Source organism: Micromonospora sp. USAFONa4 (genome assembly GCF_057197825.1).
This window is the reverse complement of sequence record NZ_CM170072.1, coordinates 6728519-6785995: the sequence shown is the minus strand read 5'-3', so window position 1 is coordinate 6785995 and position 57477 is coordinate 6728519. Positions and strand designations below refer to the sequence as shown.

At 71.8% G+C, this 57477-nt stretch carries 51 protein-coding genes and 2 riboswitches (2 of these 53 only partly in view); of the genes, 18 read left to right on the top strand and 33 right to left on the bottom strand.

The annotated features are described in order from the left end of the window. Positions 1-51: the beginning of a DUF2961 domain-containing protein gene (locus AC0OO9_RS29275; RefSeq protein WP_484513926.1), read on the bottom strand. It extends 3225 nt beyond the left edge of the window; the window shows 51 of its 3276 coding nt (coding positions 1-51); its start codon is at positions 49-51; the stop codon falls past the left edge of the window. A gap of 294 nt (positions 52-345) precedes the next feature. On the opposite strand from AC0OO9_RS29275, the gene AC0OO9_RS29270 reads away from it, so the two are divergent. From AC0OO9_RS29270 to AC0OO9_RS29255, 4 genes are all read left to right on the top strand, one after another. After that, positions 346-1797: an FG-GAP repeat domain-containing protein gene (locus tag AC0OO9_RS29270; RefSeq protein WP_484513924.1), complete on the top strand. Its 1452-nt coding sequence runs from the start codon at positions 346-348 to the stop codon at positions 1795-1797. Positions 1798-1817: 20 nt separating this feature from the next. Continuing rightward, entirely contained in the window at positions 1818-3884 is a 2067-nt protein-coding gene (locus tag AC0OO9_RS29265) for an N-acetylmuramoyl-L-alanine amidase (RefSeq protein ID WP_484513922.1), read from the top strand. A 75-nt stretch (positions 3885-3959) separates the two neighbouring features. Continuing rightward, positions 3960-4955 carry an alpha/beta hydrolase gene (locus tag AC0OO9_RS29260; protein WP_484513920.1) on the top strand — a complete coding sequence of 332 codons (996 nt, stop codon included), beginning with the start codon at positions 3960-3962 and terminating at the stop codon, positions 4953-4955. A gap of 242 nt (positions 4956-5197) precedes the next feature. Next, positions 5198-6661 (top strand): FG-GAP-like repeat-containing protein, encoded by a 1464-nt coding sequence (locus tag AC0OO9_RS29255; RefSeq protein WP_484518085.1) that lies wholly within the window; start codon positions 5198-5200, stop codon positions 6659-6661. A gap of 116 nt (positions 6662-6777) precedes the next feature. Here AC0OO9_RS29255 and AC0OO9_RS29250 read toward each other — a convergent pair whose 3' ends face one another. The 8 genes from AC0OO9_RS29250 to gcvT all read right to left on the bottom strand — a co-directional run bounded on the left by AC0OO9_RS29250 (position 6778) and on the right by gcvT (position 15310). Next, positions 6778-7125 (bottom strand): SH3 domain-containing protein, encoded by a 348-nt coding sequence (locus AC0OO9_RS29250; protein ID WP_484513918.1) that lies wholly within the window; start codon positions 7123-7125, stop codon positions 6778-6780. A gap of 195 nt (positions 7126-7320) precedes the next feature. Then, entirely contained in the window at positions 7321-8301 is a 981-nt protein-coding gene (locus AC0OO9_RS29245) for an AraC-like ligand-binding domain-containing protein (RefSeq protein ID WP_484513917.1), read from the bottom strand. A 144-nt stretch (positions 8302-8445) separates the two neighbouring features. Next, positions 8446-9822 carry an FAD-dependent oxidoreductase gene (locus tag AC0OO9_RS29240; RefSeq protein WP_484513916.1) on the bottom strand — a complete coding sequence of 459 codons (1377 nt, stop codon included), beginning with the start codon at positions 9820-9822 and terminating at the stop codon, positions 8446-8448. A gap of 206 nt (positions 9823-10028) precedes the next feature. After that, on the bottom strand, positions 10029-11399 hold the full coding sequence (locus AC0OO9_RS29235) for an L-serine ammonia-lyase (RefSeq protein WP_484513914.1): 1371 nt from the start codon (positions 11397-11399) through the stop codon (positions 10029-10031). 43 nt (positions 11400-11442) lie between these two features. Beyond that, entirely contained in the window at positions 11443-12378 is a 936-nt protein-coding gene (locus AC0OO9_RS29230; protein ID WP_484513912.1) for a proline dehydrogenase family protein, read from the bottom strand. Between the two features lie 106 nt (positions 12379-12484). After that, entirely contained in the window at positions 12485-13759 is a 1275-nt protein-coding gene (glyA, locus tag AC0OO9_RS29225; RefSeq protein WP_484513910.1) for a serine hydroxymethyltransferase, read from the bottom strand. Next, a complete protein-coding gene (gene gcvH, locus AC0OO9_RS29220) occupies positions 13756-14148 on the bottom strand; it encodes a glycine cleavage system protein GcvH (RefSeq protein ID WP_484513909.1) in 393 nt (130 codons plus the stop codon). Before gcvH ends, glyA begins: the two co-directional genes overlap by 4 nt. A gap of 34 nt (positions 14149-14182) precedes the next feature. After that, a complete protein-coding gene (gcvT, locus tag AC0OO9_RS29215) occupies positions 14183-15310 on the bottom strand; it encodes a glycine cleavage system aminomethyltransferase GcvT (RefSeq protein WP_484513908.1) in 1128 nt (375 codons plus the stop codon). A gap of 52 nt (positions 15311-15362) precedes the next feature. Beyond that, positions 15363-15443, bottom strand: a riboswitch (glycine riboswitch). A gap of 5 nt (positions 15444-15448) precedes the next feature. Beyond that, a riboswitch (glycine riboswitch) is annotated at positions 15449-15541 on the bottom strand. 259 nt (positions 15542-15800) lie between these two features. Here gcvT and AC0OO9_RS29210 point away from each other — a divergent pair. Continuing rightward, the gene (locus tag AC0OO9_RS29210) at positions 15801-18347 is read left to right on the top strand and encodes a collagenase (RefSeq protein ID WP_484513906.1); all 2547 of its coding nucleotides are present in this window, start codon (positions 15801-15803) and stop codon (positions 18345-18347) included. Positions 18348-18447: 100 nt separating this feature from the next. On the opposite strand, the gene AC0OO9_RS29205 is transcribed toward AC0OO9_RS29210, so the two are convergent. From AC0OO9_RS29205 to AC0OO9_RS29165, 9 genes are all read right to left on the bottom strand, one after another. Beyond that, complete coding sequence (locus AC0OO9_RS29205) at positions 18448-19842, bottom strand: FAD/NAD(P)-dependent oxidoreductase (RefSeq protein WP_484513905.1); 1395 nt, start codon at positions 19840-19842, stop codon at positions 18448-18450. Further along, entirely contained in the window at positions 19839-20093 is a 255-nt protein-coding gene (locus tag AC0OO9_RS29200) for a (2Fe-2S)-binding protein (protein WP_484513903.1), read from the bottom strand. Before AC0OO9_RS29200 ends, AC0OO9_RS29205 begins: the two co-directional genes overlap by 4 nt. Then, positions 20077-21225: an NAD(P)/FAD-dependent oxidoreductase gene (locus AC0OO9_RS29195; protein WP_484513901.1), complete on the bottom strand. Its 1149-nt coding sequence runs from the start codon at positions 21223-21225 to the stop codon at positions 20077-20079. The genes AC0OO9_RS29200 and AC0OO9_RS29195 overlap by 17 nt, the downstream gene beginning before the upstream one ends. Continuing rightward, positions 21222-22637, bottom strand: a complete 1416-nt coding sequence (locus tag AC0OO9_RS29190) for an aminopeptidase P family protein (RefSeq protein WP_484513900.1) — start codon at positions 22635-22637, stop codon at positions 21222-21224. The genes AC0OO9_RS29195 and AC0OO9_RS29190 overlap by 4 nt, the downstream gene beginning before the upstream one ends. Positions 22638-22672: 35 nt before the next feature. After that, a complete protein-coding gene (locus tag AC0OO9_RS29185; protein ID WP_484518084.1) occupies positions 22673-24070 on the bottom strand; it encodes an aldehyde dehydrogenase family protein in 1398 nt (465 codons plus the stop codon). Between the two features lie 5 nt (positions 24071-24075). Further along, a complete protein-coding gene (locus tag AC0OO9_RS29180; protein WP_421449630.1) occupies positions 24076-25077 on the bottom strand; it encodes a proline racemase family protein in 1002 nt (333 codons plus the stop codon). After that, a complete protein-coding gene (locus AC0OO9_RS29175; RefSeq protein WP_484513899.1) occupies positions 25077-25970 on the bottom strand; it encodes a dihydrodipicolinate synthase family protein in 894 nt (297 codons plus the stop codon). Before AC0OO9_RS29175 ends, AC0OO9_RS29180 begins: the two co-directional genes overlap by 1 nt. Positions 25971-26128: 158 nt before the next feature. Continuing rightward, entirely contained in the window at positions 26129-26836 is a 708-nt protein-coding gene (locus AC0OO9_RS29170; protein ID WP_484513897.1) for a GntR family transcriptional regulator, read from the bottom strand. Positions 26837-27040: 204 nt separating this feature from the next. Then, complete coding sequence (locus tag AC0OO9_RS29165) at positions 27041-28378, bottom strand: flavin monoamine oxidase family protein (protein ID WP_484513895.1); 1338 nt, start codon at positions 28376-28378, stop codon at positions 27041-27043. A gap of 273 nt (positions 28379-28651) precedes the next feature. Here AC0OO9_RS29165 and AC0OO9_RS29160 point away from each other — a divergent pair, with 273 nt between their 5' ends. Beyond that, entirely contained in the window at positions 28652-29182 is a 531-nt protein-coding gene (locus tag AC0OO9_RS29160; protein ID WP_207914512.1) for an SRPBCC family protein, read from the top strand. 133 nt (positions 29183-29315) lie between these two features. Here the strand turns inward: AC0OO9_RS29160 and AC0OO9_RS29155 are convergent, their stop codons facing one another. Then, positions 29316-30152, bottom strand: coding sequence for a TIGR02452 family protein (locus AC0OO9_RS29155; protein WP_484513892.1), 837 nt, complete (start codon positions 30150-30152; stop codon positions 29316-29318). A 105-nt stretch (positions 30153-30257) separates the two neighbouring features. Continuing rightward, the gene (locus AC0OO9_RS29150; protein ID WP_484513891.1) at positions 30258-31541 is read right to left on the bottom strand and encodes a multidrug effflux MFS transporter; all 1284 of its coding nucleotides are present in this window, start codon (positions 31539-31541) and stop codon (positions 30258-30260) included. Positions 31542-31806: 265 nt separating this feature from the next. Here AC0OO9_RS29150 and AC0OO9_RS29145 point away from each other — a divergent pair, with 265 nt between their 5' ends. Continuing rightward, positions 31807-32229, top strand: coding sequence for an MmcQ/YjbR family DNA-binding protein (locus AC0OO9_RS29145; protein WP_484513890.1), 423 nt, complete (start codon positions 31807-31809; stop codon positions 32227-32229). A gap of 234 nt (positions 32230-32463) precedes the next feature. Further along, complete coding sequence (locus tag AC0OO9_RS29140; protein ID WP_484513888.1) at positions 32464-37926, top strand: ATP-binding protein; 5463 nt, start codon at positions 32464-32466, stop codon at positions 37924-37926. A 40-nt stretch (positions 37927-37966) separates the two neighbouring features. On the opposite strand, the gene AC0OO9_RS29135 is transcribed toward AC0OO9_RS29140, so the two are convergent. Then, on the bottom strand, positions 37967-38647 hold the full coding sequence (locus tag AC0OO9_RS29135) for a response regulator (RefSeq protein ID WP_484513886.1): 681 nt from the start codon (positions 38645-38647) through the stop codon (positions 37967-37969). Between the two features lie 5 nt (positions 38648-38652). Further along, the gene (locus AC0OO9_RS29130) at positions 38653-39759 is read right to left on the bottom strand and encodes a sensor histidine kinase (protein ID WP_484513884.1); all 1107 of its coding nucleotides are present in this window, start codon (positions 39757-39759) and stop codon (positions 38653-38655) included. Positions 39760-39871: 112 nt separating this feature from the next. Between AC0OO9_RS29130 and AC0OO9_RS29125 the strand changes: the two genes are divergently transcribed. Together AC0OO9_RS29125 and AC0OO9_RS29120 are read left to right on the top strand one after the other, a co-directional pair. Further along, a complete protein-coding gene (locus AC0OO9_RS29125; RefSeq protein ID WP_484513882.1) occupies positions 39872-40603 on the top strand; it encodes an ABC transporter ATP-binding protein in 732 nt (243 codons plus the stop codon). Continuing rightward, positions 40600-41364 (top strand): ABC transporter permease, encoded by a 765-nt coding sequence (locus tag AC0OO9_RS29120; protein ID WP_484513880.1) that lies wholly within the window; start codon positions 40600-40602, stop codon positions 41362-41364. The genes AC0OO9_RS29125 and AC0OO9_RS29120 overlap by 4 nt, the downstream gene beginning before the upstream one ends. A 54-nt stretch (positions 41365-41418) precedes the next feature. On the opposite strand, the gene AC0OO9_RS29115 is transcribed toward AC0OO9_RS29120, so the two are convergent. From AC0OO9_RS29115 to AC0OO9_RS29100, 4 genes are all read right to left on the bottom strand, one after another. Next, the gene (locus tag AC0OO9_RS29115; RefSeq protein ID WP_484513879.1) at positions 41419-42657 is read right to left on the bottom strand and encodes an outer membrane protein assembly factor BamB family protein; all 1239 of its coding nucleotides are present in this window, start codon (positions 42655-42657) and stop codon (positions 41419-41421) included. Between the two features lie 255 nt (positions 42658-42912). Further along, on the bottom strand, positions 42913-44322 hold the full coding sequence (locus tag AC0OO9_RS29110) for an ABC transporter substrate-binding protein (RefSeq protein WP_311414102.1): 1410 nt from the start codon (positions 44320-44322) through the stop codon (positions 42913-42915). A gap of 20 nt (positions 44323-44342) precedes the next feature. Then, positions 44343-45173 carry a carbohydrate ABC transporter permease gene (locus AC0OO9_RS29105; RefSeq protein WP_151454906.1) on the bottom strand — a complete coding sequence of 277 codons (831 nt, stop codon included), beginning with the start codon at positions 45171-45173 and terminating at the stop codon, positions 44343-44345. Further along, the gene (locus AC0OO9_RS29100) at positions 45170-46135 is read right to left on the bottom strand and encodes a carbohydrate ABC transporter permease (protein ID WP_207914510.1); all 966 of its coding nucleotides are present in this window, start codon (positions 46133-46135) and stop codon (positions 45170-45172) included. Before AC0OO9_RS29100 ends, AC0OO9_RS29105 begins: the two co-directional genes overlap by 4 nt. 287 nt (positions 46136-46422) lie before the next feature. Between AC0OO9_RS29100 and AC0OO9_RS29095 the strand changes: the two genes are divergently transcribed. Both AC0OO9_RS29095 and AC0OO9_RS29090 read left to right on the top strand, forming a co-directional pair. Next, positions 46423-47172, top strand: coding sequence for a hypothetical protein (locus tag AC0OO9_RS29095; protein ID WP_484513876.1), 750 nt, complete (start codon positions 46423-46425; stop codon positions 47170-47172). An 84-nt stretch (positions 47173-47256) separates the two neighbouring features. Next, on the top strand, positions 47257-48012 hold the full coding sequence (locus AC0OO9_RS29090; RefSeq protein ID WP_484513874.1) for a formylglycine-generating enzyme family protein: 756 nt from the start codon (positions 47257-47259) through the stop codon (positions 48010-48012). Between the two features lie 176 nt (positions 48013-48188). On the opposite strand, the gene AC0OO9_RS29085 is transcribed toward AC0OO9_RS29090, so the two are convergent. Together AC0OO9_RS29085 and AC0OO9_RS29080 are read right to left on the bottom strand one after the other, a co-directional pair. Beyond that, positions 48189-49511: an inositol-3-phosphate synthase gene (locus AC0OO9_RS29085; protein WP_484513872.1), complete on the bottom strand. Its 1323-nt coding sequence runs from the start codon at positions 49509-49511 to the stop codon at positions 48189-48191. A 127-nt stretch (positions 49512-49638) separates the two neighbouring features. Then, entirely contained in the window at positions 49639-50268 is a 630-nt protein-coding gene (locus AC0OO9_RS29080) for a hypothetical protein (RefSeq protein WP_484513870.1), read from the bottom strand. A gap of 220 nt (positions 50269-50488) precedes the next feature. On the opposite strand from AC0OO9_RS29080, the gene AC0OO9_RS29075 reads away from it, so the two are divergent. From AC0OO9_RS29075 to AC0OO9_RS29060, 4 genes are read left to right on the top strand one after another with little or no spacing between them, the layout of a single operon-like run. After that, positions 50489-50890 carry a YbaB/EbfC family nucleoid-associated protein gene (locus tag AC0OO9_RS29075; protein ID WP_484513868.1) on the top strand — a complete coding sequence of 134 codons (402 nt, stop codon included), beginning with the start codon at positions 50489-50491 and terminating at the stop codon, positions 50888-50890. After that, positions 50877-51197 carry a type VII secretion target gene (locus AC0OO9_RS29070; RefSeq protein ID WP_484513866.1) on the top strand — a complete coding sequence of 107 codons (321 nt, stop codon included), beginning with the start codon at positions 50877-50879 and terminating at the stop codon, positions 51195-51197. The genes AC0OO9_RS29075 and AC0OO9_RS29070 overlap by 14 nt, the downstream gene beginning before the upstream one ends. Beyond that, on the top strand, positions 51194-52390 hold the full coding sequence (locus AC0OO9_RS29065) for a WXG100-like domain-containing protein (protein WP_484513865.1): 1197 nt from the start codon (positions 51194-51196) through the stop codon (positions 52388-52390). The genes AC0OO9_RS29070 and AC0OO9_RS29065 overlap by 4 nt, the downstream gene beginning before the upstream one ends. Further along, the gene (locus AC0OO9_RS29060) at positions 52390-52713 is read left to right on the top strand and encodes a hypothetical protein (RefSeq protein ID WP_484513864.1); all 324 of its coding nucleotides are present in this window, start codon (positions 52390-52392) and stop codon (positions 52711-52713) included. Before AC0OO9_RS29065 ends, AC0OO9_RS29060 begins: the two co-directional genes overlap by 1 nt. Before the next feature lie 44 nt (positions 52714-52757). Here the strand turns inward: AC0OO9_RS29060 and AC0OO9_RS29055 are convergent, their stop codons facing one another. Then, positions 52758-53009: a hypothetical protein gene (locus tag AC0OO9_RS29055; protein ID WP_484513862.1), complete on the bottom strand. Its 252-nt coding sequence runs from the start codon at positions 53007-53009 to the stop codon at positions 52758-52760. Next, positions 53006-53293 carry a DivIVA domain-containing protein gene (locus tag AC0OO9_RS29050; protein ID WP_484513860.1) on the bottom strand — a complete coding sequence of 96 codons (288 nt, stop codon included), beginning with the start codon at positions 53291-53293 and terminating at the stop codon, positions 53006-53008. Before AC0OO9_RS29050 ends, AC0OO9_RS29055 begins: the two co-directional genes overlap by 4 nt. A gap of 262 nt (positions 53294-53555) precedes the next feature. Here AC0OO9_RS29050 and AC0OO9_RS29045 point away from each other — a divergent pair, with 262 nt between their 5' ends. After that, the gene (locus AC0OO9_RS29045; RefSeq protein WP_484513858.1) at positions 53556-54443 is read left to right on the top strand and encodes a helix-turn-helix domain-containing protein; all 888 of its coding nucleotides are present in this window, start codon (positions 53556-53558) and stop codon (positions 54441-54443) included. Beyond that, positions 54436-54645, top strand: coding sequence for a DUF397 domain-containing protein (locus AC0OO9_RS29040; RefSeq protein WP_484513857.1), 210 nt, complete (start codon positions 54436-54438; stop codon positions 54643-54645). The genes AC0OO9_RS29045 and AC0OO9_RS29040 overlap by 8 nt, the downstream gene beginning before the upstream one ends. A gap of 52 nt (positions 54646-54697) precedes the next feature. On the opposite strand, the gene AC0OO9_RS29035 is transcribed toward AC0OO9_RS29040, so the two are convergent. The 3 genes from AC0OO9_RS29035 to AC0OO9_RS29025 all read right to left on the bottom strand — a co-directional run. Next, a complete protein-coding gene (locus AC0OO9_RS29035; protein ID WP_484513856.1) occupies positions 54698-56281 on the bottom strand; it encodes a DEAD/DEAH box helicase in 1584 nt (527 codons plus the stop codon). Between the two features lie 84 nt (positions 56282-56365). Continuing rightward, positions 56366-57247, bottom strand: coding sequence for an 8-oxoguanine DNA glycosylase OGG fold protein (locus AC0OO9_RS29030; RefSeq protein ID WP_484513854.1), 882 nt, complete (start codon positions 57245-57247; stop codon positions 56366-56368). A 94-nt stretch (positions 57248-57341) separates the two neighbouring features. Then, a protein-coding gene (locus AC0OO9_RS29025) for a GmrSD restriction endonuclease domain-containing protein (RefSeq protein ID WP_484513852.1) crosses the window boundary here: on the bottom strand, positions 57342-57477 show its 3' end. The gene runs 2384 nt beyond the window's last position; 136 of the gene's 2520 nt are visible here — the last part of the coding sequence; its start codon lies beyond the right edge, outside the window; its stop codon occupies positions 57342-57344.

Here is a 57477-nt window from a genome sequence, read left to right as displayed (position 1 = left end):
GGTCGCCAGCGCCGCGGCCAGAGCCAGCCAGCGGCGGAGGTGGGGCTTCATGGATGTCCCTCCAGGATGACCGTCGAGCCGCGAGAAATCGATTGCTCGGGAGTTAACCGGGGGGCATCGCGAGATGTCAATACTTTACCGCCACCGCTCAGTTGCCGAAGGAAGATTCCAGGGCGCATTGACAGCCGTCGGGGTCCTGGCGATACTCCTCGGCAATCGATTTCCCACCGACGGGGAGGTGTCGACGCGGCGACGCACCCGTCAGCCCGGGCGGCCCTCCTGGCGGCGGCGCGCCTCCGTGGCGGAACCGCTCGCCGCACCGCTGACACCCCTCAGAGGAGCATCGTGAGACGTACTCCCCTCGCCCTGCTGGTCGGCCTCTGCACCGCGCTGGCGTCGGTCGTGGCGACCGCGCCGGCGCAGGCCGACGCCCCGATCGGCACGCTGGCCTGCACCTCCATCCCCGCCAACCACGACCCCGCGATCAGCGTGATCGTCTACCGGGTCGCCCGCGCCCACAACGTCAACGACAAGGTCATGCTGTCCGCGTTCGAGGCCGGCTGGGTCGAGTCGCACATGAACAACCTGCCGTGCGGCGACAAGTCCTCGCTCGGGGTGTTCCAGCAGCGGTGGGACTACGGCTGGGGCACGCCGGAGCAGATCATGGACCCGGTCTACGCCACCACGCAGTACGTCACCCGCGCGATCGTCTGCGACCGCAACAACCCCCGCTACAGCGCCGGCCAGGTCGCCCAGTGCGTGCAGCGCTCCGGCTTCCCCGACCGCTACGACCAGGTGGCGGCGAAGGCGCGGACCCTGCTCGACGAGGCGGCACGGACCCACGCCATCGCCGGCGGGTCCGCCACCGACGTCAGCGGCGACGGGCGCGACGACATCGTCAGCTTCACCCAGAACGCCCTCGCCGACGTCTACGTGAGCACCTCCACGGGCGCCGGCTTCGCCGGGACCTCGGTGAAGTGGAACGACTTCTTCTCCATCGGCGGCGAGACCGCCTCGACCGGCGACGTCGACGGCGACGGGCGCGACGACGTCGTCACCTTCGCGCACGGCAACACCGGCGACGTGTACGTGGCGCTGTCGAACGGCACCAGCTTCGGCGGCGGCCAGAAGTGGCACGACTGGTTCGCCCCCGGCGCGGAGATCGGCGCGGTCGGCGACGTCAACGGCGACGGCCGCGCCGACATCGTCGCCTTCACCCACAACGCGGCCGGCGACGTCTACGTGGCGCTGTCCACCGGGTCATCGTTCGCCGGCACCGCCGTGAAGTGGCACGAGTACTTCTCCATCGCCGGCGAGTACCCGGCCCTGGGCGACGTCAACGGCGACGGCAAGGACGACATCATCACCTTCACCCAGGGCCCCGCCACCGCCTCCGACGTCATCGTCGCCCTCTCCACCGGCAACGCCTTCGGCGCGCCCCAGAAATGGCACGACCTGTTCGCCGTCGGCGCCGAACTCCCCCGCGTCGGCGACATCAACGGCGACGGACGCGACGACATCGTCACCTTCACCTGCAACACCAACGCCGACGTCTACGCCGCCACCTCCACCGGCACGTCCTTCGCCGGCACCACCGTCAAATGGCACGACTTCTTCTGCCTCGCCGGCGAGTTCCCCTACCTCGCCGACGTCAACGGCGACGGCAAGGACGACATCGTCGTCTTCACCAAGGGCGCCACCAACGACGTCCACGTCGCGCTCTCCACCGGCACCACCTTCGGCGCCAGCGCCAAGTGGCACGACTTCTTCGGCCTGAACGGCGAGACCACCCTGTGACCCGCGGACGGGAGACCACCATGAGACCCGACAGACTCTCCTGGCGCGGCGGTGCCGCCGCCGTCCTCGCGGCGGCGCTACTGAGCCCCGTCGCGCCGGCCGCCGCCGCGCCGGCCAGGCCCGCCGGTCCGCTCGACACGGCCTTCACGCGGGCGGCCGGCGAGTTCGACGTACCCAGGGACCTGCTGGTCGCCGTCGGCTACGGCGAGACCCGGCTCGACGGACACGAGGGGCAGCCCAGCCAGGCCAACGGCTACGGCGTCATGCACCTGGTCAGCAACCCCCGCCAGCGCACGCTGGAACGGGCGGCCGAACTGACCGGGCAACCGGTGGCCGCCCTGAAGTCGGTGACCTCGGCCAACATCAGGGGCGGCGCGGCCCTCCTGCGGGACATCGCCGACGCCGAGCGGCTCACGGCCGCCGACCGGGACCGGATCTCCGCCTGGTACCCGGTGGTCGCGCGGTACGCGCACGCCGCCGACGACGCGACGGCCCGCCTGTACGCCGACCACGTCTACGGCCTCCTCCGGGCCGGCATCAGCGCGCCCTCCGTGCGGGTCACGCCCCAGCGGGTGCAGCCGGAACTCGGCCGGTACGCCCGTGTCGCCCCCGCCGGGGCGGTGGCACCGGGGGCTCTCGCCGCGGCAGTGCCGGAGTACGCGCCGGCCCGGTGGATCTCGGCGTACGGCGGCAACTACGCGGCGGGTCGCTCCTCGCGGATCACCACTGTCGTGGTGCACGTGACCCAGGGCTCGTACGCCGGCACGGTGAGCTGGTTCCAGAACCCGTCGGCGGGAGTGAGCGCCCACTACGTGGTGAAGTCGAGCAACGGTGAGATCACCCAGATGGTACGCGAGGGCGACACCGCCTACCACGCGCGGTCGGCCAACCCGTACTCGGTGGGCATCGAGCACGAGGGCTTCGTCGACAATCCGAGCTGGTTCACCGAGTCCATGTACCGCTCGTCGGCCGCGCTGACCCGCTATCTCTGCGACAAGTACGGCCTGCCGAAGAACCGTACCGCGGTCAAGGGGCACCACGAGCTGCCGGGCAACGACCACACCGACCCGGGCCCGCACTGGAACTGGAACCACTACATCTCCCTGGTCAACGCGGGCGGCGGGTCCGGTGGCCGTTATCTGGCGGGTTCGCCCACGGACTTCACCGGCGACGGACGCGACGACATCGTCACCTTCACCCACGGCACCCTCAACGACGTCTACGTCGCCACCTCCACCGGCACGTCATTCGCCGGCACCTCCAACAAATGGAACGACTTCTTCGGCCTCAACGGCGAAACCCTGCTCACCGGAGACTTCAACGGCGACAACCGCGACGACATCGTCGCCTTCACCCACGGCACCCTCGCCGACGTCCACGTCTCCCTTTCCACCGGCACCACCTTCAGCCCCAGCACCAAATGGCACGACTGGTTCGCCCCCCACACCGAAGTCGCCGCAGTCGGCGACGTCAACGGCGACGGCAAAGACGACATCATCACCTTCACCCACGACACCAACGCCGACGTCTACGTCGCCCTCTCCACCGGCACCTCATTCACCGGCACCGCCGTCAAATGGCACGAATACTTCTCCATCGCCGGCGAACACCCCGCCATCGGCGACGTCAACGGCGACGGACGCGACGACATCATCACCTTCACCCAAGGCCCCGCCACCGCCTCCGACGTCATCGTCGCCCTCTCCACCGGCAGCGCCTTCGGCCCACCCCAGAAATGGCACGACCTCTTCGCCGTCGGCACCGAACAACCCCGCGTCGGCGACATCAACGGCGACGGCAAAGACGACATCGTCACCTTCACCTGCAACACCAACGCCGACGTCTACGCCGCCACCTCCACCGGCACATCATTCGCCGGCACCACCGTCAAATGGCACGACTTCTTCTGCCTCAACGGCGAATTCCCCTACCTCGCCGACGCCAACGGTGACGGCAAGGACGACATCGTCGTCTTCACCAAAGGCACCACCAACGACGTCCACGTCGCACTCTCCACCGGCACCACCTTCAACCCCGCCACCAAATGGCACGACTACTTCGGCCTCAACGGCGAAACCACCCTCTGAGCCCGTCGTGCGCACGTCGAAATCCCCGCGCCGCGCGGCCGTTCCGGCGCGGTTCCATCCCCAATGGAGGTACTCATGGACAACGTCCCTGCCACCCGCCGGCCCGTCAGCCGCCGACGCCTGCTGACCGGCGCCGCGGGAGTCGCCGCCGCAGGCGCGTTCGCCGGTGCCCTCGCCGCGCCGCTGCCCGCGTCCGCCGCCCGCGACGGCCACGGCCTGCGCATCGTGGACCGCAACGAGAACGGCGGCCGGCTGCAGTACTACCGGTTCGCCACCGACGCCATCGGGTGGGACCCGGGGGTCAACGTCCTGCTCCCCGATGGCTACCACACCAGCGGCAAGCGCTACCCAGTGCTCTACCTGCTGCACGGGGGCGCCTCCGACTTCCGGGAGTTCCATCTGCACCACAACATCATCAACCTGACCGCAGGCAGGCAACTCATCGTCGTCATGCCGGACGCCGCCACCGGGTGGTACTCGAACCCGGTGAGCAGCAACGTCGGTCCGCGCAACTGGGAGACGTTCCACATGGCACAGCTGCTGCCATGGATCGAGTCGAACTTCCGCACCTTCCCCGAGTACAACGGCCGCGCCGTGGCCGGCTTCTCCATGGGCGGGTTCGGCGCCCTCAAGTACACCGCCAAGTACTACGGCCACTTCTGCTCGGTCAGTTCCCACTCCGGCCCCGCCAGCCTGCGCCGGGACTTCGGGCTCGTCGTGCATTGGGCCAACGCGACCTCCGCCGCCCTGGACCTCGGCGGCGGCACCGTGTACGGCGTGCCGCTCTGGGACGAGGCGCGGGTCAGCGCCGACAACCCGATCCAGCGCATCGAGAGCTACCGCAACAAGCGCATCTTCCTGGTCGCCGGCACCTCGCCGAATCCGGTCAACTGGTTCGACACCGTGAACGAGACCCAGGTGCTCGCCGGCCAGCGTGAGTTCCGGGCGGCCCTGGCGCGGGCCGGCATCCCGCACGAGGGGCGGGAGGTGACCGGCGGCCACGTCTTCCGGCAGAACGTCTTCGTCGACGACCTCAACGGGATGATGGCACGCCTGCGCCGCGCCGGCTGATCCCCGGCTGACGCCGCGCCGCCGTCGTACCACGGCGGCGCGGCGTCGGCTCCGCCATCCCCACCGCTGCCGGGTCGGCGCGTTCCGGCCCGGCAGCGGGTCCTTTCCCGCGCGCGACGAGCCCCGTCCGGGCGTCGGCGGTGCGCGACCCACCCGTCCGACTCTTCCATGACCGGGAGTCACCCATGTCACGGCATTCGAGGAGCAGGGTGCGTCGCATCCTGGTCTCCCTGCTCACCCTGGTGGTCGGCGTACTGACCGGGGCGGTGGTCACCTCGTCCCCCGCACTCGCCGCGCCGAACTTCAAGGCTCCGTTCCCGTGCGGGCAGCGGTGGACGTACGACCACCACAGCGCCGAGGTCCGGCAGGCCCTGGACTTCGTGCGGGCCGACGGGGGCGCCACGGCGGGCACGCCGCAGGTCGCCTCGGCGGCGGGCGTCGCCCGGCGGTACTCGCAGCCCAGCGGCGCCGGCAACTACATCGTCATCGACCACGGCGGCGGTTGGACCACCTACTACTTCCACCTCAGTTCCTACTCCGTGCCCGACGGGGCGTACGTGCAGCAGGGCCAGCAGATCGGCACCACGGGCAGCACCGGCAACTCGTCGGGGCCGCACATCCACTACGAACAGCTCTACAACGGCGTGGGGCAGACGATCGTGATCAACGGGACGTCGCTGGCGCCCTACCCCGGCCAGTACCACCAGAAGTACCTGGTCAGCGACAACTGCGGTACGTCGCCGACGGGTGGCCGGTATCTGGCGGGCTCGCCCACGGACTTCACCGGCGACGGACGCGACGACATCGTCACCTTCACCCACGGCACCCTCAACGACGTCTACGTCGCCACCTCCACCGGCACGTCATTCGCCGGCACCTCCAACAAATGGAACGACTTCTTCGGCCTCAACGGCGAAACCCTGCTCACCGGAGACTTCAACGGCGACAACCGCGACGACATCGTCGCCTTCACCCACGGCACCCTCGCCGACGTCCACGTCTCCCTCTCCACCGGCACCACCTTCAGCCCCAGCACCAAATGGCACGACTGGTTCGCCCCCCACACCGAAGTCGCCGCAGTCGGCGACGTCAACGGCGACGGCAAAGACGACATCATCACCTTCACCCACGACACCAACGCCGACGTCTACGTCGCCCTCTCCACCGGCACCTCATTCACCGGCACCGCCGTCAAATGGCACGAATACTTCTCCATCGCCGGCGAACACCCCGCCATCGGCGACGTCAACGGCGACGGACGCGACGACATCATCACCTTCACCCAAGGCCCCGCCACCGCCTCCGACGTCATCGTCGCCCTCTCCACCGGCAGCGCCTTCGGCCCACCCCAGAAATGGCACGACCTCTTCGCCGTCGGCACCGAACAACCCCGCGTCGGCGACATCAACGGCGACGGCAAAGACGACATCGTCACCTTCACCTGCAACACCAACGCCGACGTCTACGCCGCCACCTCCACCGGCACATCATTCGCCGGCACCACCGTCAAATGGCACGACTTCTTCTGCCTCAACGGCGAATTCCCCTACCTCGCCGACGCCAACGGTGACGGCAAGGACGACATCGTCGTCTTCACCAAAGGCACCACCAACGACGTCCACGTCGCACTCTCCACCGGCACCACCTTCAACCCCGCCACCAAATGGCACGACTACTTCGGCCTCAACGGCGAAACCACCCTCTGAGGGTGGCTCGGGTTCCTAGGTAGCGGCTCCGGGTCTCGGACGGCCGTGGATCTGGCGGACCGACCGTGGCGGGGCCTGCCGAGGCGACGTCGCCTCGGCAGGCCCCGCGCTGCGGATCAGATGCCGCACGCGACCCTGGAGCCCCCACCGGAGAGCAGGTCGCTTCGGGACCAGCCCGACACGCCGGTCGCGCGGTTGTGCAGGTAGGTCCAGCGGGCGCCGTCGTGCCCGGTCTGCCAGCAGCGGAACGTCGCGGTCTGGCCGGGCTGGCCCTGGCCGCGTGAGGTGCAGTCAGGGCCGGGCCCGGTGCGGATGTTGATGCCGGTCCCGGCGAACGTGCCGTTGACCTGCGGCTCGAAGCTGGCGATGCCCTGCGGGCAGGACGCCTGGGCCGGAGCGGCGGCCACCAGCACGGCGGCACTGCCCAGCAGGACGGCGGCCATCGACATGCGTGCGAGTCTCATGCGGATCTCCCTTGACGAGGTGACGGAACTGTCAGCTCAGCCGGTGGACGCGGTGCCAGAAGTGGGGGTCGGGACCGCTGCCCCAGGTCCACGAACCGGTGACGGACAACTGCTGTCGCTCCGGATGAGCCGACTACCTGAGTCGAGACTGCCCGCTGCATCCACTCATGTCGTTGCGGCGGGGCGCACAGGTGTTTAGTCTCCGTGCACGGTGCGGAGCCGCTGGCGGAACTCGGTGGGCGATTGGCCGTAACGGGCGCGGAACGCCTGGCTGAAGTGCGCGGCGCTGGTGAAGCCCCACCGGGCGGCGATCGCGTTGATCGTGCGGGCGGCGAGCCGGGGTTCGGCGAGGTCGCGTCGGCACCGTTCGAGGCGCTGTTCGCGGATCCAGCCGGCGACGGTGTGCTCCTCCTGCTGGAACAGCTTGTGCAGGTAGCGCACGGAGATGTGGTGCGCTGCGGCGATCACGTCCGGGGTCAGGTCCGGGTCGCCGAGGTGGTCGTTGATGAAGGCGCGGATGCGGGCGGTCAGCGCCCGCCGGCGCGTGTCCGCGGGGACGATCTCCCGGGCGTCCAGGGCGTCGGCCAACGCCGCGATCAGCACGTCGAGCGTCAGGGTGGCCAGCCGCGCGGTCTCGGCCGGGGTCAGCTCGTCCATCTGGTCGGCGAGCTGGAGCAGGAAGCGTGACGACAGCGCGCCGACGCCGCGGGCGCCGGACATGCGGACGGCGCTCAGTTCACGCAGTTCCCGGGCAGGAAACGGCAGCAGCGCCCGTGGGAAACGCAGGAGCAGCATCCGGCTCGTCGAATCGTCCGGCCGGAGCTCGGCCACGTACGGGCGCGAGGTGTCGTAGAGCACGAGATCCCCGGCGCCGAACTCCGCGCGTCTGCCGTCCTGCGTCAGGATGCCGCTGCCACTGACCAGGCAGCTCACCTTGAACACCTCCGGGTCGGCCTGCCGGATCAGCCGGGGCGTGCGGCGCACCGAGTGGGCCATCGTCGTCATCAGGGTCGCCTGCACCGCGCCGAACTCGCTGATGCAGACCCGTGCCTCGAAGCCGGTCTCCGCCCGCCGCTCCCGGGCCAGCTCGTACGGCACCCAGAGCTTCCCGCTGACCTCGCGCCAGAAGGCGAACCGGTCACCCGGCGAGACGTCGGCAGTGCTGACAACGTCCATCGACCAACCATAGTGACCGACCCGGCCGGGTCCATCCGATTAAAAGCCTGTCCAGCGGCCATCCCCGACGCGCCGGGGGATCCCCGGCCGGACGCGCGGCGCCGCCCCGGACGCGGGCGGCCGGGGCGGCGGACGACGGCTCAGTCAGCGGGCCCGTCGGTTGGCGCGCAGCGCGCCCAGGAGCACGCCGGGGGTGGCCAGCGAGCGCGGGTGCGCGAGCATGGAGACGACCTCGTTGAAGCGTCGGGCGGTCGGCACGTCGGTGACGGTCGCCGTGACGATCTGCCTGCTGGCCCAGCTGGAGAGCCGGTAGCCGCGCGGGTAGGGCCCGTCGACGTGCGGCAGCGCCAGGTCGGCGGAGGTCGACATCGACCAGGCGACGTCGACCACGACCTTCTGCAGGGCGAAGAACCGGCGCGCGGGCGCGCCCAGGTCCGGGCCCGACCGCAGGTACGTCGACAGGCAGGCCGCGTGCAGCGCCGCCGCCGTCATCCCCTGCCCGTACACCGGATTGAACGACGCGACCGCGTCGCCGACGCTGACGAGCCCGGCCGGCAGTCGCCTCAGCCCGTGGAAGTCGCGTCGCCGGCTGTCGGCGTGGCGGTAGGTCCGGACGTCGCCGAGCATCTCGTTCGCGGCGAGCGCGCCGAACTCCGGCGGGAACTGCTCGCGCAGCCGGCGGACGAAGTCGTCCGCGGTGCGCCCCGGACGGTTCTCGCCGTAGCCGGCCATCATGGCCATCCACCGGCCGTCCTCGACGGCGAAGAACGCGGCGCCCGCCACGTCCGAGGACATCCTCGGAGTGTGCAGTGCCATGACCACCGTCGCCTGCGGGTCCACCTCCCGGCGCCGGAACAGCGCGGTGGCGTAGTTGAGGTCCACGGTCATCCGCCGCAGTGCGGGCCGGTCCCAGCCGGCCTGCTCCAACCACTCGGAGAGCCTGCTCGATCGTCCCATCGCGTCCACCACGAGGTCACCCGACTCGACGCCCGTCGCCCCGCCGGCCTCGCAGCGGACGCCGGTGACCACGCCGCCGTCGCACACCAGACCCGTGGCGCGGGCGGTGACCGTCTTGACGTTGGGCAGCCGCAGCACCCGCTGGCGGATCAGCCCCTCCAGGAGGGGCCGGGTGCCGGCCAGGCTGTCGGCGTCGTCGGGTACGACGACCTTCAGGCGCCCGTCGAGATAGCTCCGCCTGGCCGCCGGTGGCGCCTCGACCGCCCCCTGGGCCACGGCCTGCTCGCGGAAGCCGGGGAACAGGCGTTCGAGCTGGAGGAAGCCGCCGGGCAGCAGCGCGTGCAGCTGCGATCCCTGCGGCACGCCCGGCCGAACGCCGGTCGCGTGTGGATCGTCGCGGTCGACGATGACGACGCTCTCGGCGTAGTCGGACAACACGCGGGCCGCCAGCAGACCGGCGACGCTGCCGCCGACCACGACGGCCCTGCCGACGACCGGGGACGCCTGGTCGGGTGGCCGCACCGCGTTCAGCGCGGCGAGGACCCGGGCCGGGGACGAGGACATCAAGCTCTCCAAGGGGTACGAGGTGCCTTCCCGCATGCCTGCCGGAGACCGGTGCGTGGGCGGACCGGCGGGACGGACCGGTCGGCGCGACGCCCGACGATCGTCGCACAGGCGTCGGCCCCGAGCGGGGACGCGCAGGCGTCCGCCCCCGAGCCGGGACACGGCGGGTGCCGGCGTCACGGCCCGGCTCCGCGCACCGCAGCGGTTCAGCACTCGATCACGTTGACGGCCAGTCCGCCGCGCGCCGTCTCCTTGTACTTCACCTTCATGTCCGCGCCGGTCTCGCGCATGGTCTTGATGACCTTGTCCAACGAGACGTGGTGCACCCCGTCGCCACGCAGCGCCAACCGGGCGGCCGTGATCGCCTTGATGCTAGCCACCGCGTTCCGCTCGATGCAGGGGATCTGCACCAGACCACCGACCGGATCACAGGTCAGACCCAGGTTGTGCTCCATACCGATCTCCGCGGCGTTCTCCACCTGCGCCGGGGTGCCACCCAACGCCTCGGCCAGCCCGGCGGCGGCCATCGAACAGGCCGAACCCACCTCACCCTGGCAACCCACCTCCGCCCCGGAGATCGAGGCGTTCTCCTTGAACAGCACACCGATCGCACCCGCCGCCAACAGGAACCGCACCACCCCCTCCTCACAGGCACCCGGGCAGAACCGCGTGTAGTAGTGCAACACCGCCGGAACGATCCCGGCCGCCCCGTTGGTCGGCGCGGTGACCACCCGCCCGCCAGCAGCGTTCTCCTCGTTGACAGCCAGAGCGAACAGCGTCACCCAGTCCATCGCCCGCAACGGGTCGGCGGGGTCGGACTCCGTCTCCAGACCGCGGCGCAGCTCGGCAGCACGCCGGCGGACCTTCAGCCCACCGGGCAGCACCCCGTCGCGCGAGCAGCCCCGCTCGACGCACTCCCGCATCACCCGCCAGATCTCCAACAGACCCGCGCGCACCTCACCCTCACCACGCCAGGACAGCTCGTTGGCGAGCATCACCTCGCTGATCGACAGCCCCGTCGACGCGGTCACGTCGAGCAGCTGCGCGCCGGTGAGGAACGGATGCCGCACCCGCGTGGCGTCCGGCCTGATCCGGTCCGCCCCGGCCGCCGCCTCGTCCACCACGAAACCGCCGCCGACCGAGTAGTACGTCCGGGCCCGCAGCTCGGCGCCCCGGTCGTCGTACGCGACGAACGTCATCCCGTTCGGGTGGTACGGCAGCGACCGGCGCCGGTGCAGCACCAGGTCCCGGTCGGGGTCGAAGTCGATCTCGTGCGCATCGAGCAGGCTCAGCCGGCGCCCGACACGCATCCGCGTGATCCGCGCGTCGACCGTGTCGGTGTCGACGGTCTCCGGGGCCTCGCCGGCCAGCCCGAGCAGCACCGCCCGGTCGCTACCGTGGCCGTGCCCGGTCGCGCCCAGCGAGCCGAAGAGCTCCGCCCGCACCCGCACCGTGCCGGACAGCAACCCGTCGGCCTTCAGACCCGCCACGAACGTACGGGCGGCCCGCATCGGCCCCACCGTGTGGGAGCTGGACGGCCCGATACCGACACTGAACAGATCGAAAACGCTGATCATGGCCGCACTTCCTGTCGCGTCGGCCGCACCCGGCGGCGGTGGCTCAATTGGCGGAACCGGGCGTGAACGAGCGGGCAAGCAGCAACAGGTTCGCCGGCTTCTCGGCGAGTCGCCGCATGAAGTACGCGTACCAGTCACGGCCGTACGGCAGGTAGACCCGCATCCGGTTCCCGCCCGACGCCAGTCGCAGTTGCTCGTTCTCGCGGATCCCGTACAGCATCTGGAACTCGAAGTCCTCGACGCTGCGCCCGCCCTGCCGCGCCAGGTGCAGGGTGTGATCGATGAGCTTCGGGTCGTGGGTGGCCACCATCGGATACCCCTGCCCCTCCATCAGGATGCGCAGGCACCGCCGGAACTCGTCGTCGACCTGGCGCTTCTTCACGAACGCCACCGGGGCGGGCTCGGCGTAGGCGCCCTTGACCAGGCGGACCCGGCTGCCCGGGTGGGCGAGCCGCCGACAGTCCTCCGCCGTGCGCCGCAGGCACGCCTGGAGGGCGACGCCGACCCACGGGAACTCCGCCCGCAGGTCGCCGAGCAGGGAGAGGGTCGCATCGACGGTGGTGTGGTCCTCCATGTCGATGGTGACGCCTGAGCCGACGGCCGCGGCGGCGGCGCAGACGTCGCGGGTGAGCCGCAGGGCGTGCCCGTACCCGTCAGCCGGCAACGACCCACCGAGCGCCGAGACCTTCAGTGAGACCTCGGAGGACGCGGCCAGGTCCGCGGCGTGCAGCGACCACAGCAGCGCGAGGTACGTGTCACGGGTGGCCTCGGCCTGCGCGAGCGTCCTCGTCCCCTCGCCGAGGTGGTCGATCGTGACCTGGAGGCCCACCCCGGCGAGCCGCCGTGCCACGCCGACCACCTCACGAGTCTCCTCGCCCGCGACGAAGCGGTGGACGATCCCTCGGGTCAGGGACGATCGCGAGACCAGTGCGCGCATGCGGTCGTTCTCCGCGGCCAGGAGCAGGAGCTTGTTCGGCATGGAATGCCTTTCCGGAGAGCCGAATCCCGAGGCCGTCGCCCGACGGCGGCGGACGGGGTTGGTGCCGCCGGGAGCGCGGTGTCCGCACGCGCCCCCGGCGGATGGGTCACGGGCGGGCCGTGGGGTCCGCGTAGAGCGGGTGCCGGTCGGCGAGGCGGCGGACCCGCGCCCGCAGTTCCTCGTCGCCCTCGGCGGTCGTCAACGCGGTGGCGACGATGTCGGCGACCTCGGCGAAGTCGGCGTCGTCGAAGCCCCGGGTGGCCAGCCCCGGCGTGCCGATCCTCAGTCCCGAGGTCACCATCGGCGGACGGGGGTCGAACGGTACGGCGTTGCGGTTGACGGTGATGTCGATGCTCTGGAGCAGGCGCTCCGCTTGGAGGCCGTCCAGCTTCGCCGCGCGTAGGTCGACCAGCACCAGGTGCACGTCGGTGCCGCCGCCGACCACCCGGATGCCGGCGTCGTGCGCGTCGGCGGCGCCAAGGCGCCCGGCGACGATCCGCGCTCCGCGCAGGGCGCGGCGCTGCTGGTCGCGGAACTCCTCGCCGCCGGCGATGCGGAACGCCACCGCCTTGCCGGCGACGGCGTGTTCCAGCGGGCCGCCCTGCTGGCCGGGGAAGACCGCCGAGTCGAGACGCCGGGCCAGGTCGGTGTCCGCGCTGAGGATGGCGCCGCCACGCGGGCCACCGAGCGTCTTGTGGGTGGTCAGGGTGACCACGTGGGCGTGCGGCACCGGGCTGGGGTGCAGCCCGGCGGCGACCAGCCCGGCGAAGTGCGCCATGTCGACCAGCAGGTACGCGCCGACGGCGTCGGCGATGCGGCGGAACCGCGCGGAGTCCAGGGTCCTCGGGTACGCCGACCAGCCCGCCACCAGCATTTTCGGTCGGTGCTCGTGCGCCAGCCGCTCGACGGCGTCCATGTCGACGAGGAGGCTCTCGGCGTCCACTCGGTAGCCCACCGCCCGGTACAACCGGCCCGAGAAGTTGATCCGCATCCCGTGGGTCAGGTGGCCGCCGTGCGCGAGGTCGAGGCCCAGGATGGTGTCTCCGGGGTCGAGCAGGGCCGCCATCACCGCGGCGTTGGCCTGGCTGCCGGAGTGCGGTTGCACGTTGGCGTACGCGGCGCCGAAGAGCCGCCTCGCCCGCTCGACCGCCAGGCGCTCGACGGTGTCGACGTGCTCGCAGCCGCCGTAGTACCGCCGGCCGGGGTAGCCCTCGGCGTACTTGTTGGTGAGGACCGAGCCCTGCGCCTGCAGGACCGCCCGGGGCGCGTGGTTCTCCGAGGCGATCATGCCGAGGGTCCGCCGCTGCCGGTCCAACTCGGCGGCGACCGCCTCGGCGATCTCCGGGTCGACGTCGATCAGTTCACGGTCGAGCAGGCTCATGCCGCACCCGCCGCGTCGGCGTCGGCCAGGTAGGCGCGGTACTCGTCGGCGGTCATCAGCGCCGGCGCGTCCGTCAGGCGTACCCGCACCAGCCAGCCCGCCCCGTACGGGTCGGTGCCGATCAGGTCCGGGTCGGCGACGACCGCCTCGTTGGTGGCGACGATCTCGCCGCTCACCGGCATGTACAGCTCGGCCACCGACTTGGTGGACTCCACCTCGCCGCAGACGTCGCCCGCGCTCAAGTGGGTGCCGGGCTCGGGCAGTCCGGCGTAGATGATGTCGCCGAGGGCGGCGGCGGCGAACGCGGTGATGCCCACGGCCGCCGGTTCGGCCGTGTCGTCGATCCATTCGTGGTTGCGGCTGTAGCGCAGACGCGCGGGTACGTCCATGGTCGTCACTCCTGGGAAGATGGGTCGGTGCGCGTCAGCGCGGACGGCGGTAGAACGGCAGCGGGGTGGTCCGCACCGGCTCGGTGGTTCCTCGGACGACGACGCCCAGCCGGGACCGGGCCTCGATCGCGTCGGCGTGGACGTGAGCCATCGCAACGGGCCGGTCGAGCGCCGGTGACAGCGCGCCGCTGGTGACCACGCCGACGGGTCGTGCCGGTACGCCGTCTGTCAGCGCGACCACCGGATGGCCGGTCCTCGGTACGCGTCGCCCGGTTCCGGTCAGTCCCACGAGGACGGTGGTGGCCCCGGCGTCCCGGCGCTCGGCCAACGCGGCCCGGCCGACGAAGTCGCCCGGCTTGGCGAAGGACACCACCCGTCCCAGGCCCGCCTCGAAGGGGGTGACGCCCTGGTGCAGCTCGCAGCCGTACAGCGGCATCCCGGCCTCGATGCGCAGCGTGTCCCGGCAGGCCAGCCCGGCCGGCGTCAGCCCGTGCCCGGCGCCGGCGGCGAGCAGCGCGCGCCAGACGTCTTCGGCGTCCGAGGCCCGGAGGAAGAACTCGAAGCCGTCCTCGCCGGTGTATCCGGTGCGGGCGACGATCGCCGGCCGTCCGCCGAGGTCCACGGCGGTGGCGGTGTAGTAGCGGAGTCGGGTCGGCTCCGCGCCGACCACGGCCCGCACCGTGTCGGCCGCACGCGGGCCCTGCACGGCGATGATGGCCCGCTCGGCGGTGTGGTCGGCGACGGTCGCCGCGTGTCCGGCGCAGCGTAGGTGCAACGCGGCCAGCGCGGTGCGGGTGTTGACGGCGTTGGTCACCAGCAGGTACCGGTCGGCGGCGAGCCGGTAGGCGACCAGGTCGTCGAGCACGCCGCCGATCTCGTCGCAGAGCATGGTGTAGCGGGCACCGCCGACCGGCACCGCCGACAGGTGCCCGACCAGCGCGTGGTCCAGCGCCGCGGCGGCGTGCGGCCCGGACACCTCGAGCTGCCCCATGTGGCTGAGGTCGAAGAGGCCCGCGCGTTCGCGTACCGCGCGGTGCTCGGCGGTCTCGCTGCCGTAGCGCAGCGGCATCGACCAGCCGGCGAAGCCGGTGAACCGGGCGCCGAGTTCGGCGTGCACGGCGTGCAGGGGTGGGTGGAGCAGGGTCGTCGGACTCTGATGCACGGAGGCCTCCCTCGTCCCGACGCGGTCGCGTCGTACGGTCGGTTGCCTCCCGCTCTGTCATCGACCTGAGAGCTTCACCGCCGGTCGGCGGTTTGCACCGTGGGTGAGACGACTGATCGTCTGCTTTCCAGAGTTCGCCTCACCCGAGCGGTAACGGGGCCTGAGAGTTTCTTGGGAGTTTGCTCCTTCGGCGCCCCGACGTGCGGTCGGGATCTCTCCCGCGCGGGTTCGAACGGCGTCTATGTAGTTGTGGGTTGCCCGCAGACCGTAGGCGACCGGTCGAGCGGCTGTCAACGGCGACGCACCGTAGCCAGATCGTCACTCCTATCGACCATCGACGATTTCTTTACACGATGTGTGATGTGTGCCATTGTACTGGCCACCCGCAGCGCGGACCCCGCCGGATCGACGGGAATCGACGCCGCAGCCACTCCGCACCGCCACCACCCGCCGGCGACCAGGCCGGACCACGTACGCCAGGAGGCGACCCGTGAGAACCACGAGAACACGAAACCGACGCGGCTGGCCCGCCGTCCCGCTCGCACTGGTGCTGGCGCTCGGGCTGACCCCGGCGACCTCCTCCGGCGCCGCGCACGCGGCACCACCGCCCAGGCCGACCGGCGCCGCCCCGAGCGACGCCGGCCTCGGCTCCGGCGCCGGTGACGCCCACGTCCGGCGGGCGCCGCTGCCGCTGAGCGAGCGGGCCCCGCTTCCCTCGTCCCGTGCGGAGCTGCGCCGCGACTACGACCGGCCCGACGACTCGGGGCGGCGCAACGCCCCGTCGGCGCGCGGGGCGGCCGCCGCTCCCTGCGCGGTCGGCGACTTCACGAGCCGGACCGGCAGCGCCCTGGTGCAGCAGATCAGGGCGTCCACCACCGACTGCGTGAACACCCTGTTCAGCCTCTCCGGAAGCGACGCCTCCCAGGCCTTCCGCGAGACGCAGATGACAAGCGTGGCGTACGGGCTGCGGGACAACGCCGCCTCCTACGACGGCACCAACGCCACGGGTACCGCCCAGCTCGTGCTGTACCTGCGGGCCGGGTACTACGTGCAGTGGAACCACCCCGCCACCGTGGGCTCGTACGGCCCCACGCTGCGCACCGCCATCCGCGCCGGCCTGGACACGTTCTTCGCCAACAGCCGCTCCGGCGACGTCAACGACGTCAACGGCGAGGTGCTGGCCGAGGCGGTCACCCTGATCGACAGCGCCGAGGAGAACGCCCGCTACCTGTACGTGGTGAAGCGGCTGCTGACCGGCTACGACAGCTCGTACGACTCGTCGTGGTGGATGCTGAACGCGGTCAACAACGTCTACACCGTGCTGTTCCGGGGCCACCAGGTGCCCGAGTTCGTCAGCGCCGTCACCGCCGACCCGAGCGTGGTGGACACGCTGCACGCCTTCGCCACCGGCAAACGAGCCCTGCTCGGCACCGACCGGGGCTACCTGGTCTCCAACGCCGGCCGCGAACTGGGCCGTTTCCTCCAGCACACCGCGTTGCGGTCGAAGGTACGACCGCTGGCCCGGGGCCTGCTCGACCTGAGCGCGATGACCGGCTCCACCGCCACCCTCTGGGTCGGCGTCGCGGAGATGACCGACTACTACGACAAGGCGAACTGCGCCTACTACGACACCTGCGACCTCCAGGCGCGGCTGGCCGCGGCGATCCTGCCGGTCACCTTCGCCTGCGGCAGCACCATCCGCATCCGCGCCCAGCAGATGACCTCCGCCCAACTCGACTGGGCCTGTGCGAGCATGCGCAACCAGGACGCCTACTTCCACTCCGTCGCGGCCGACAAGGGCCCGGTCGCGAACGACCGCAACACGACAATCGAGGTCGTGGTCTACGACTCCAGCGCCGACTACCAGACGTACGGCGGGCCGATGTTCGGCATCGACACGAACAACGGCGGCATGTACCTCGAAGGCGACCCGGCGTCCGCCGGGAACCAGCCGCGCTTCATCGCCTACGAGGCGGAGTGGCTGCGCCCCACCTTCGAGATCTGGAACCTCAACCACGAGTACACCCACTACCTCGACGGCCGCTTCAACCTGTACGGCGACTTCACCGACAACATCGCCACCCCCACCATCTGGTGGATCGAGGGCTTCGCCGAGTACGTGTCGTACTCGTACCGGGAGCTGACCTACGGCGCCGCGATCACCGAGGCCGGAAAGAAGACCTACTCCCTGCGTACGCTCTTCGACACCACGTACAGCCACGACACCAACCGCGTCTACCGGTGGGGCTACCTGGCGGTGCGGTACATGCTCCAGTCGCACCGGAGTGACGTCGCCACGCTGCTCGGGCACTACCGCACGGGCAACTGGAACGCCGCCCGCACGCTGTTGACCGGCACCATCGGCAGCCGCTACGACGCCGACTGGTACGCCTGGCTGGACGCCTGCTCGGCCGGCAACTGCGGCGGCGCCACCAACCCGCCCGCGAACCAGGCCCCGGTCGCGGCGTTCACGTCCACCACCACCGGGCTGAGCGCCACCTTCACCGACCAGTCCACCGACGGCGACGGCAGCATCGCCGCCCGGTCCTGGGCCTTCGGCGACGGCACCACCTCGACGGCGACCAACCCCACGAAGACCTACCGCGCCGCCGGCACGTACACGGTCACGCTCACCGTCACCGACGACAAGGGCGCCACCGCCAGGACCTCCCGGAACGTCACCGTCACCGGCGACCCCGCCGCGCTGCCCGAGTGCACCGGCGGCGACGTGCGGACGCTGGGCCGCAACTGTCAGCGTGGCAACCTCCAGGCCACCGCGGGGAACCTGCACTACCTCTACCTCCAGGTCCCGGCCGGCACCGCCAGCCTGACGATCACCTCGTCCGGTGGCACCGGCGACGCGGACCTCTACTACAGCCCCCGCAGTTGGGCCACCACGAGCATGTACACCCAGCGGTCGGTCACCAGCGGCAACGGTGAGACGATCACGATCAACAACCCGGCTCCCGGCTACCACTACGTGAGCCTGCACGCCAAGCAGGCGTTCAGCGGGGTCACCGTGCGGTCGCAGTACTGAGGACCCGCGCCACACCCGCAGGTCGCGCGAGCGGCCGGGCTCGGCCCGGCTCCGAGGAGGCGTCGCCGGTCACCACGTGACCGGCGACGCCGCGTGGCTCTCACTCCTCGGCGGCGAGTTCGCCGAGCGTGACCGGCTGCGCCAACGGACGGGACGCGTAGCCGGCCAGGTCGGCCGCACCGGGTGTCCGGCCCGCCTCGCGCGCCACCAGGCAGGCGGTCGCGTAGCCGCAGACCCGGCCCTGGCACCAGCCCATGCCGGCCCTGGTCAACAGTTTCGCGCCCCGGCCGTCGGTGGCGGACAGCTCCCGCACCGCCCGCCGGACCGCTCCGGCGGGCACCTCCTCGCACCGGCAGACGAGCGTGTCGTCGGCGCACCAGTCCGGCCAGCCGGCCGGCACGGGGTGGACCGCGTGCAGCGCCGCCGCGAACCGGCGCAGCCGACGCCGCGCCCGCAGCAGGCGGTCGTGCCGACGGGCCGACCAGGGCGGCGGACGGCCGAGAGAGAGCGCGGCGGCGCCCCCGGCCAGCTGCCCCTCCACCAGCGCCAGGGCGGCACCGCCGACGCCGGTGACCTCACCGGCGGCGTACACCCCCGGCACCGAGGTCGCCTGGGCGGCGTCGACGGCCAGCACCAGGCATCCGTCGGAGTCCAGCCGGGTCGCGCACCCCAGGGCCACGGCCAGCTCCAGCTGCGGGGTGAACCCGAAGCCCACCGCGAGGCCGTCGCACTCCACCTGAGTGCCGGTGCCGGGCAGCACGGTGCCGCCGGGGCCGACCCGGGCGACGGTCACCCCGGTCACGTGGTCGGTGCCGTGCGCGGCCACCACCGCCGTCCGGCGGTGGTAGGGCACCGTGTGCCGGAGCATCCGCCAGCCGTACCGGCCGGCCTCGACGAGCTTGCCGGCCGCCCCGGCGACCGCACGCAGTTGGCGGGCGTACCCCGCCGGGTCGTTCGCCTCGTAGACGCCGACGACGGTGCCGCCCGCCTCGGCGAGGCCGGTCGCGACCGGCAGCAGGAACGGTCCCGTCCCCGCCACCACGATCCGCCGCGCGAAGGTCACCCCCTGGCCCTTGAGCAGGGCCTGGGCGCCGCCGGCGGTCACCACCCCGGGCAGGTCCCAGCCCGGGAACGGCACGACCCGGTCGTGGGCACCGGTGGCGACGACCAGCCGGCGCCCGTGCACCGCCCCCGACCGGGTCTGCACGGTGAACTCCGGATCGGCGCGACCCGCCGTGGCCCGGCGGGACTCGACGAACCAGACGGCGGCGTCGGCGCGGTGGTCGACCCGGCCGAGTTGCTCGCGCAGCCGGGCGAACGTCGACCAGTCGGGGTGGCCGCTGCCGTCCGCGTCGGGTTGGTGCCGCCAGAACTGCCCGCCCGGCCGTGGCCCGGCGTCCAGCACCGCCACCCGGCAGCCCGCCCGCGCCGCCGAGGCCGCCGCGGCCAACCCGGCCGGTCCGGCGCCGATCACCACCACGTCGTACGCGGTCACGGCCGCGGCCCGTCGTCGTGGGTCTCGACCACGTCCCCCGGGCGGGCGACGACCAGGCAGGCGCGCTGTGACGACGCCCCGTTGACGCGGACCAGGCAGTCGAAGCAGATCCCGATCCCGCAGAAGACCCCCCGGGGCCGGTCGCCGACCCGGGTACGCCGCCACGAGCGGACGCCTGCGGCGAGCAGTGCGGCGGCGATCGTCCGTCGCCCGTCGGTGGGGACGGGACGGCCGTCAAAGGTGAACGTCATGGCGCTCCGGGGCGAATGGTCGTAGGTCCACGTCCGGGCGGCGCCCGGTCAGCAGTGCGGCGACGGCGTGCCCGGTGGCCGGGGCGAGACCGATCCCGGCGCCCTCGTGTCCGGCGGCGTGGTAGAGGCCCGGCACCCGGGGGTCGGCGCCGATCGTCGGCAGGTGGTCGGGGCTGTACGGCCGGAACCCCCGGTAGGCACGGATCGCCGACACCCGGGCGAGGACCGGGAAGAGCCGGACCGCGCCCGCCGCCAGCCGGCGCAGCGCCGGCAGCGGGAAGGTCGGATCGAACCCCACCCGTTCCCGGGTGGAGCCGATCAGGATCGTGCCCGCCCTCGTGCCCTCCACCACCGGCGACACCTCCAGGTCGCCCGTGCTGCGGCCGACGTTCGCGACGTAGCCGGCCGCGTACACCTTGTGCCGGACCAGTGGTGGCAGCGCCTCGGTGACGAGGATGAAGCCGCGCCGGGGCAGGATCGGCAGCTCGACGCCGGCCAGGGCGGCGACCTCGCCGGCCCAGACGCCGGCGGCGTTGACCACCGTCGCGGTGTGCAGCGTGCCCCGGTCGGTCACCACGCCCCGGACCGCTCCGGCGGCGTCGCGGCGCACCCCGACGACGGTGGTCCCGGTGAGCAGCCGCACCCCGACGGCACGCAGCAGGTGGGCGGCGGCCAGCATCGGCTGCACCTGCGTGTCCTGCGGATAGTGCACGCCGCCGGTGAGGTCCCGGGCCAGGTGCGGCTCGAACCCGGGCAACGCGTCGGCGGCCACCTCGTACGCCTCGACCCCGACGGCGCGCTGGCTCGCGGCGAACGCCCGCAGCGCGGCGTGTTCGGCCGGCGAGGCGGCCACCACCAGTCCGCCCTTGTGTTCCAACTCGATGTGTTCCGCGCCCAGGGTCTCCCCGAGTTCCCGCCACAGGGCGACGGAGTGGCGGGCCAGCGCCAGCTCCGGCCCGGGCGGCTTGTCGGAGACGAGGATGTTGCCCTCGCCGGCGCCGGTGGTGCCGGCGGCCACCCCGCCCCGGTCGACCACGGTGACGGTCAGTCCGGCGCGGGCGGCGTAGTAGGCGCAGGCGACGCCGACCATGCCCGCCCCGATGACGACGACGTCCGGACTGGCGGTGGTCATGAAGCGATACGGTGCATCCACGCCTCGACGTCGTCCGCGCGGCGGGGCAGGTCGTCGGAGAGCATGCGGTATCCGTCGTCGGTGATCAGCACGTCCTCCTCGATGCGCATGCCCAGCCCGCGCAACTCGGCGGGGATGAGTTCGTCGTCCGGCTGGAAGTAGAGTCCCGGTTCCACGGTCAGCACGTGACCGGCCGCGAGCCGGCCGTCCAGGTAGGTGTCGGACCGGGCGGCGGCGCAGTCGTGCACGTCCAGGCCGAGCATGTGGCCGGAGCCGCAGAGGGTCCACCGACGGTGCAGGCCGCAGTCCTCCGCCAACGACTGCTCCGGCGTGCAGGGCAGTACCCCGAGATCCGCCAGCCCGTGCACCAGCACGGTCATCGCCGCCTCGTGGAACGCCCGGAACCGCGCGCCCGGCCGCAGGCACTCCAGCGCGGCGTCGTTGGCCCGCCGGCACAGCTCGTACAGGTCACGCTGCAAGGGGCTGAACCGGCCGGAGACCGGCAGCACCCGGGTGATGTCGGCGGTGTACAGCGACCGGGTCTCCGCCCCGGCGTCGAGCAGCAGCAGGTCGCCGTCGCGGACCGGCCCGTCGTTGTCGTTCCAGTGCAGGGTCGCCGCGTGCGCGCCGGCGGCCACGATGGAGTGGTAGCCGACGTCGTTGCCCTCCAGGCGGGCCCGCTGCCAGAACACCCCCTCCAGATACCGCTCGGACGTCCGCATCGCCATCGGCAACGCCCGCACCACGTCCTCGAAGCCACGGGTCGTGGTGGCCACCGCCTGCTCCAACTGGGCGATCTCCCAGGGATCCTTGACCAGGCGCAGCTCGGCCAGCACGGCGGCGAACTCGGCGTCGCCGGCCGTGGGCCCGCCGCCGAGCAGCGCGTCGACGCCCGCGTCGACGCCACGCAGCACCCGCGTCGGCGTGTGCGTACCGGCCAGCGCCGGCGCCAGCTCGGCGACGTGGCGGGTCGGCAGGGCCAGCCGGCGACTGCTCTCGCCCAGCGTGGGGCGCCGGCCGGCCCACAGCTCGCCGTAGACCCGGTCGCGGAAGAACTCGCCGTCCTTGCGGCCGGAGCGGGGGCGCAGGAACAGCGTGACCTCCCCGTCGGGCTCGACCACCAGGACGCCGTCGGAGGACTGGTCGCCGGTCAGCCACGTGTACGCCGAGTGGGGCCGGAAGGGGTAGTTCTGGTCGTTGGAGCGCCGCTGGTAGCCGCCGGCCGGTACCACCAGGCGCTGTCCGGCGAACAGTCCGTGCAGCCGTGCGCGTCGCCGCGCCGCCCAGCCGGCGACCTCGTCGACCGGCAGGTCGTACTGCTCGGTGTCCGTCCAGCCGGACGACATGAACTCCTCGAGCGCGGGGCTGACCGGCAGGTCGTGGCTGCCGGTACGCAGGTCGGCGCGGGTCACAGCGGCTCCTTGACGGGGATGGTGGGTGGATCGGGTCAGCTGGGTCGCGGCGGTGCCGCGAAGGTGACGGTGCGGACCGAGGTGTAGAAGTGCAGGGCGGCGGTGCCCTGTTCGCGCGGCCCGTAGCTGGAGGCCTTCTCGCCGCCGAACGGCGCGTGGAAGTCCACTCCGGTCGTCGGCGCGTTGACCCGGATCAGGCCGGTGTCGATCCGCCGGGTGGCGTCGAGCAGCGCTCCGACGTCGCGGCCGTGCACGGAGGTGACGAGCCCGTAGCGCACGTCGTTGACCAGGTCGACGGCGCTGGCCAGGTCTGGCACGGCCAGGATGGTGGCCAGCGGTCCGAAGGTCTCCTCCCTGGCCACGGGGTGTGCCGGGTCGAGTCCGTCGATCAGCACCGGCGCGACGTACCAGCCGTCGTCGGCGGCGGGCGGGCCGTCCGTACCGCCGGTGAGCAGCCGGGCCCCGCTGGCCCGCGCGGCCTCGGCGGCGTCGAGGACCCGCTCGCGCGCCGCCGCGTGGATCACCGGGCCGGCGACGACGCTCGTCTCGGCGGGATCGCCGAACCGCAGCGCCGCCACGGCGGCCACCAGTGCCTCGGTGAACTCCCGGGCGTCGCCCACCACGACGATGCGCCGGGTCGCGGTGCACTTCTGTCCGGCGTACCCCATCGCGGCGTTGGCCAGCAGCGCGGCGGTCTGCCCGAGGTCCGCGTCGGGCAGCACGACGGCCGCGTTCTGGCCGCCCATCTCCGCCTGGACCGGCAGCCCGGCGTGGGCGGCAGCGACGGCGACCTGGGCGCCGACGGTCGCGGACCCGGTGAACGAGACGACGTCGCTCGCCTCGACGACCGCCCGCCCGGTCTCCGTCCCGCCCGGTACGACGTGCAGCAGCCCGTTCGGCAGCAGCCCCTCGAACAGCCCACCGACGGCCTCGCCGCAGGCGAGCGCGTCCGGGGAGGGTTTGAGCAGCACGGCGTTGCCGGTGGCGAGCGCCGGCGCGGCCTTCCACAGCGGGATCGCCAGGGGGAAGTTCCACGGCGTGACCAGCCCGGCGACGCCGCGCGGGCGGCGTTCGGTGAGGAGCAGGCCGGGCTGGTGCGCCGGGAGCGAGGGTGCCAGCACGTCACCGGTCGCGGCGTAGCATGCCTGCGCGTAGTAGTCCAGGATGGCCGCGCTGCGGTCCACCTCGGCGCGCGCCTCGCCCGCCGGCTTGCCGACCTCGCGGACGATGAGGTCGGCGACCGCGTCGGCCCGGTCGCGCAGCCGGTCGGCCGCCGCGCGCAGGGCCGAGGCGCGGCCGGCGGGCCCTTCCCGGCACCACCCGGCCTGTGCGGTACGCGCCTGCGCGGCCAGTGCGCGCACCTCGGCGGGTGACACCGCGGCGCGTTCGGCGACCACGTCGCCGGGGCACTGCGGGGAACGACTCCGGATCATCTCGGTCACCACAGGAATCCTGCCGGGAAGGGGTCGTCGGGATCGAGGAAGTGCTGGGCGGTGCCGGTCAGCCAGGCCCGCCCGGTGACCGTCGGCACCACCGCCGGGCGGCCTGCGACGGTGGCCGTGTCGACCAGCCGTCCGACGAACCGGGTGCCGAGCAGGGACTCGTTGACGAAGTCCCGGTCGAGCGGCAGCAGGCCCCGGGCGTGCAGTTGCGCCATCCGCGCCGACGTGCCGGTGCCGCAGGGAGACCGGTCGAACCAGCCGGGGTGGATCACCATGGCGTGCCGGGAGTGGCGGGCGTCCGAGCCCTCCCCCGCCAGGTACACGTGATGGCAGCCGGCGATCTCCGGCTGCCCGGGATGCACCGGCCGGTCGGTGGCGTCGACCGCCGCCATGATGGCCAGCCCGGCGTCCAGCAACCGCTGCTTGTGGGCCCGGTCGAGGCCGATTCCCAGCTCGGTGAGGTCCACGATGGCGTAGAAGTTGCCGCCGTAGGCCAGGTCGTAGCGGACCCGGCCCAGGCCGGGAACGTCGACCACGGCGTCCAGCGCGACCGTGAAGGACGGGACGTTGCGGATCGTGACGGCGGTGGCGCGGCCGTCGGTCACCGCGACCGACGCCACCACCAGGCCGGCGGGGGTGTCCAGGCGTACGGTGGTCACCGGCTCGGTGACCTCGACCATGCCGGTCTCGACCAGCACCGTGGCCACGCCGATGGTGCCGTGGCCGCACATCGGCAGGCAGCCGGAGACCTCGATGTAGATCACGCCGAAGTCGGCGTCCGGTCGGGTCGGGGGTTGCAGGATCGCCCCCGACATCGCCGAGTGGCCCCGGGGCTCGTACATCAGGAACGTGCGCAGGTGGTCGAGGTGGGTCATCAGGTGTTCGCGGCGCTGCGCCATGGTGGCGCCGGGAATCACCGGCACGCCGCCGGTCACCACCCGGGTGGGCATCCCCTCCGTGTGCGAGTCGACCACGTGGATGACGCGGTTGGTGCGCATCAGCGGTGCCCCGCCGCGAGCAGCCGCCCGGTGGTCTCCCGGATCTCGGCGGCGACGGTCGCGGGCAGGGGCTGGCGCGGCTGGCGGCTGGGGCCGCCCGCCCGGCCGGCCACGTCCATGGAGAGCTTGATCGCCTGGACGAACTCGGAGCGGGAGTCCCAGCGCAGCAGCGGGTGCAGCGTCCGGTACAGCGGCACGGCGGTTGCGGCGTCCCCGGCGACGGCGGCCGTGTAGAGGCGGGCGCAGCTGTCCGGGATGGCGTTCTGGTAGCCGCCGATCCAGCCGACCGCACCGGCCATCAGCAGTTCGAGGGCCACGTCGTCGGCGCCGGCCAGCAGGTCGAGGCCGGGCGCGAGCTCGGCGATCTCGTACGCGCGGCGGACGTCGCCGCTGAACTCCTTGACCGCGACCACGAGCCCCTCCTCGAAGAGCCGGCGCAGCAGGGCGGGGGTGAGGTCGACGCGGGTGTCGAGCGGATTGTTGTAGGCGACGATCGGCAGGCCGGCCCTGGCCACCTCCCGGTAGTGGGCCAACACGGCCGCCTCGTCGGCGCGGTACGCGGTGGGCGGCAGCAGCATCACGGCCTGGCAGCCCGCCTCGGCCGCCTGCTCCGCCCAGCGCCGCGCCTCGTCCGCCCCGTACGCCGACACGCCGGGCACCACCGAGAAGCCGGCGGGGGCCGCCTGCACCGCGGTGCGTACGACGGCCTTGCGCTCCTCGGCGCTGAGCACCTGGTACTCCCCCAGCGAGCCGTTCGGGACGACCCCGCGGCAGCCGTTGTCGGCGAGCCACCGGACGTGCGCCGCGTAGGCGTCGAGGTCGACACTCAGGTCACGGGGGTCGAACGGCAGGGCGGTGGCCGCCAGGACCCCCCGCCACGGAATCTGTTCCACGCCACCTCCAGTAAAATGTTACATGGCACCGTAGCACGGTTGTCGGGGCCGTCACCAGGTGCGAACGGTGTTCCTCTTCCGGCACCGGCGCCCGTCGTCGGCGCGGTGACGTGCCGGCAGCGGACCGCCACCGGACGGCCCGCGGTGACGCGCGCCGGCTAGCGCTCGGGTCGGTCGGCCCAGATTCCGCGCACGTGCCGCAGGTGGCTGCGCATCAGGTCCACGACTCCGTCCCGGTCCCCCGCCGCGAACAGCTCCATGAGTTGGACGTGCTCGCTTGCCGAGTCGACCAGCCGTCCGTCCCTGACCAGCGCGTCGAGCCCGTACAGGCGGGTGCGGTTACGCAGGTCGGCCACCGTCTCCACCAGCCGCAGGTTGCCGCCCGCGCGCAGCAGGGTCAGGTGGAACTCGCTGTCCGCCTCGATGTACGCCACGACGTCGCCCCGGCTCGCGGCCCTGACGATGGCCTCCGCGAGCACCCGGAGCTCGCGCAACTGCTCCGCCGAGAGCCGGCCCACCTGGTCGGCCACCACCGGGATCTCCAGCAGTTCCCGGATCTGCGTGATCTCGTCGAGTTCGCGCTCCGACAGGGAGCGGATCCGAAAGCCCTTGTTCTTGACGATCGTGATCAGGCCCTCCTTGGCCAGATCGAGGATCGCCTCGCGCACGGGCGTCGGGGAGACCCCGAACTGCGTCGCCAGGGTGGGCGCCGAATAGATGGTGCCGGGCCTGATCTGGCCCGCCACGATCGCGGCGCGCAGCGCGTGCGCCACCTCCTCGCGCAGGCTCTGCCGACCCTGGATGGCCGCCAACGCCAGTCCTGACCCGGCGGCGCCGGAACCGCCCGCCTGCCAGTCGGCCGTCACAACCACTCCACCCTGCTCAGCTCACCGGGGGCGGTGAGGTCACCCCTCGTCCCGACGAACACCGGTCGACACACGTACGCCGAGGTTGGAGCTTACCGGTCGACCCGGCACCGGCCGGGCACCTCCTCGCCCGGCGTCACGTCGGTGCGAACGGCGACCGCCGCCGCCGAGCGGCTGAGCCGTTGCGCAGCCGGCCCCGCGGCGTCAGCCGCCCGTACGCGCCAGGATCTCCGCAGCCGCCCGCTCGCCGGCCTCGATCGCCCCGTCCAGGTAACCCGCCCACCGGGTGGCGGTCTCCGTGCCGGCCCAGTGCACCCGTCCCACCGGCTGGCGCAGCTCCGGGCCGTAGCCGCACCAGGAGCCCAGAGTCGGCGCGCCGCAGAAGCAGCCGCGCGTCCACTCGTCCGCCGACCAGTCGTACTCGACGAACTCCTCGGGCCGCCGGGCGGCCGGGCCGGCGACGGCGGCGAGGGCGTCGAGCAGGCTCGCCCTGCGGTCCCGCGGCGGCATCCGGCGCAGCGCGTTCGCCTCCGGGCCGTAGCTGAACGCGGTGAGCACCCCGCGCGGGGAGGCCGGGGTGCTGTTGTCCACCGTCTCGGTGACCGGCCCGGCAAGGCAGAACGCGACGCCGGAACGGCCGTCGGCGCGCCAGAAGGGTTCCGGGTAGACCGCGTGCACCTTGATCGCCGAGCCCATCGGCATCCGCTGGGTGAGCGCGTCGCGCAGGGGCGGCAGCGGTGGGTCGTACCGGATGCGCCCGGCCAGCGTCGGCGGCACGGCGACCACCACCGCGTCCGCCCCGACGCGGTCGGTGTCGGTGTGCACGACCACGCCGGCGCGGTCCTGCGCGATGGCCCGCACGGGCGCGGACAGCCGCACCGCGTCCGGGCCGAGCGCCGCGGCCAGCGCCTCGGCCAGCGCCTCGGCCAGCACCGGCGGCCCGCCGACGATCCGGTCCTGCTGCGCGCCGCCGGCCATCGCCAGCAGCGCCCGGCTGCCGCCGCCGGAGCGCAGGTAGAACGCCAGTTGAAGCACGGAGATCTCGTCCGGGCCGGCGGCCAGCAGCCCGCCCGCGAGCAGCCGCCCGAGGTACCGGGCGGTGGCCGGGTCCGGCGCGGCCGTGCGCAGCCAGCCGGCCAGCGTCGTACGGTCCCACTCGGCGGCCTCGGCCCCCGCCCACGGCGCGACCGGGTCGACCCGCTCGGCGTACGCGTCGAGCAGGTCGAGGACCCGCGCGGCGCCCTCGGGGACCCCGGCGTGCCGACCGTCGGGAAAGATCACCGGTGACGCGCCGTACGCGGCGGACGGGAAGGTGGCGATCCCGTACCGGGCGAGGAGCCCGTTGACCCGGTCCTGGGTGGGGCCGACCCACTGGGCGCCCAGGTCGAGCTGGGTGCCGTCGGCCAGCCACCGGGTGAGCACCCGCCCGCCCACCCGGTCGCGCGCCTCCAGCACCCGCGTCCGTACCCCGGCGCGGGCGAGCGCGAGCGCGGCGGCCAGCCCGGAGAATCCGGCACCGACCACGGCGACCTCGGTTCCCATGCGACGGCATACCCGTTTACGCCGCCGCCATGACCCCGACGCCGGATCGCGGCAGCCGGCGGCGGGGGCGGGCGTGGAGCCCGGCGATCGAGCGGGGTCGACCGCCGACGGTCGATGCCCGCGCCGATCGTCGGTATCGAGACACATGAGCGTGCCGGGGCTGCGCGGACGGCCCGGACGGGCCATCCTTGTCCGGTGCGGCGGCCGCCCGTCCTACGACGGTGGCTGCGGTGCGCGGACCGGAAGTCAGTCGAGGACACGAAGGAGGATGCCGTGCGCTACGTCGACGGCCCGGCGGTCGAGTGCGACCTGCACGTGGCAGCCGATCCCGCCCGGGTGTGGGAGCTGGTCACGGACATCGAGCTGCCCGCGCGGTTCAGTCCGGAGCTGCGCCGGGTGCGGTGGCTGGACGGCAGCCGGGGGCCGACACTCGGCGCCCGGTTCGAGGGGCACAACCACCATCCGGCGCTGGGCGAGTGGCGCACCATCTCGCACATCGTGCGGTTCGACGAGCCGCGGGCCTTCGGCTGGGTCGTGCTCGACCCGGACAACCGCTTCGGCGGCGGCCCCACCGACCCCGCGCAACCGGGTGCCAGCTGGCAGTACCGCCTCACCGCCGAGGACGGCGGGTGCCGGCTGTCCCACTCCGTGCGGATCGGCCCCGGCCGCACCGGGCTCAGCCTCATCATCGACCGGGCCCCGGAGAACGAGGAGCAGGTCATCGCCCGCCGGCTGGACGCCCTGCGGGACGCCATGACCGGCACGTTGCAGGGCATCCGGGACCTCGCCGAGCAGCCACGCTGACCACGGCGCCGGCGGGCTGGACGCGGTGGTGGGCTGGGCGGCGGTAGCGGCCTGACAACGGTGGCGGTGAACGGCGGTGGCGGCAGCGCGCCACCGCCGGGCCGGGCCTCGGCGCGGCGTCGGGCCGGACCACTCAACCCCGACGGGGGTCGCCCGCCGGCCCCGGCGCGGACGTGCCGAAACGTGCTGCGAACGCGCCGTACACGGGCGTACCCGACAGGTTGTCGCGGATGGCGAACACCACCCGGTCGAACCGGTCCACCACCCGCAGCGCGTCGGCGAAGGCGTCCGCCACCGTGGCGGGGTCGTTGCGGAACACCCCGCACCCCCACGCGCCCAGCACGATCGTCCGATGCCCGTGCGCGGCGGCCACCTCGAGCACCCGCCGCGCACGGCGGCGCAGCACCGCCGGCACGTCGGAGGCGTGCGCGGGCTGGTTGCGCACGATCGCGCCGAGGTTCGGCGCCGCGGCGGTGAGGAACGACGTCTGGTACGCCACGTCGAGCAGCACGCCCTTGTCGTCGCGGAACACCGGCACCCGCGGGGAGTAGACGACCCGGTCGCTGTACCGCAGGTCGCGCTGGCCGCGGTGGAACGCGTAGAAGTCCGGCGCGGCGAGCAGGCACGGGTAGAGCGCCGACGATCGTGCGACGCTCTCCTCCTGCGCCTTCGCCCCGCCGAGGAACCCGCCGCCCGGGTTCTTGGCCGACGCGAACACCAGACACGCCGCATCCGGGCCGAGCCGGCGGGCCGCCTGCAACGTCGACTCGTACGTCACCTCGACGTCGCCGGCCCCGACCCGCGTGTCGTCGACGGTGAGCGTCCCGTCGGGAAGGTGGTGGCGGGTGCCGGCGACCGCGGCCCGCACCTGCGCACCGATGACGACCTCGTCTCCGGCACCGTTGCGGTACCGGCCCGACTCGGCGATCGCCACCGTCTGTCGGGCGATCTCACGAAGGCGGCTGCTCACCGGCGCACCCGGCGCATCCGCCGGCAGGTGGCGTGCACAGCCAGCAGGCTAGGCCGCCACCCGTTCCGCCGACAACTACTTTCCGCGCAACGCGCGGCGGGCCACTCAGTGCGCGGCCAGGACCACCCCGTCCGGCTCCAGGCCTGCCAGCCGGGACGGTCGCACGACGACGAACAGGACCGCCGTCGCCGCCAGCATGCCCCCGGCGACGACGACGGACATGGCGACCGCGCCGGTGCCCAGGACGCCCACCAGGGGCGCGGCCAGCGCACCGACGCCGAACTGCACGGCGCCGAGCAGGGCGGAGGCCGTGCCCGCCGCCTCGCCGTGGCGGGACAGGGCCAGCGCCGGCGCGTTCGGCATCGCGAGGCCCGCCGCCGCGAGCACCACCCACAACGACACCAGCAGGGCCGGCAGCCCGCCGAACCCGGTCACGGCGAAGGCGAGCAGTGCCAGTCCGGCCACGCTCCCCGCGGCCAGGGCGACGACGAGGATCCGCTGCGGCGGGTGGCGGCGCAGCAGCCGTACGTTGAACTGGGTCGCCGCGATCAGCCCGACCGCGCCCGCCCCGAAGGCCAGGCCGAACTGCTGCTCGTCCAGGCCGTACTGGTCCTGGAAGACGAACGACGACCCGGCGACGTACGCGAACAGGGCGGCCATGGCCAGTCCGGCGACCAGGACCAGGCCCACGAACGTACGGTCGCGCAGCAGCGCGCCGTACACGCCGATCGTCGCGACCACGCCGCCGCGCCGGCGCCGCTCGGCGGGCAGCGTCTCGCGCAGGCCGAACGCGGCGACCACCACGAGCAGCACGCCGAAGGCGGCCAGCGCCACGAACACGCCGCGCCAGTCCGTCCAGCGCAGCAGCCCGCCGCCGAGGGTCGGCGCGAGGATCGGCGCCGCCCCCATGACCAGCAGCAGCCGGGAGAGCAGCTTCGCGAAGGCCGCGCCGTCGAACAGGTCGCGGACGACGGCCATCGCGACCACCGAGGCCGCGGCGACGCCGAGGCCCTGCACCACCCGCAACGCGCCGAGAACCGTGATGCTCGGCGCGACGACGCAGAGCAGCGACGCCACGACGTGCAGCGCGATGCCGGCGATCAGCGGCGCGCGCCGGCCGACGGCGTCGGACAGCGGGCCGATCAGCAACTGGCCGAGGGCGAGGCCCGCCAGCGTGCCGGTGAGGGTCAACTGGACCGCCGCCGACGTGGTCCGGAAGTCGTCGACGATCGTGGGAAGCGCGGGCAGGTACATGTCGATGGTCAGCGGACCCACCGCGATCAGCGACCCGAGGACGAGGACGAGCCGCAGGCGTTGCCGGGGGCTCATCAGGTCACCGGGCGTCAGCGGGGCTGCCGGCCCCTTGGGGGCGTCGACGGCGGCCGTCATCGGCTCGCCGCCGGCCGGTCGGTGCGCAGCCGGGCTGGGAAGAGTGCAGGAGTCACATCTGGCTCCAAATCCGGATCCGGTGATCTCATTCCCGCTCGGCGGCGAGGTAACGGAGTTCACAGTCGGGCGGCGGCGGCCGAACGGCGACCGGAGCCGCTGCGCACGGCCCGGGTCCCGTCGGTCGGGCCCTCGCGCCAGCACCATGTTGTCACCCGTGGCAGCTAGTCTGCGCGGGTGTGGGAGACGATGGTGCGGAGCGACCCCGATGGCTGACGCCGACGACGTCCGGCACCTGGCGCTGGCGCTGCCGCACGTGGTCGAGATCGACAGCGAGGGCTTCGACTTCCGGGTCGCCGACAAGGGGTTCGTCTGGTCCTACCCCGAGCGCAGACCCGGCACGTCGCGCCTGATCCGGACCGACGTCGCGGTGCTCTACGTCGGCGACGAGGCGGAGAAGCAGGCGTTGCTCCTCGGCGAGCCCGAGGTCTTCTTCACCACGCCCGCCTACGAGGGGCTGCCCCTGGTCATGCTGCGGCTGGCGCGGGTGGACGTCGACCGCCTGACGGAACTCGTCACCGACGCGTGGCGGATGCGTGTTCCGGGCTCGCTCCTCGGCGACCTCGACGGCGGCACACCGGTCCCGGCTGAGGCTCCGTCGCGACCCCGCTCGACACGAACCCGCCAGTAACATAAGCGCGCCCCGGGCGCATCACTCTCCCACGAAGTGGACGGCCGCAACACATGCCGGGAAACGATCACGGTTGCGTCCGGCGTTTTGGCTGGTCAACGCCGCAACATCGTCCGTTCGCCGAACGGATTCGGACCCCTGACCTTTTGATCCACAGGCACGAGGGTGGACACTGCCGAAGGTGCCGCCGCGTCGCGGCCCGCGCATCATTGGTCTAAAAGGAGGGCTCGATCGGTGTTCAGTCGTGTCGCCATCGTCAACCGTGGTGAGGCCGCCATGCGGCTCATCCACGCCGTACGGGACATCGCCGCGGAGACCGGGACACGGATCGAGACCGTCGCCCTGCACACCGACGTCGACCGTACGGCCACGTTCGTCCGCGAGGCGGACCTGTCCTACGACCTCGGTCCCGCGTCCGCGCGCCCGTACCTCGACCTGAAGGTGCTGGAGCGCGCCCTGGTGGAGTGCGGGGCCGACGCCGCGTGGGTCGGCTGGGGCTTCGTCGCCGAGGACCCGGCGTTCGCGGAGCTGTGCGAGCGGATCGGCGTCACCTTCGTCGGACCGAGCCCGGACGCCATGCGCAAGCTGGGCGACAAGATCGGCGCGAAGCTGATCGCCGAGGAGGTCGGCGTGCCGGTCGCGCCGTGGAGCCGCGGCGCGGTCGAGACCCTGGACGCCGCCCTGGCGGCGGCGGCCGAGATCGGCTACCCGCTGATGCTCAAGGCGACCGCGGGCGGCGGCGGGCGCGGCATCCGCGTGATCACCAACGAGGCCGAGCTCGCCGACGCCTACGAGCGCACCAGCCAGGAGGCCGCGCGCGCGTTCGGCAGCGGCGTCGTGTTCCTGGAACGCCTGGTCACCGGCGCCCGGCACGTCGAGGTCCAGGTGATCGCCGACGGTCAGGGCACCGCGTGGGCGCTCGGTGTCCGCGACTGCTCGGTGCAGCGGCGCAACCAGAAGGTCATCGAGGAGTCGGCGTCGCCGGTGCTCGGTCCTGAGCAGACGGCCGAGCTCAAGGCGTCGGCCGAACGGCTCGCCGTCGCGGTCGGCTACCGCGGGGCGGCGACCGTCGAGTTCCTCTACCACCCCGGCGACCGGCTGTTCGCGTTCCTGGAGGTCAACACCCGTCTCCAGGTCGAGCACCCGATCACCGAGTCCACCACCGGCTTCGACCTGGTCAGGGCGCAGCTGCACGTGGCTTCGGGCGGGCGGCTCGAGGGCGAGCCGCCGGCGGAGCGCGGGCACGCCATCGAGGCCCGGCTGAACGCCGAGGACCCCGACCGCGACTTCGCGCCCTCCCCCGGCCGCATCGCGCGACTGGACCTGCCCGCCGGGCCGGGCATCCGCGTGGACACCGGCGTCAGCGAGGGCGACACCATCCCCGCCGACTTCGACTCGATGATCGCGAAGATCATCGCGTACGGCCGCGACCGCGACGAGGCGCTCGGCAGGCTGCGCCGGGCGATGGCGCAGACCACGGTCATCATCGAGGGCGGTGCGACGAACAAGAGCTTCGTGCTCGACCTGCTCGACCAGCCCGAGGTGATCGACGCCAGCGCGGACACCGGCTGGATCGACCGCGTCCGGGGCGAGGGCAGGCTGGTCACGCACCGGCACTCCGCCGTCGCGCTGGCGGCCGCCGCCATCGAGGCGTACGAGGAGGAGGAGCGCGTCGAGCGGCAGCGGCTGCTGTCGACGGCGTTCGGCGGACGCCCGCAGGTGCAGCACGAGAGCGGCCGACCGCTGGACCTCAAGCTGCGCGGCGTCGACTACCGCGTGCGCGTCGCGCGGGTCGGCGCACACCGGTTCCGCGTCGGCGTCGAAGCGGGTGGCGCCGTGCGCACCGCCGACGTCGAGCTGGACCGCTTCGACCGGCACACCGGGCAGATCGTCGTCAACGGCACCCGCTACCGCCTGCTCATCGGCACGCACGGGCCGATCCACCTGGTCGAGGTGGACGGCGTGGCGCACCGGGTCACCCGCGACGAGGGCGGTGTCCTGCGTTCGCCCAGCCCCGCGCTGGTCGTCGCCACGCCGTTGAAGGTCGGCGCCGAGGTCGAGGCGGGCGCGCCGGTGCTGGTGCTGGAGAGCATGAAGATGGAGACGGTGCTGCGGGCGCCGTTCAAGGCGCGGCTGAAGGAATGCGTCGTCTCCGTGGGCACCCAGGTGGAGACCGGCGCGCCGCTGCTGCGGCTGGAGCCGCTCGCCGACGACGCCGAGGCCGGGGAGACCGCGGCGACCGAGTCCGTCGAGCTGGACCTGCCCGAAGCGCCCGCCAGGATCCCGGCGCGGGAGCGCGCCACGCGTGGCCAGGAGGACCTGCGCAGCCTGCTGCTCGGCTTCGACGTCGATCCGCACGACGAGCGCCGGCTGCTCGACGACTACCTCGCCGCGCGCCGGTCGGCCACCGAGGACGGTCACCGGCCGCTGGCCGAGGAACTCGGCCTCATCGACGTGTTCGCCGACCTCACCGAGCTCAGCCGCAACCGGCCGACGGGCGAGGACGGCGGCGGCGCCGGCCACGTGCCGAGCGCCCGGGAGTACTTCCACACCTACCTGCAGTACCTCGACGTGGACCGGGCCGGGCTGCCGGAGACGTTCCAGGCCAAGCTCGCCAAGGCGCTCGGGCACTACGGCGTCACCGAGCTGGAGCGCTGCCCCGAGCTCGAAGCCGCCGTGTTCCGGATCTTCCTCGCCCTGCAACGCGCGTCCGCCGACGCCACGGTCGTCGCGACGCTGCTGCGCGCCTGGCTGCGGGAGCCGCCGCCGGACGAGTCGCTGCGCGAGCCCGCCGGTCTCGCGCTGGAGCGGCTGGTGGCCGCGACGCAGGTCCGCTTCCCGGTGGTCTGCGACCTCGCGCGCGGCGTGGTGTTCGCCTGGTTCGCCCAGCCGCTGCTGCGCCGCAACCGGGCCCGCGTCTACGCCGACGTGCGCCGGCACCTGCGTCACCTCGACGCGCATCCGGACGCGCCGGACCGCGCGGAGCGCGTCGCCGAGATGGTGCGCTCCACCGAGCCGCTGGTGCGGCTGCTCGGCCAGCGGCTCGTCCGCGACGACGTGGACAACGCGGTCATGCTGGAGGTGCTGACCCGGCGCTACTACGGCAACAAGGACCTCACCGGCGTACGCACCAGCGAGGTCGAGGGCTGCACGTTCGTGGTCGCCGAGCGGACGGGCTCGTGCGTGGTCTCCGCCGCCGTGGGCTTCGACGCGCTGGGCAGCGCGCTGCGCGGCCTCGCGGAGCTGGCGAGCGGCCACGACGCCATCGACGTCGACATCTATCTGGCGTGGGAGAACCAGCCGGCGGACTTCGACGCGATGGCGGCGGCGCTGCACGAGGTCGTCAGCGCGCACCCGCTGCCGAGCCAGGTCCGCAGGCTCACCACGACCGTCGCGGGTCGCAGCGGCGCGGTGATGCACCACCACTTCACGTTCCGCCCGTCGACCATCGGGATGATGGAGGAGCGGCTGATCCGCGGCCTGCACCCGTACATCGCGCAGCGGATGCAGATGGAGCGGCTGAGCAAGTTCGACCTCACCCGGCTGCCGTCGTCGGACGAGGAGGTCTACCTCTTCCAGTGCGTGGCGCGGGAGAACCCGTCGGACGACCGCCTCGTCGCGTTCGCGCAGGTGCGCGACCTGACCGAGCTGCGCGAGCACGACGGGCGGCTGGTGGCGCTGCCCACCGCCGAGGACGTCCTCGCCACCTGTCTCGACTCGATCCGTCGCGCGCAGTCGCGGCGGCCGTCGAGGAAGCGCTTCAGCACCAACCGGATCGTGGTCTACGTCTGGCCGCCGAGCGACCTCACCCGCGCGGAGCTGGAGATGATCGCCCGGCGGGTGCTGCCCACGACCGCGGGTGCCGGGCTGGAGGAGATCCTGTTCATCGCGCGGCAGCGCGACCGCCGGACCGGCGAGCTGACCAAGATCGCCGTACGCGTCTCGTTCGACGCCACGGGCGGCACCGCGCTGACCGTCGGCGAGCCGTCGGACGAGCCGGTCGAGCCGCTCGACGACTACCGGCAGAAGGTGCTGCGCGCGAGCAGCCGCAACGCGGTCTACCCGTACGAGCTGACCGGCCTGCTCGGCACCTTCGTCGAGCACGACCTCGACGACGACCACGCGCTGGTGCCGGTCGAGCGGCCGAAGGGACGCAACAGCGCGGCGATCGTGGCGGGCGTGGTGACCACCCCGACCCGGCGGCACCCGCAGGGCGTCACCCGGGTCGTGCTGCTCGGCGATCCGACGAAGGCGCTCGGCGCGCTGTCGGAGCCGGAGTGCCGCCGCGTGATCGCGGCGCTGGACCTGGCCGAGCGGATGCAGGTGCCGCTGGAGTGGTACGCGCTGTCGGCGGGCGCCCGGATCTCCATGGAGTCGGGCACGGAGAACATGGACTGGGTGGCCGCGGCGCTCAAGCGGATCGTCGAGTTCACCCAGGACGGTGGCGAGATCAACGTCGTGGTCGCGGGCATCACCGTCGGGGCGCAGCCGTACTGGAACGCCGAGGCGACGATGCTGATGCACACGAAGGGCGTGCTGGTGATGACGCCCGACTCGGCGATGGTGCTCACCGGCAAGCAGTCGCTCGACTTCTCCGGTGGCGTCTCGGCCGAGGACAACTTCGGCATCGGCGGCTACGACCGGGTGATGGGCCCGAACGGGCAGGCGCAGTACTGGGCGCCGAACCTGGCCGCAGCGCGGGACGTGCTGATGGCGCACTACGAGCACACGTACGTCGCGCCCGGCGAGCAGGGGCCGCGGCGGGCGCGGACGACCGACCCGCTCGACCGCGACGTCTCCACCTTCCCGCACGTCGTGGCGGGCAGCGACTTCACCACCGTCGGCGAGATCTTCTCCGCCGAGGCCAACCCGGACCGCAAGAAGCCGTTCGACATCCGGACGGTGATGCGGGCGCTCTCCGACCAGGACCACCCGGTGCTGGAACGGTGGGCGGGCATGGCCGACGCGGAGACCGTGGCGGTGCAGGACGTACACCTCGGTGGCATGCCGGTGTGCCTGATCGGCATCGAGTCACGGTCGGTGCCGCGGCGCGGCTTCCCGCCCACCGACGGCCCGGACACCTACACCGCGGGCACGTTGTTCCCGCGGTCGTCGAAGAAGGCCGCGCGGGCGATCAACGCGGCCAGCGGCAACCGGCCGCTGGTGGTGCTGGCGAACCTGTCGGGCTTCGACGGCTCGCCGGAGTCGATGCGCAACCTCCAGCTGGAGTACGGCGCCGAGATCGGCCGCGCGATCGTGAACTTCCGCGGGCCCATCGTGTTCTGCGTGATCTCGCGGTACCACGGTGGCGCGTTCGTGGTGTTCTCGAAGGCGCTGAACCCGAACATGACCGTGCTCGCGCTGGAAGGCTCGTTCGCCTCGGTCCTCGGCGGCGCCCCCGCCGCCGCGGTGGTGTTCTCCGGCGACGTCAACGCCCGCACGGCGGCCGACCCGCGCGTGCGGGAGTTGGAGGCCCGCGTCGCGGCGGCCTCCGGCACCGACCGCGCGGCGTTGACGGCGGAGCTCGACGAGCTGCGCTCGTCGGTGCGCGTGGAGAAGCTGGGCGAGGTGGCCGCCGAGTTCGACCGGGTGCACAACATCCAGCGCGCGGTCGAGGTCGGCTCCGTCGACGCCGTCATCCGCGCGGCGGAGCTGCGCCCGCGCATCATCGACGCCATCGAGGGCCGCCTGCGCTGACGCGGTGACGCGCCACGGCGAGGTCCTCGCCGTGGCGCGTCTACCGCAGGACGCCCTCGTGCAGCGCCCGCAGCACCGCGTTGGTGCGGTCCCGGGCACCCAGCTTGAGCAGGATCGCCGACACGTGGTTCTTGACCGTCCCCTCCGCGAGGAAGAGCAGGCCGGCGACCTCCCGGTTGGTGTAGCCCTCGGCGACCAGCCGCAGCACGTCCAGCTCCCGCTCGGTGAGCTCCTGCGACGGCGGAGCGCTCACCCCGACCGGGGACGGCGCCGAGCGGATGGCGCGCAGGAGCCGATCGGTGATCGACACGGCGATGAGCGTTCCGCCCGCGGCGAGGGTCTCGACCGCCCGGGTCAGCTGCTCCAGCGTGACGTCCTTGAGCAGGTAGCCCCGCGCTCCGGCGCGCAGCGCGTCGAGGACGAGGGTGTCGTCGTCGAAGGTGGTGAGCACCAGCACCGGCACGTCCGTCCCGCGCTCCCGGAGCCGCCGGAGGACCCAGATGCCGTCCCGGCGCGGCATGCGCAGGTCCAGCAGGACGACGTCGGGCCGGGTCGCGTCGATCGCGGCCAGGGCCGCCTCGCCGTCGTCGGCCTCGCCGACCACCTCGATGCCCGCCATGTCGAGCAGGGTGCGGACGCCCTGCCGGACCAGCGTCTGGTCGTCGACCACGACCACCCGGGTCCTGTCGCCTCGGCCGCGCGGGCCGGCCGGATCGACCATGCCCGTCACCGGGCCGGCATCCGGGCGGTCACCCGGAAGCCCGCGCTGCCGTCGTACGCGATCTCCCCGCCGAGTGCCGTGAACCGCTCCGCGAGGCCCCGCAGCCCGTTGCCGGGGACCACGTTCCGCGCGCCCTGCCCGTCGTCGACCGCCGTCAGGCGGATCGCCTCACCGTGGCGGGCGATCGTGACTCGCAGCTCGCCCGCGCAGGCGTGCCGCAGAGTGTTGGTGATGATCTCCTGTACGGCCCGCACGAGCGCCGCGGTCTGTTCCTCGTTCGGCTCGACGTCCTCGCCCACCTCGACCGTCACGTCGAGCCCGGGGATGTCGCGGCCGACGTCGCGCAGCGCCTCGGCGAGGTCGGCGGCGGACCCGGCGCGCAGCGCGCTGACGGTGTCGCGCACGTCGGCGAGCACCTCCCGGGCCACCCGGCCGGCCCGTTCGACGTGCTCCCGCGCCGGGTCGCCCGCACGGTGCCGGGCCGCCTCCAACTCCAGGGTGAGGACGGTGAGCTGGTGACCGATCAGATCGTGCAGCTCACGGGAGATGCGCAGTCGTTCCGCCGTGCGGGCGGACCCGGCCAGCAGCAGGCTGGCCGCCCGCAGCTCCACGTGCGCCCGGGCCAGCTCCCGACGGTGCTGCTGCTCCCGCCGGACCGCGGTCACGCTGAACGTCGTCGCGATCTGGATCAGCCCGTAGAACACCCCGGACGCGAGCGGCGCGACCGGGTCGTCGTGGACCCGGCCGACGGTCAGGGCGATCACGGCCGTGTTCAGCGCCACCACCAGCAGGTTGACCGGCAGCCGTAGGGTCTCCGGTCCGAGCGCGGCGATCACCACCAGCAGGATCGGCAGCATGCCGGCGCGGGGGGCCGTCGCGACCACGCCCCAGCCGGCGACCACCGCCGTGCCGTAGGCCGCCCACCTCGTCCGGGGTGCTCCCCACTCGGCCACGGCGCCGAGCGCCGCGCCCAGGGTGACGACGAAGAGCCCCACCCACACCGGCGCCGGGATGTCCGGCTCGACCAGGCCCAGCATCACCGGCGACCCGACGCCCACGCACACGACGAGCATCACCAGGCCGGACCACTCATCGAGCCCGAGCCGCCGCATGCGGCAACCCTAGCCGCCGCTGGCGGCGAGCCACGGGTGCCGAAAGTCATGGCCGGCGGGGCTGACCTCCGGCACAGGCGGCGGGCGGTCGGCGCCGACCAGCATGGGGAGCATGAGCCAACCCGCCATCGAGGTCGAGAACCTTTGCAAACGGTACGGCGACATCGTCGCCGTCGACGACGTCAGTTTGGCGGTGGCCCCCGGCGAGGTGCTGGGCGTCCTGGGCGTCAACGGGGCCGGCAAGACCACGATGATCGAGCTGATCGCCGGCCTGCGGATCCCCGACCGGGGACGCGTCCGGGTGCTCGGGCGGGACCCGCGCCGGGACCGCGCCGCCGTCCGCCAGGTGCTCGGCGTGCAGTTGCAGCAGGCCGAGCTGCACGCGGCCCTGACCGTCGATGAGCTGCTCCGCCTCTACCGCAGCTTCTACCCCGATCCGCGCCCCGCCGACGAACTGCTCGACCTGGTCGAGCTGCGGGGGCAGGCCGGGACGCGGTTCGAGAAGCTCTCCGGCGGCCAGCAGCAGCGCCTCTCCATCGCCCTCGCCCTGGTCGGCCGCCCGCGGGTGGTGATCCTCGACGAACTCACCACCGGGCTCGATCCGCGGGCCCGCCGGCGCATCTGGGCGGGCGTGGAGGGGCTGCGCGACGAGACCGTGCTGCTGGTCAGCCACGCGATGGACGAGGTCCAACGGCTCTGCGACCGGGTCGTGCTGCTCGACGCCGGCCGGATCGTCGCCGTGGACACCCCGGCCGGGCTGGCCGCCAGGGCCGGCGCCGCGAACCTGGAGGAGGCGTTCGTCCGCCTCACCGGCAAGGAACTCGTCACGGAGGAGGACGCATGAACGAGGTGACCGTACGACGGCCCGGGGCGGGCTCGTGGCTGACCCTGATCGGGTGCGAGGCGAAGATGGTCGTCCGGGACACGGCCGGGCTGGTCGTACCGATAGGGCTGCCGCTGTTGATCCTGGTCATGAACGCCGCTGCCGCCGGTGACCAGGAGGTCGCCGGCGGGCGCTCGGCGCTGGACCTGTTCGTCCTTCCGCTGGTCTTCACCATCGTCCTCGCCACGATCGGCATCGTGAACATGCCGAGCTTCCTGGCCTACTACCGCCGCAGCGGGGTGCTGCGCCGGCTCGCGGTCACCCCGGCGTCGCCGGCGATGGTGCTCGTCGCCCAGCTGGTGGTGAGCCTGGCACAGGCGGTGCTGGGGATCGGGCTGGCGTACGCCGTCGCCGTCGCCGGCTTCGGTGCACGTCCGCCGGCCGACGTCGGCATGGCGCTCGCCGTGGTCGGGCTCTCGGTGGCCGCGATGTACGGGCTGGGCATGATCGTCGCCTCGGTGGCGCCCACCCCGAACTCGGCGGTCGCCATCGGTCTGATCGCCTTCTTCGCCCTCGGGGCCGTCGGCGGCTTGTTCGGCGGCACCGCCTCCCTGCCGGAACCGGTGGCCCGGGCCGCCTCGTGGCTCCCGTTCGGCGCCACCGTCGAGGCGCTCTCCAGCGCCTGGGCGGGGGCCTCGGTCGACGCGTCGAACCTGGCGGGTCTGGCGATCACCGCAGTCGTCGGTGCGACCGTCGCGGCGCTCCTGTTCCGCTGGAACTAGCGCGCGGCGGTGGTGGACGCGGCGGGCGGCCCAGGACCGGCCCGCCGCGCCGGTTCAGAAGGCGTAGAGGTCCAGTGCGATCCCGTCCGGGCCTCCGGAGTGGCTGACCGCGACCCAGTCGTCCCCGGCGCCGGCGAGCCAACCGGCGTACCGGCCGAGCTGGCGACCGGTGGACACGTCGTAGATGAGTACGACCGGTCGTTCCTCCACCGCGCCGCTGACCGCCACGAGGCGGCCGGTCAGGCTCGACCGCCAGCTCGCCGAGGTGCCGGACAGTCCCGGGTCCGGCGCGCTCCACCGCGTCGCGCCGGTGGCCATGTCGAGCAGGGCCAGCTCGCCCTCGTCGGCGGTGCGCCGCACCAGCACGGACCGGTCGTCCCCGTCGATCGGCACGCCGGGGGCGACGCCCTCCCACTGCGTTCTACCGGTCCGCAGGTCGATCACCTGCGGCCGGCCGGCGTCCGTGACAGCGACGAGCCGGGTGCCGGCCCCGATCAGGGTCAGCCCGCTGCGGTCGTGCGCCAGTCGCTTGGCACACTCGCCGTCCTCGCGTCGCCCGCTGAAGACCTCGCCGGACCAGCCTCTGGCGCCGGTGGCCGCGTCGACGGTGGCGATGCTGACGGTGCACCGCCGGTCGCCCCGGGGCGGATCGTGGTCGGTGGTCACCAGCAGGTTGCCGGCCACGAAGCCGTGCCAGGCCCGGCTCGGCAGGCGTCCGGCACCGGCCTTGCCGGTGGTGGGTGCGACGCTCGTGTAGGTACGCCCGTCCAGCCGCACCGACACGTACCGCTGGGTGGGCGCGGCGTACGGCGCGCGGACGCCGAGCGCCTCGTCGCTGACCCGGGCGAACCGGTCGGCGGACAGTTTCCACAGTTGCCGACCGTCGCGGACGTCCCGGGCGATGACGACACACTTCGCGGATCGTCCGGTGCCGACGCACTCCCGGTCGTACACGACCTGCTGCTGGACGACGACGCCCTGGGTGTCCTCGGCCCGCCAGCGGGTGGCGCCGGTGGCCGCGTCGAGCACCTCCAGCGGCCCTCCGTTGCTGGCGCTGACCACGATCAGGTCGCCGGCGACCGCGTACTGGTAGGCCATCGGGAACGGGCGACGCCAGCGGTCCTGCCCCGTGGAGCGGTCCACCGCCCGCAGTTCCCGCCCGTCCGGCACGACGACGACCTGGCCGAGCTGCGTCAACGGCTGGTCGAGCCGCCCGGCCGTCACCGACCAGGTGGGCTCCGGGCCCTCCCCCTCCGTTCCGGTCCCGCCGCCGCGCAGGCTCTCCTGGGTCACCGCAATCCCCGGCGCCGGCTGCTCGGGCGGCTCCGCCCGTGGCCCGGTGCAGGCGGCGAGCCCGACGAGCAGGCCCAGGGCCGCCCCTGCGACGCACGAACGGGGCGGGCGGTGCGACGGTGACAACTGTCTCTCCCTCGATCGGTGGCAGAGCCCACCATAGGATCCGCCCGCACCCCACGCCTGGCGGCGGCAGCGGAGAAGGGCCAGTCCCGGCGGAACTGGCCCTTCTCGACGATCAGCGCGGTGCGGTGGTCAGCTGACCGACTTGTTGTAGCTGTCGATGGCGCCCTGCACGCTCGCCGCGGCGTCCTTCATGGCCTGCTCGGCCGGCTTGCTGCCCACGATGGCCGCCTCGAGGCCGTCCTCGGAGGCCTTGCGGGCCTGCGGCATCACGCCCAGCAGGCAGCCGGCCGACGCGACCGACGGCGGCAGCGCGTGCAGCTGGTCCACGGCGGTACGGAACTGGGGGAACTTCGCCATCCAGTCCTTGTCGATCTGCTCGTCGAGCGCCTTGGCGTTGATCGGCACGTACCCGGTGCTGGTGTGCCACTTGGCCTGCTCGACCGGGCCGGAGGCGAACTTCACGAACTCCCAGGCGGCCCGCTTCTCCTTGTCGTCGTGGCCGACGCCGTTGATCCACAGCGACGCGCCACCGATGATCGGTCCGCCCGTGGAGGAAGCGCTCACCTTCGGGTATGGGGCGGTGAGCACGGTGAACTTGCCCTTCGCGGCGTCGACGTAGCCGCGCAGCACGCTTGTGGACTCCAGGTGCATGGCGACCGTGCCCGACTTGAAGGCGGCCTGGGCGTCGTCGGTCTTGCGGCCGGTGTTCGTCGCGTAGCCGCCCTTCACCAGGTCCGTCCACCACTGCGCGACGCGCACGGCCGTCTCCTGGTCGAACTGCACCTTCGTGGCCAGGCCGCTGCGCCCGTTGCCCTTGTCGCAGTACTCCTTGCCGTCGGTGGCGAGCAGCTGCTCCACCAGCCAGCCGTAGATGGCGGCGTTGAAGCCGTACTGGACGGTCTTGCCGCTGGCGTCCTTGACCGTGAGCTTCTTCGCCAGCTCGCCGATCTCGTCGAGGTTCTTCGGCGGCTTCGTCGGGTCGAGCTTGGCCCGCTCGAACGCCTCCTTGTTGAGGTACAGCAGGGGCGTCGAGGAGTTGAACGGCATGGACCAGAGCTTGCCGTCGACAGAGTAGTAGCTGGCGATGTTCGGCTCGATGTCGCCGGCGTTGAAGCCGTCCTTCTCGATGAACTTGTGCATCGGCACGACCTGCTTCGAGTCGACCATGAAGCGGCTGCCGATGTCGTAGATCTGCACCAGGGCCGGCGTGCTCTTCTGCTGCACCGACGCCTTGTACTTCGCGATCGTCTCGTCGTAGCTTCCCTGGAAGACCGCCTTGACCTCGACCTTGCCGCCGCTCTGGGCGTTGAAGTCGGCCACGAGCTGGTCGACGGCGGTGGCGTTGGCCCCCTTCATCGCGTGCCAGAACTCGATCGTGGTCTTGTCCGTGGCCTTCTCCAGCACCTCGGCGCCGGGCGCGTCGAGCGCGCCGCTGCCGCCGTCGGTGCCGGACCCGGAGTCGCCGCAGGCCGTGAGCGCGGCGGCGGCCACGACGGCGACGAACGCCGCCGCGGTCCGGCGGAGCCGAGGTCTTCTCATTGGTTCTCCTTCTCGATGGTTCAACGCAGCGCCCCGGCGGTCAGCCCGCGGACGATGTAGCGCTGGCCGAAGATCACGACGGCCAGCGTGGGAAGCAGCGACAACGCGACGCCGGCGAGGACGAGGCCCGGCTGTGCCGCCTCGGCGTCGTTGAGCTGGGAGATGCCGATCTGCAGCGTCTGGAACTCGGTGTCGCGGATCAGGATCAGCGGCCAGAAGTACTGGTTCCACGCCGAGAGGAAGACGTAGACCCCGACCGCCGCGATGGAGGGCTTGGACAGCGGCACGATGACCCGCCACAGCAGCCGCCAGTGGCCGCACCCGTCGATCACCGCGGCGTCGCGCAGCTCGGTCGGGAACTGCAGGAACGCCTGCCGCAGCAGGAACGTGCCGAACGCCGAGGCGAGGAAGGGCAGCACCAGGCCGAGGTACGTCAGCCCGCCGCGCGTCAGGCCCCAGTCGGAGATGGCCAGGTAGTTGGGGATGATGATCGCTTCCCACGGCACCATGAGGGTGGCGAGGAAGAGACTGAACGTCGCCGCCTTCGCCGGCAGGCGCAGGAACGCGAAGGCGTACGCGGCGAAGATGCTGGTGACGACCTGCGCCACGGTGATGATTCCGGCCTGCACGGCGGAGTTCGCGTAGAAGCGGCCGAGCGGCACCGAGCGGAACACGTCGGTGATGTTCTGCCAGTGCAGCGCGCTCGGCACCAGCGCGGGCGGATAGGTCGCCAGGTCGCCGGGACCCATCACGGCGCCGACGAACCCGTAGTAGACCGGGAACAGCACGGGGATCGCGGCCAGGCCGAGCACGACGTAGACGGCGACCCGGCCGAGGTTGAGCTTTTTCATCGGTAGTGGACCCGCCGTTCGAGGACGCCGAATTGGACGGCCGTGCAGCCGAGCATGATGACCAGCAGCACGACGGCCTGCGCGCTGGCCGCGCCGAAGTCGGAGGAGCCGAAGGCGAACGCCTTCTCGTAGATCGAGTAGACAAGCGTCGTCGTGGCCTGGTCCGGCCCGCCCTTGGTCAGGATGTGGATCTGCCCGAAGCTCTGCAGGGCGTGGATCGTGGACACCACGACGAGGAAGAACAGCTGCGGGGAGAGCAGCGGCACGGTGATCCGTGTCGCCAGCCGCCACCCGGTCGCGCCGTCCAGCCGCGCCGCCTCGACCACCTCGGGCGAGATCGCCGAGACCCCGGCGGAGAGCACGAGGATGTTGTAGCCGAAGTTCATCCACACCGTCGCGGCGCAGACGGCGGGCAACGCGATCGACGGGTCGGTGAGCCAGTTGACCCGGTCGAAGCCGAGGGAGCCGAGCAGGCCGTTCGCCACCCCGATCGCCGGGTTGTAGATGACGGCGAAGATGACCGACGCGGTCGCCACCGAGAACGCGAACGGCAGCGCGAACGCGGTGCGCAGCGCCCGTACGCCCCGAATGCGCGCCTCCAGCAGCAGCACCACGAAGAGCGCGCCCAGCACGGCCGGCACCACCGAGAAGAGCGTGAACAGCGCGGTCGTGGCCAGTACCTTGCCGAACTCGCCGGACAGCATGTCCCGGTAGTGCGCCGCGCCGACGTACTCCGACGCGGCGCCGAAGATGTCGTTGCCGTGCACCGACAGGTACAGGGTCCGCCCGAGCGGCCAGAACACGAACAGGGCGAAGACCCCCACCGAGGGCAGCAGCATCAGCCACGCGAGACCGGACTCGCTGAAGCGTGCGCGCCGCACCTGTCGGGCGGTGGAGGGCGTGGATTCTGAGGTCAGGGAGCGGTCGCCCGGTGGCGCGCCGACGGTGGCAGGGGGAGGCACCGCAGCACCCTACCAACGACATCGAGGGATAGACATCATTCGGGCGGGATGTGCCGTCAGCGCGGGAGCGGGGGCCGCGAATATCTCGGCTCTTGACGCAAACGGGCAGCCCGGGCGTGGTCGAGCCCCTACGGTCGGTTGTCGACACCGCGTCCCGACACCACCGGCCCGAGGAGCCAGACCATGCAGACGATCGTGGCCGGTGGCCCGCAACGTGCCCGCTGCCGATTGGACACGTCGCGGGCGGTCCGGCCCGGCCCCACCGGTGCCGAGCACTCCTGCGGTACGTGACCGTGCCGGCAGGCCACTCCGACGATCACGGCGACCGCCGCCGGCCCGAGGGCGGACGCGCAACCGGGGCGCGGAACCGTCGAGAGGAGGATTCCCGTCTCGACGAGCTCACCAGCCGGCTCGACAAGCCGATGGGGATCCTCGGCGTGCTGTTCCTGCTGCTGGTGCTCGTACAGTCGTTCACCCACGACGAGGCGCTCAACAACGCCCTCACGGTCGCCAGCTGGATCCTGTGGACCGTGTTCGTGGCAGAGTTCGCCCTGCGCGCCTGGCTGGCTCGACACCGAGCCCGGCAGTTCTGGAAGCAGAACTGGTGGCAGGTGATCTTCCTCGCCGTACCCTTCCTGCGGTTCGCCCGCGCGGCCATCGCGCTTCGGGCGGCCCGGGGAGCCGGCGTGGTCGCCGCCGCCGTACGCGGCTCCCGCTCGGCGGGCCGACTGCTCACCGACCGGCTGGCCTGGCTGGCCGTCGTGACGGTGACGGTCATCGTGACCGCCGGGCAGTTGCTGACAGTGACCGGCGCCTACCGGAACCACGGGCAGGCCCTGCACGACGCCGCGCTCACCACCATCACCGGTGTGCCGCTCGGCGCCACCGACACGTTCGCGCAGATCCTCGAACTGGTGCTGGCCGTCTATTCCGTGGTGGTGTTCGGCACCCTCGCCGGCGCCCTCGGGGCGTACTTCCTCAGTCAGGGGCACACCGCGGACGAGCCCGAACAGCGGGAGCCAGAGCCGGGGCGGTGAGCGGTTCCTCGGCCACGCGACGACGGCACCTGGTGAGCGGGCGGCGCCCAGACGCAGAAGCCTCCGCTGCTAGCGTTCGGTGCCGTGTGGACCGAAGAGATCGCGGCCGGGCGCCCCGCCTGGCGGCACACCGCGTCGGGCGTGCTGTTCCGGGAGGTGCCCGGCGGCACGTTCCGCATGGGTCTGTCCGACGCGGAACTGGAGGCCGTACGCGCCATCGAGCGCGACGGAGGAGTCGAGGACACCATCGAGCCCTTCCTCGCCGCCGCCAACGACGCCCAGCCGGTGCGGCAGGTGCGGGTCGGACCGTTCCTGATCGCCCGGCACCCGCTGACGGTCGCGCAGGTCCGGCACTGGCTGCCCGACTACGAGGACGATTACGCCGACGAGGACACCAACACCGCCCGCATCGAGGGCGACCTGGACGACCTGCTCGACGCCCTGCCGTTCCGGCTGCCCAGCGAGGCCGAGTGGGAGTACGCGGCCCGCGCCGGCACCACCACGCTGACCTTCCGTGGCGACGGCAAACCCGACGAGGATCAGATCCTCGACGACTTCGGCGACGAGGAGCGCACGGCCGCCGGCGAGAACGACTTCGGCCTGGCGGCGATGGGTTCGGCTGGCGAGATCTGCGCCGACGTGTGGATCCCCGGCTTCGCGGACGCGCCGGCGGACGCCCGGCCACGCACCGGCGACGGGCCCCGCGTCGTACGCGGCGGCGCCGCCGACCTCTACCCGTGGCAGGGCTGCGACGAGTGGCTGCTGCTGCTCTCCGCCACCCGGTACGAGCACTCCCAGTTCACCGCGGTCCGCCCGGCCGCCCCGCTGCCGTCCCGGTAGACCGCTTCTCGGCTGGCCGACGGACTCGCAGGAACCCCGGCCGTACGCCCATCGATCGCTGTCGGGTTCGCAGAAACCGTCGGTCGGCCCGGGCGATCGCCAACACACCGTCGGCGTTGTCAGTCAGGCTGACTCGTCCCCGCCCGCCGGGTGCGCGGGCGGGGACGAGTCGATGTTCAGTCCTGGTAGTACTCGGCTCCCAGGTGGGTGATCTGCTCCTCGCCCATCAGCCAGCGAAGGGTGTTCTTCAGCTTGGTCTGCTGGATGAACAGGTCGTGCTCGGGATAGACGCTGGGCGCGTGCTGCGGATCCTTGAAGTAGAAGGACAGCCACTCCTGCACCCCTCTGAGCCCCGCTCGCTGGGCGAGGTCCGTGAAGAGCACCAGGTCGAGTACCAGGGGGGCGGCCAGAATCGAGTCCCGACACAGGAAGTCGACCTTGATCTGCATCGGATAGCCGAGCCAGCCGACGATGTCGATGTTGTCCCAGCCTTCCTTCTGGTCGCCGCGGGGCGGGTAGTAGTTGATGCGTACCTTGTGGTAGTAGTCGCCGTAGAGTTCGGGATGGAGGCTCGGCTGCAGGATGTGCTCGAGCACGCCGAGCTTGGACTTCTCCTTGGTGCGGAAGCTGTCGGGGTCGTCCAACACCTCGCCGTCGCGATTACCCAGGATGTTCGTCGAGTACCAGCCCTGAAGCCCGAGCATGCGGGCCTTCAACATCGGCGCCAGCACGGTCTTCAGAAGCGTCTGCCCGGTCTTGAAGTCCTTGCCACCGATCGGTACGCCGGCCGTGTGGGCGAGTTCCACCAGCGCCGGCATGTCGGTGGTGAGGTTCGGTGCGCCATTGAGAAATGGGACGCCCTCGGTGAGCGCCGCGTACGCGTAGAGCATCGAGGGCGCGACGCTCTCGTCGTTCGCATCGATCGCGGCGTTGAACGCTTCCAGGTCCTGGTGGGCCGGGCCAAGCTCGATGTAGGTCTCGGTGGACGCGCACCAGATGATCACGAGTCGTTCGCAGGAGTGCTTTGCCTTGAACTCACGGATGTCCCTGCGGATGGCCTCGGCCAGCTCCCGCTTGGTCGCTGCGGTCTTGACGTTGGTGCCGTCGAGCCGCCGCACGTAGCGCTGGTCGAACACGGCTGGCATGGGCTCGATCTCCTTGAGCGCGGCCGCGATCGGTTCGATGTGTGTGTACCGGTCGAGCACACCGCACTTGAGCGCGGCTTCGTAGGCCGTGTCCGAGATCGGGTCCCAGGCACCGAAGACCAGCTGGTCGAGGCCGGCCAGCGGTACGAAGTCGCGAATGAGCGGCACCCGGTGCTCGGTCCGCTTGCCGAGGCGGATGGTGCCCATCTGGGTGAGCGAGCCGACGGGCTCAGCGAGGCCGCGCCTGATCAGCTCGACGCCGGCGATGAAGGTCGACGCCACGGCGCCGAGCCCAACTGTCAGGACGCCCAGTCTGCCGACGGCGGGTTCGATGTGGTGCTCGGATGTCTCCACGAAGTCTCCAGCCTCCAGGGTGCCGTCGCGCCGACCGCCCGATTCCTGTTCGATGCGCTCCGGCGACTACTTGTGCGTCGGCCGATGTCCCGACGCGGGACTGTGGTGTTCGGGGCCGCACACCCCGCTACTGCGAACGGCGGGACCGCACCTGCGGCGACGGTCCGAGCATGGAGCGGATCTCGCCGCCGAGCGCTTCGAGCCGGTTCAGCGTGTAGGAGGCGGCGTCGAAGGCCGTGCAGCCGCGGTAGATCCGTCCATACTCATCGAACAACTGCCCGATGAACTCGTTCTCCCCGACCTCCTGCGCGGTCCACCGGTCCCAGAGCACGTGTCGCACGGCTTCCGTCACGTCGGTGCCGGTGTCCTGGAAGACGATCTCGTAGCCCTGGTCGCGAAGCGCGCCGATCAGGTGCTCCGCGGCCTTGACCTGCATGCCGTCCGCGAGCCGACCGTCTTCGTACACGATGCCGGGGAAGTCGATCGGCGCCCAGGCGAAGTCGTCGGGGCGCATGAACCTGAAGATGAACGTCCGGCGCAACGTCTCCTGTATGTGCTCGGCCAGCATCGCGCGTCGCCCCTGCCCGGGGCGCCGACTCTCCCAGACCCGGATCTCTTCGGCCCGTTCGGGATCCCAGCCCGCCATGCCGCCGACGAGGACATCCGGCTCCGGAAACTCCGGGTAGCGCAGCCGCCACATGCTGACCGTCTTCGGCTCGACGCCGAACATCGCCGCGATGTCAGCCACGCTGAGCATCTCTCGCACCACGGGTCCCACCTCCCTCGCTTGTAGACCCCCATCTACAAAGTAGCCCTTGAGCGCAGTTTGTCAACCATGCTCTACAAACTGGGGGTGACCAGAACGTTCCGAGGCGTGGCGGCCGAGAGCGGCGGCCGTCACCGTACGCGATGCCATTGATTGATAGCGTGACGGCGACACCGACCGGTCGGCGTCGATGCCCTGGGGAGGGTCAGGCATGTGGGCGGACGAAGCCGCGCTGGACGAGGCAACGCGCCGGCTCGACGACTGGGAAGCGTCCATCGCGGACCGGGCAGCCCGGGCCAAGGAGCTGGCCTCTCAGGTACAGGCGATGCGGGGCACGGCGACCAGCCCCGACCGGACGATCGAGGTCACCGTCGACTCGTCGGGCCTGCTGGTCGACCTGCGGCTGGACGAACGCACCCGACAACACTCCGCGGCGCACACCGCCCGGCATATCCTGGCGACCACCCGGGCCGCGCACACCGACCTCCTGAACAGGATCACCGAGGCGACCACGGGCGTCCTCGGCGCCGAGGATCCGACAGCGGTGGCGCTTGTCGAGTCGTACCGCCGCCGGTTGGATCCCGACCGGGACACACCGGATGCCCGGCGCTGACGGCATCCAGGTCGACCCCGACGACCTGACCCGCCACGCCGCGCGCCTCGACCGCCGCGCCGGCAGCCTCGACACCGCCCGCCAGGCCGGCCAGCACGTCCGGTTGGGAGCCGAGGCGTACGGGCGGCTCTGCGCGATCATGCCGGCGCTGCTCGACGGCCTCCAGCAGACCCTGGTCCAGGGCATCGGCACCGCGGCCGGCTCGGTGCGCGACACCGCCGACAGATTGCGGACCGGCGCCGACCGCTACCGGGCCGCCGACGCTCGGGCCGAGCGGTCGCTACAGCGGACACGGCACAAGGGGTGACCACCAACCCGCTCGTCGCCGCCGCAGCCGACACCCCGCCCAGCGCCTGGGCCGGCATCTGGATCTGCGAGGACATCGAGCTCATCGCCCAGGGCGTCCGCAACGGCAGCTGGATCGACGGCACCCTCGGCGTGGTCAGCGCCGGCCTGGACGCCCTCGCCTTCGTCTCCGACCCGGTCGGCGCGCTGCTCCAGTACGGCATCGCCTGGCTGATCGAGCACGTCAAGCCGCTCAGCGAGGCACTCGACTGGCTCGCCGGCGACCCCGCGCAGATCACCGCCCACGCCCAGACCTGGCGCAACGTCGCCGCGTCGCTGCGCAGGGAGGCCGCCGACCTGGCCGCCGCCGTCCGCACCGACGTCGCAGGCTGGGGTGGCGGCGCCGGCCCCGCCTACCGCGCCTGGGCCGCCGAGCAGCAGCAGGCCATCGGCGGGCTGGCCCAGGGCGCCGACACCCTCGCCGCCATCACCGAGGGAGCCGCCGGCCTGGTCGCCGCCGTCCGGCTGCTGGTCCGCGACGCCATCGCCACCTGCGTCTCCCGGCTCATCGTGTACGCCGGCGAACTGGTCATCACCGGCGGGCTCGCCGCGCCGTTGGTGGTGGAGCAGGTGACGACGTTGGTGGCATCGTGGGTGGCGCGGATCGCGCGACTGCTGCGCGGGCTGCTGGCGAGCCTACGCCGGCTGATGCCGGAGATCCGGCGGCTCGGCGACCTGATCGAAAAGCTAAAGCAGGCGCTGGGGCGGCTTGCCAGCAGTCGACCAGGCAGATCCGGTGACGGCGCCTCGACCCCCGGGACGCCTCATGAGCCCCCCGCTCGGCACGCCGGCGAGGAAGCACGCGTCCATGCTCTCGGCATGGACCCGGCGACCGGGAAATTCAGGCCAGGCGAGGCCCAAACCGCGGTACGGCTGGAACAGCTCCTCGGCGTTCAACTCAGTCGCGCCCCTGCGGATTCCTCGGCCGACTGGGTCGACGACGCGGGGCGCACATATGATGCCGTCGGTAACTTCCCCGGCCAGTTCTTCGACCGGCAGTGGCCGCAGCTTCAATATCAGATCGAACGACACCTGGACAAGGCTGACCTCGTGCCCGTTGACGTCTCGAAGTTCTCGGTCGAGCAGACAGCCAAGATCGAGCAGTTCATAGCGGACCGTGATCTCGGTCCACGGGTATTCATCGTGGGGAACTGATGGCCGGCCTGATCGTGCTGAAGCCCGGGGTCGACTGGACCGCTACCGGTGGTCTCTTCGACTGGACTCTGGAGTTCCTGGTCGAACGGCTCACCGACCGGGAAGCTGCCAACCATCTACAAGAAATCATCGACAACAACCTCGGGTCTCTCTGGATCGACCAGTTGTCCACAAGGGCCCAGAACGAGATCATGCGCCACTGGCGAGGCGGACTCATCAAGGCTGGCGAGCAACAACTTCCGGAGACGGACCACAAGGCCTCGGTCATCCGACACCTGCAAGAACTCGTGGATGCGACCTACTCCGCTGGCTATCCGGAGTAGGGAACCAGCTCGCCCTCAGATCACCAGGTGCCCCGGTCGGAGGCTCACCGCGGAAGGCGACGGGAGCAGGCGCCGTCGTGGTCGGCACGGAGCAGGCAGCGCCGGCCGCCAGGCATCCGCAGGTCACAGAAGACCCGGTGACGCACGTGCTGGTTGTCCTCTTCCGAAACGGTGCTCTCCCCCGGGTCGGTCTGCGGCAGCACCAGCAGCCAACGGCTGATCACCCGGGCCAGCCGCTGCGCGGCCGGCAGGTCGGTGGCGGCCACGGGCAGGTGGATAACGTACCGCTGGGTCATGCCTCGTGTCCCCGGTCGGCGCGGGCGCAGGCCTGCTCGGACTGCCAGCGGCGCAGCGCGTCCTTGAGGACGGCGGTCTCCCAGCGGCTGGCGGCCAGGGCGGCGTAGACGTTGGCCATATCGCCGGCGACTCGGTCGAGGAAGTCGTAGACGTCGGCCGGTTCCAGGCCGCGGCGTCCGAGCCCGACCGGCTTGAAGCGTCGCTCGCGCACCTGCCACGGCAGCAGACTGGTGTACGCCGAGGAGCGATAGGTCGCTCCCGGTCGCTGGTTGCGGACGCGCATCTGCTGCCTGCCTCTCCCTCGTGGACTGGAAGGGATGGCCCGTCCATCCTCCCCGCGCGCACGGGCCACCCCACCCTGCCGCCGCAGCTTCGATCAGCGGTACGACACCAGGGTCTGTGGTCATCCTGTGACGATGCGCAGCATCGAGGCAACGTTCCACACCGGAATTCTTCCCAGAAGTATTGACTTTCTTTGCTGCCACCGATAGCTGTTACATGGCAAGGTGACGCAGTGTTGCGCGATGGAATCAGGGAGTGTCCGGGTGACCGAGGATGTCGGATCGACCGTGCCGCGCCGGCAACTCGGCCGGCTGCTACGCCAGTACCGCACCGAGGCGGGGGTCACCCTCGACGCCGCCGCCGAGGCCCTCGAATACAGCCGGCAGAAGATCTGGCGGATCGAGTGCGGCATGGGCCCGGTCCGGGTGCTCGACGTCAAGGCGATGTGCGAGCTGTACGGGGTGTCCGCCGAGATGACCGAGGCCATGCGCGGGCTCGCCACGGAGACGAAGTCCAAGGGCTGGTGGCACGCGTACGGAGACGCGGTCCCGAGCTGGTTCGAGCTGTACGTCGGCCTGGAATCCGCCGCTGCTCACCTCCGCCGGTACGACGAGTCGCTGATCCCTGGGATCCTCCAAACCAAGGAGTACGCCCACGCCCTCTACCGTCTTGGCGGGCGGTTGAGCGACGAGGAACGCGAGCGGGCGGTGCAGGTTCGGCTTCAGCGACAGGCACTTCTCGTCCGACGGCTACCGGCGGCCCCCCGGCTTGATGCCGTGCTGTCGGAGGCTGTGCTCCGACGGGTTCTTGGTGGCCGCGAGGTGATGAGGCTCCAACTCGACCAGCTCATCAAGCTCTCGGGCCTTCCAAACGTGTCAGTCAGGGTGCTGCCGCTGGCGGCGGGTCCTCAGCCCGGCGCGGTAGCCGGGTCCTTCGTCATCCTCGACTTTCCACCGACCAAAGGCGGCCGGGCTGCTCCGGAACCCTCAGTTGTCTACAGCGAGTCTCTGACCGGAGCGCTCTACCTCGACAAGCCCGACGAGATGGCCGCCTACGACCGTGTCTGGAGGGGCCTGGATGCGCTCGCCCTCGGCGAGGCAGAATCGAGAGACATGCTCAAGGGGCTCATCGGGGAGATGCGACATGACTGACCTGACCGGCGCCGTCTGGTGCAAGAGCACCCGCAGCGGAGACAACGGCGGTGACTGCGTCGAGGTCGCCACCAACCTTCCTGGCATCGTTGTCGTCCGCGACTCCAAGAACCCCGCCGGACCGGAGTTGACCTTCGAACCGGCAGCGTGGTCCGCGTTCACGGCCGCCGCCAAGAGGCGGCCTGATGACCGACAGTTCTGATCGCTTCTCGCTCGGCCCGTCATGGGTTACTCGTGGTGCATCGGCCATCCCATCAGCTCATGGACCTGCCCTCGCCGTACCACTGCCAGAGATCCGTCAGGGTTGTGCGGGCATGGAAGTACTTCAAATCCTGGGCAACGGCAGTGAGCTGCTCGCGGAAGTCCACATGCGCGCCCATTTCGGGATCCTCCGAGGTGCCTCTGGCATAAAGGACGAAGAAAGTTGCTGGACGACGGTCGGCCTTGGGCCGAATCACCCGGCCCATGCGCTGGATCATCTGCCGTCTACTTCGGCTCCCTGCCACGATCACGCCAACCTCGGCCTGCGGGACATCGATCCCTTCGTCCAGCACTCGTGGGGCAGTCAACACCTTCACCTGCCCGTGCTTGAATGCCGCGAGCCGCTGCTTGCGTTCCGTCTGGGGCAGAACGCTCGTGAAATCCAGGGCAGCGACACCGAGGTGGCACAGCACCGCCGCAGCTTGTTCGGCGCTGGCCGTGGTCTCGCTGAACACCAGCCCTTGGTCAGCCGCCGCCAGAACAGGTGCCAGGGAGGCGAGAGCTTCCTGCTTACGGCTACAGTCTGCCAACAGCTGACGCCGCTTGCTGAACGCGTGCAGGTAGCGGCGGGCGTCCGCCGTGGCACTGAGGCTTCCGTGTCCCCCTTGACTCAGTTCGTTGACGCGCGACATGAACTCACCGAACGGTTCGTCGGGACAGCCGTGATCTAGGACCAGCCGACCCCGTAGCGTCCTGGCACGCTCGTCGTAGTGGTCGTACTGCTCGCGCTCGTCCACGGTGAAGTCGGCGCCGAGAAAGCCCACGCGAAAGGGCGCAAGGATTCCGTCGGCCAAGCCACGCTGGTAGGTGCAGCCCATGACCACGTTGCCGAAGTAGGGCTCGAGGTACTCCTCCAGACCGTCGTCCTCGCGGGCGTACGTCGCCGTCAGCCCCAGCCGGGCACCGAACTCTGGCTCGAGTGCCCGAGCGAACGTCTTTGCTCCGTACCGGTGCACCTCGTCGGCGACGAGCAGTCCAACCGAACCCCGGTGCAGCATCTGATATCTGGCTGCGGACTGCACGGTGGCCACCAGAACCTGATGGCCGTTGAATAGGTCCTCATGGCGGTCCCCAAACCGTCCGACGAGAGCGTCGCGAAGATCGCGGCTCAATACCTCATACCACTGGTCGAGCAGTTCCCGACCGGGCACGAGCACCAGCACTTTCTCACCGGCTTCCACTGCCGCTGCCGCTGCAAGAACCCCCACTGTCGTCTTACCGGTCCCGGTAACGGCCTCCACGACCCCACGCCGGCCACCGGCTTGCCACTGAGCGAAGGCCTCGAGCTGCCAGGCTCGAGGAGCCTTACCGACGTAGCATCGCGGCCATGCTGTCACTGGGGCGGTTAGACCCGGCAGGATGTTGAGCCGCGCTTGATCGGTGAGGCGCCAAACCCGCGGAGTGCCGCTGTCATGAGCAAAGATCTCTGGGCTGGCATACAGCAACCGGTTGACGTCTGTTGTGCTGAGGCCAAACAAGCCCATGCGCTGTAGTCCCGTCAACAACTGCCGCTTGTGTTGCCCGGGCCGCTCCGCCAGTAGCTGCCACAGCGCCGACCAAGTTTGCTCGCGTTGCACCCGTCGCACTTCCCTATCGTTCATCAGCCCGCTGGTCGCCGAGTCGCTGCCCGTCCCTAGAGGCGTCGTCCGCCCGCAGCATTGTCAGTTCGACAAACCGCGATGCGTGAACCTGCGGGCCAGCACGATTCGGCGCAACTGGCGTACGCCGAATTCGAAGTCCTCGATGTCGCTCGGCCCGACGCCTTCGTCCAGGTCGGCATAGGCAGCCAGAGCTTCGTCGAGTGCGTCCAGAACGGCAGTCTCGGCACAGGCAGCATCGGCCTTGTCGTCCGCTGTCACCAGCGGGGATCCCCACGGACTACCCGGCTGCTGGGAGGCGGAGTCCGCGAAGATGAGGTGCTCGACCTGTTCCGGCGTAATATTCAACTCGTCAGCCCATCCGCTTAGCAGCGCCAGGTATCGCCGGTAGTGCTCTACCCGCCAGTTCAGACTCACTGCAAAGGCTGCATGCCGCCACAGCCAGCGCTGCACCAGACGATCGAGCACCAACGCCGGTGCTGCGGCGCCGCTGCAGAAGAAGAGGTACTTGGTCGCGAAGGCGACGCCGAGGTAACGCAACCGGTTGTCTTTCAACCAGGCGAAGGCTTCAGCCCCGCCGCCTCCGCCTACTCGCAGCGCCGCCTCACGGAGCACGGCTGGCGCATCGGGGTTCTCTCGCAGTACGCGGGCCGTCCGGAACGCGCCGTATCCGATCGGCCCGTATCCCCACACCATCGCGGTGACGAACGCCTGGACCGCCTCGGCATCGCTGTCTGCGGCGTGGCGCCCTCGCTGCGCCACGCCGGCGCGGTCAATCTGGTCCGGAAGTTCGGCGAGAAGATCGTGGTAATCCGGCAAGGTCGCCTGCCATGTCGACCGGTTCCATCTCATTGCGCCTTGCGGTGGTCGTCCAGCATCGTTCCAGCTGACGAACAGTTCCCGGAGGCGATCCGGTAGGTCAGGGACAGCGTTGTCGGCCGTCACGTCATGCTCCAGTCTTCCTTGGGCAGGGTGTCCGCCCGACGATCGCCCAACGGTGGAACGGTGGCAGGGGCGAGAGCAAAGGGCAGTGCGAGCGTCAGACCTCGGTCTGCGTGGCCTGCCCGTAAAACCAGCGGAGATGCTCGATCAGTGCCTCGCGCACCTTGAGGTCAACAAGGACGCTGAGGGACAAGCCGGGACGGAGCGCCAACTTGGCGGCCGCGATCTTCACG

What these genes read in the sequence shown, in the direction of transcription:
- AC0OO9_RS29265 (WP_484513922.1), top strand. Translation starts at nt 1,818, where the DNA reads ATGAGACCCGACAGACTCTCCTGGCGCGGCGGTGCCGCCGCCGTCCTC.
- AC0OO9_RS29260 (WP_484513920.1), top strand. Translation starts at nt 3,960, where the DNA reads ATGGACAACGTCCCTGCCACCCGCCGGCCCGTCAGCCGCCGACGCCTG.
- AC0OO9_RS29250 (WP_484513918.1), bottom strand. Translation starts at nt 7,125, where the DNA reads ATGAGACTCGCACGCATGTCGATGGCCGCCGTCCTGCTGGGCAGTGCC.
- AC0OO9_RS29245 (WP_484513917.1), bottom strand. Translation starts at nt 8,301, where the DNA reads ATGGACGTTGTCAGCACTGCCGACGTCTCGCCGGGTGACCGGTTCGCC.
- AC0OO9_RS29240 (WP_484513916.1), bottom strand. Translation starts at nt 9,822, where the DNA reads ATGTCCTCGTCCCCGGCCCGGGTCCTCGCCGCGCTGAACGCGGTGCGG.
- AC0OO9_RS29235 (WP_484513914.1), bottom strand. Translation starts at nt 11,399, where the DNA reads ATGATCAGCGTTTTCGATCTGTTCAGTGTCGGTATCGGGCCGTCCAGC.
- AC0OO9_RS29230 (WP_484513912.1), bottom strand. Translation starts at nt 12,378, where the DNA reads ATGCCGAACAAGCTCCTGCTCCTGGCCGCGGAGAACGACCGCATGCGC.
- glyA (WP_484513910.1), bottom strand. Translation starts at nt 13,759, where the DNA reads ATGAGCCTGCTCGACCGTGAACTGATCGACGTCGACCCGGAGATCGCC.
- gcvH (WP_484513909.1), bottom strand. Translation starts at nt 14,148, where the DNA reads ATGGACGTACCCGCGCGTCTGCGCTACAGCCGCAACCACGAATGGATC.
- AC0OO9_RS29200 (WP_484513903.1), bottom strand. Translation starts at nt 20,093, where the DNA reads ATGACGTTCACCTTTGACGGCCGTCCCGTCCCCACCGACGGGCGACGG.
- AC0OO9_RS29195 (WP_484513901.1), bottom strand. Translation starts at nt 21,225, where the DNA reads ATGACCACCGCCAGTCCGGACGTCGTCGTCATCGGGGCGGGCATGGTC.
- AC0OO9_RS29185 (WP_484518084.1), bottom strand. Translation starts at nt 24,070, where the DNA reads ATGATCCGGAGTCGTTCCCCGCAGTGCCCCGGCGACGTGGTCGCCGAA.
- AC0OO9_RS29180 (WP_421449630.1), bottom strand. Translation starts at nt 25,077, where the DNA reads ATGCGCACCAACCGCGTCATCCACGTGGTCGACTCGCACACGGAGGGG.
- AC0OO9_RS29165 (WP_484513895.1), bottom strand. Translation starts at nt 28,378, where the DNA reads ATGGGAACCGAGGTCGCCGTGGTCGGTGCCGGATTCTCCGGGCTGGCC.
- AC0OO9_RS29150 (WP_484513891.1), bottom strand. Translation starts at nt 31,541, where the DNA reads ATGACGGCCGCCGTCGACGCCCCCAAGGGGCCGGCAGCCCCGCTGACG.
- AC0OO9_RS29145 (WP_484513890.1), top strand. Translation starts at nt 31,807, where the DNA reads ATGGCTGACGCCGACGACGTCCGGCACCTGGCGCTGGCGCTGCCGCAC.
- AC0OO9_RS29135 (WP_484513886.1), bottom strand. Translation starts at nt 38,647, where the DNA reads ATGGTCGATCCGGCCGGCCCGCGCGGCCGAGGCGACAGGACCCGGGTG.
- AC0OO9_RS29130 (WP_484513884.1), bottom strand. Translation starts at nt 39,759, where the DNA reads ATGCGGCGGCTCGGGCTCGATGAGTGGTCCGGCCTGGTGATGCTCGTC.
- AC0OO9_RS29125 (WP_484513882.1), top strand. Translation starts at nt 39,872, where the DNA reads ATGAGCCAACCCGCCATCGAGGTCGAGAACCTTTGCAAACGGTACGGC.
- AC0OO9_RS29120 (WP_484513880.1), top strand. Translation starts at nt 40,600, where the DNA reads ATGAACGAGGTGACCGTACGACGGCCCGGGGCGGGCTCGTGGCTGACC.
- AC0OO9_RS29110 (WP_311414102.1), bottom strand. Translation starts at nt 44,322, where the DNA reads ATGAGAAGACCTCGGCTCCGCCGGACCGCGGCGGCGTTCGTCGCCGTC.
- AC0OO9_RS29105 (WP_151454906.1), bottom strand. Translation starts at nt 45,173, where the DNA reads ATGAAAAAGCTCAACCTCGGCCGGGTCGCCGTCTACGTCGTGCTCGGC.
- AC0OO9_RS29080 (WP_484513870.1), bottom strand. Translation starts at nt 50,268, where the DNA reads ATGCTCAGCGTGGCTGACATCGCGGCGATGTTCGGCGTCGAGCCGAAG.
- AC0OO9_RS29075 (WP_484513868.1), top strand. Translation starts at nt 50,489, where the DNA reads ATGTGGGCGGACGAAGCCGCGCTGGACGAGGCAACGCGCCGGCTCGAC.
- AC0OO9_RS29070 (WP_484513866.1), top strand. Translation starts at nt 50,877, where the DNA reads ATGCCCGGCGCTGACGGCATCCAGGTCGACCCCGACGACCTGACCCGC.
- AC0OO9_RS29060 (WP_484513864.1), top strand. Translation starts at nt 52,390, where the DNA reads ATGGCCGGCCTGATCGTGCTGAAGCCCGGGGTCGACTGGACCGCTACC.
- AC0OO9_RS29055 (WP_484513862.1), bottom strand. Translation starts at nt 53,009, where the DNA reads ATGACCCAGCGGTACGTTATCCACCTGCCCGTGGCCGCCACCGACCTG.
- AC0OO9_RS29050 (WP_484513860.1), bottom strand. Translation starts at nt 53,293, where the DNA reads ATGCGCGTCCGCAACCAGCGACCGGGAGCGACCTATCGCTCCTCGGCG.
- AC0OO9_RS29040 (WP_484513857.1), top strand. Translation starts at nt 54,436, where the DNA reads ATGACTGACCTGACCGGCGCCGTCTGGTGCAAGAGCACCCGCAGCGGA.